The 53,511-nt window shown below is 66.7% G+C and carries 48 protein-coding genes and 4 pseudogenes; 22 read left to right on the forward strand and 30 right to left on the reverse strand.

Annotated elements, in window-relative coordinates:
• Window positions 1–1,066 (forward strand): MFS transporter (locus tag U4Z64_RS34270; protein ID WP_321822342.1); only part of this gene is annotated, 1,066 nt, incomplete at its 5' end.
• A gap of 98 nt (window positions 1,067–1,164) precedes the next feature.
• On the opposite strand, the gene U4Z64_RS34275 is transcribed toward U4Z64_RS34270, so the two are convergent.
• The 4 genes from U4Z64_RS34275 to U4Z64_RS34290 all read right to left on the reverse strand — a co-directional run bounded on the left by U4Z64_RS34275 (window position 1,165) and on the right by U4Z64_RS34290 (window position 5,227).
• Window positions 1,165–1,989, reverse strand: a complete 825-nt coding sequence (locus U4Z64_RS34275) for an alpha/beta fold hydrolase (protein WP_321822343.1) — start codon at window positions 1,987–1,989, stop codon at window positions 1,165–1,167.
• A gap of 319 nt (window positions 1,990–2,308) precedes the next feature.
• Window positions 2,309–3,661 carry a TRAP transporter large permease gene (locus U4Z64_RS34280; protein WP_321822344.1) on the reverse strand — a complete coding sequence of 451 codons (1,353 nt, stop codon included), beginning with the start codon at window positions 3,659–3,661 and terminating at the stop codon, window positions 2,309–2,311.
• 4 nt (window positions 3,662–3,665) lie between these two features.
• Complete coding sequence (locus U4Z64_RS34285; RefSeq protein WP_321822345.1) at window positions 3,666–4,244, reverse strand: TRAP transporter small permease; 579 nt, start codon at window positions 4,242–4,244, stop codon at window positions 3,666–3,668.
• Window positions 4,241–5,227: a TRAP transporter substrate-binding protein gene (locus U4Z64_RS34290; RefSeq protein WP_321803815.1), complete on the reverse strand. Its 987-nt coding sequence runs from the start codon at window positions 5,225–5,227 to the stop codon at window positions 4,241–4,243. The genes U4Z64_RS34285 and U4Z64_RS34290 overlap by 4 nt, the downstream gene beginning before the upstream one ends.
• A gap of 556 nt (window positions 5,228–5,783) precedes the next feature.
• Between U4Z64_RS34290 and U4Z64_RS34295 the strand changes: the two genes are divergently transcribed.
• A complete protein-coding gene (locus U4Z64_RS34295) occupies window positions 5,784–5,978 on the forward strand; it encodes a hypothetical protein (RefSeq protein WP_321822346.1) in 195 nt (64 codons plus the stop codon).
• A gap of 142 nt (window positions 5,979–6,120) precedes the next feature.
• Here U4Z64_RS34295 and U4Z64_RS34300 read toward each other — a convergent pair whose 3' ends face one another.
• From U4Z64_RS34300 to U4Z64_RS34310, 3 genes are all read right to left on the reverse strand, one after another.
• Window positions 6,121–6,801, reverse strand: coding sequence for a GntR family transcriptional regulator (locus U4Z64_RS34300; protein ID WP_044847167.1), 681 nt, complete (start codon window positions 6,799–6,801; stop codon window positions 6,121–6,123).
• 243 nt (window positions 6,802–7,044) lie between these two features.
• Complete coding sequence (locus tag U4Z64_RS34305) at window positions 7,045–7,752, reverse strand: pirin family protein (RefSeq protein ID WP_321822347.1); 708 nt, start codon at window positions 7,750–7,752, stop codon at window positions 7,045–7,047.
• A gap of 83 nt (window positions 7,753–7,835) precedes the next feature.
• Window positions 7,836–8,600, reverse strand: coding sequence for an SDR family NAD(P)-dependent oxidoreductase (locus U4Z64_RS34310; RefSeq protein WP_124489416.1), 765 nt, complete (start codon window positions 8,598–8,600; stop codon window positions 7,836–7,838).
• Between the two features lie 138 nt (window positions 8,601–8,738).
• Between U4Z64_RS34310 and U4Z64_RS34315 the strand changes: the two genes are divergently transcribed.
• The 3 genes from U4Z64_RS34315 to U4Z64_RS34325 all read left to right on the forward strand — a co-directional run bounded on the left by U4Z64_RS34315 (window position 8,739) and on the right by U4Z64_RS34325 (window position 11,321).
• A complete protein-coding gene (locus U4Z64_RS34315) occupies window positions 8,739–9,656 on the forward strand; it encodes a LysR family transcriptional regulator (RefSeq protein WP_321822348.1) in 918 nt (305 codons plus the stop codon).
• Between the two features lie 214 nt (window positions 9,657–9,870).
• Window positions 9,871–10,275, forward strand: a complete 405-nt coding sequence (locus U4Z64_RS34320; RefSeq protein WP_321822349.1) for a nuclear transport factor 2 family protein — start codon at window positions 9,871–9,873, stop codon at window positions 10,273–10,275.
• A gap of 122 nt (window positions 10,276–10,397) precedes the next feature.
• Window positions 10,398–11,321 (forward strand): recombination-associated protein RdgC, encoded by a 924-nt coding sequence (locus U4Z64_RS34325; protein ID WP_321822350.1) that lies wholly within the window; start codon window positions 10,398–10,400, stop codon window positions 11,319–11,321.
• A gap of 183 nt (window positions 11,322–11,504) precedes the next feature.
• Here the strand turns inward: U4Z64_RS34325 and U4Z64_RS34330 are convergent, their stop codons facing one another.
• Window positions 11,505–11,906, reverse strand: a complete 402-nt coding sequence (locus U4Z64_RS34330) for a hypothetical protein (RefSeq protein ID WP_124489393.1) — start codon at window positions 11,904–11,906, stop codon at window positions 11,505–11,507.
• Window positions 11,907–12,366: 460 nt separating this feature from the next.
• On the opposite strand from U4Z64_RS34330, the gene U4Z64_RS34335 reads away from it, so the two are divergent.
• Complete coding sequence (locus U4Z64_RS34335) at window positions 12,367–13,737, forward strand: MFS transporter (RefSeq protein WP_321822351.1); 1,371 nt, start codon at window positions 12,367–12,369, stop codon at window positions 13,735–13,737.
• Window positions 13,738–13,894: 157 nt separating this feature from the next.
• On the opposite strand, the gene U4Z64_RS34340 is transcribed toward U4Z64_RS34335, so the two are convergent.
• Together U4Z64_RS34340 and abaF are read right to left on the reverse strand one after the other, a co-directional pair.
• Window positions 13,895–16,654 carry a UPF0182 family protein gene (locus tag U4Z64_RS34340; RefSeq protein WP_321822352.1) on the reverse strand — a complete coding sequence of 920 codons (2,760 nt, stop codon included), beginning with the start codon at window positions 16,652–16,654 and terminating at the stop codon, window positions 13,895–13,897.
• Window positions 16,655–17,021: 367 nt separating this feature from the next.
• The gene (gene abaF, locus U4Z64_RS34345) at window positions 17,022–18,401 is read right to left on the reverse strand and encodes a fosfomycin efflux MFS transporter AbaF (protein WP_321822353.1); all 1,380 of its coding nucleotides are present in this window, start codon (window positions 18,399–18,401) and stop codon (window positions 17,022–17,024) included.
• Window positions 18,402–18,991: 590 nt separating this feature from the next.
• Between abaF and U4Z64_RS34350 the strand changes: the two genes are divergently transcribed.
• Complete coding sequence (locus U4Z64_RS34350; RefSeq protein WP_124523839.1) at window positions 18,992–19,933, forward strand: dihydrodipicolinate synthase family protein; 942 nt, start codon at window positions 18,992–18,994, stop codon at window positions 19,931–19,933.
• Between the two features lie 125 nt (window positions 19,934–20,058).
• Here U4Z64_RS34350 and U4Z64_RS34355 read toward each other — a convergent pair whose 3' ends face one another.
• The 5 genes and pseudogenes from U4Z64_RS34355 to U4Z64_RS34375 form a co-directional block, all read right to left on the reverse strand.
• Window positions 20,059–21,432: an MFS transporter gene (locus tag U4Z64_RS34355; RefSeq protein ID WP_321822354.1), complete on the reverse strand. Its 1,374-nt coding sequence runs from the start codon at window positions 21,430–21,432 to the stop codon at window positions 20,059–20,061.
• A 91-nt stretch (window positions 21,433–21,523) separates the two neighbouring features.
• Window positions 21,524–21,622: pseudogene (locus U4Z64_RS34360) on the reverse strand (SDR family NAD(P)-dependent oxidoreductase); the annotation flags it as partial.
• A gap of 48 nt (window positions 21,623–21,670) precedes the next feature.
• Window positions 21,671–22,012, reverse strand: a complete 342-nt coding sequence (locus U4Z64_RS34365) for an NIPSNAP family protein (RefSeq protein WP_321822355.1) — start codon at window positions 22,010–22,012, stop codon at window positions 21,671–21,673.
• A 14-nt stretch (window positions 22,013–22,026) separates the two neighbouring features.
• Window positions 22,027–23,838, reverse strand: coding sequence for an FAD-dependent oxidoreductase (locus U4Z64_RS34370; RefSeq protein WP_321822380.1), 1,812 nt, complete (start codon window positions 23,836–23,838; stop codon window positions 22,027–22,029).
• Window positions 23,839–23,922: 84 nt separating this feature from the next.
• Window positions 23,923–24,759 (reverse strand): SDR family oxidoreductase, encoded by an 837-nt coding sequence (locus tag U4Z64_RS34375; RefSeq protein ID WP_321822356.1) that lies wholly within the window; start codon window positions 24,757–24,759, stop codon window positions 23,923–23,925.
• 183 nt (window positions 24,760–24,942) lie between these two features.
• On the opposite strand from U4Z64_RS34375, the gene U4Z64_RS34380 reads away from it, so the two are divergent.
• On the forward strand, window positions 24,943–25,842 hold the full coding sequence (locus U4Z64_RS34380; protein ID WP_321822357.1) for a helix-turn-helix domain-containing protein: 900 nt from the start codon (window positions 24,943–24,945) through the stop codon (window positions 25,840–25,842).
• Between the two features lie 78 nt (window positions 25,843–25,920).
• Here U4Z64_RS34380 and U4Z64_RS34385 read toward each other — a convergent pair whose 3' ends face one another.
• On the reverse strand, window positions 25,921–27,093 hold the full coding sequence (locus U4Z64_RS34385) for a 4-hydroxybenzoate 3-monooxygenase (RefSeq protein WP_321822358.1): 1,173 nt from the start codon (window positions 27,091–27,093) through the stop codon (window positions 25,921–25,923).
• Between the two features lie 145 nt (window positions 27,094–27,238).
• Window positions 27,239–27,493, reverse strand: coding sequence for a hypothetical protein (locus U4Z64_RS34390; protein ID WP_321822359.1), 255 nt, complete (start codon window positions 27,491–27,493; stop codon window positions 27,239–27,241).
• 368 nt (window positions 27,494–27,861) lie between these two features.
• Between U4Z64_RS34390 and U4Z64_RS34395 the strand changes: the two genes are divergently transcribed.
• Window positions 27,862–28,965 carry a LuxR family transcriptional regulator gene (locus U4Z64_RS34395; protein ID WP_321822360.1) on the forward strand — a complete coding sequence of 368 codons (1,104 nt, stop codon included), beginning with the start codon at window positions 27,862–27,864 and terminating at the stop codon, window positions 28,963–28,965.
• Between the two features lie 4 nt (window positions 28,966–28,969).
• On the opposite strand, the gene U4Z64_RS34400 is transcribed toward U4Z64_RS34395, so the two are convergent.
• Window positions 28,970–29,728 (reverse strand): TetR/AcrR family transcriptional regulator, encoded by a 759-nt coding sequence (locus U4Z64_RS34400; RefSeq protein ID WP_321822361.1) that lies wholly within the window; start codon window positions 29,726–29,728, stop codon window positions 28,970–28,972.
• A gap of 52 nt (window positions 29,729–29,780) precedes the next feature.
• Here U4Z64_RS34400 and shc point away from each other — a divergent pair, with 52 nt between their 5' ends.
• Window positions 29,781–31,841, forward strand: a complete 2,061-nt coding sequence (gene shc / locus U4Z64_RS34405; protein ID WP_321822362.1) for a squalene--hopene cyclase — start codon at window positions 29,781–29,783, stop codon at window positions 31,839–31,841.
• Window positions 31,842–32,110: 269 nt separating this feature from the next.
• Here the strand turns inward: shc and U4Z64_RS34410 are convergent, their stop codons facing one another.
• Window positions 32,111–32,443: a hypothetical protein gene (locus U4Z64_RS34410; protein WP_321822363.1), complete on the reverse strand. Its 333-nt coding sequence runs from the start codon at window positions 32,441–32,443 to the stop codon at window positions 32,111–32,113.
• Window positions 32,444–32,900: 457 nt separating this feature from the next.
• On the opposite strand from U4Z64_RS34410, the gene U4Z64_RS34415 reads away from it, so the two are divergent.
• Window positions 32,901–33,200 carry an H-NS family nucleoid-associated regulatory protein gene (locus U4Z64_RS34415; RefSeq protein ID WP_044847198.1) on the forward strand — a complete coding sequence of 100 codons (300 nt, stop codon included), beginning with the start codon at window positions 32,901–32,903 and terminating at the stop codon, window positions 33,198–33,200.
• A gap of 300 nt (window positions 33,201–33,500) precedes the next feature.
• Here the strand turns inward: U4Z64_RS34415 and U4Z64_RS34420 are convergent, their stop codons facing one another.
• The gene (locus U4Z64_RS34420; RefSeq protein WP_321822364.1) at window positions 33,501–34,415 is read right to left on the reverse strand and encodes a LysR substrate-binding domain-containing protein; all 915 of its coding nucleotides are present in this window, start codon (window positions 34,413–34,415) and stop codon (window positions 33,501–33,503) included.
• Window positions 34,416–34,564: 149 nt separating this feature from the next.
• Between U4Z64_RS34420 and U4Z64_RS34425 the strand changes: the two genes are divergently transcribed.
• The 5 genes from U4Z64_RS34425 (at window position 34,565) to U4Z64_RS34445 (ending at window position 39,329) form a co-directional block, all read left to right on the forward strand.
• Window positions 34,565–35,689: an FAD-dependent oxidoreductase gene (locus U4Z64_RS34425; RefSeq protein WP_321822365.1), complete on the forward strand. Its 1,125-nt coding sequence runs from the start codon at window positions 34,565–34,567 to the stop codon at window positions 35,687–35,689.
• Complete coding sequence (locus U4Z64_RS34430; protein WP_321822366.1) at window positions 35,682–35,981, forward strand: (2Fe-2S)-binding protein; 300 nt, start codon at window positions 35,682–35,684, stop codon at window positions 35,979–35,981. The genes U4Z64_RS34425 and U4Z64_RS34430 overlap by 8 nt, the downstream gene beginning before the upstream one ends.
• Window positions 35,978–37,414: an NAD(P)/FAD-dependent oxidoreductase gene (locus tag U4Z64_RS34435; RefSeq protein ID WP_321822367.1), complete on the forward strand. Its 1,437-nt coding sequence runs from the start codon at window positions 35,978–35,980 to the stop codon at window positions 37,412–37,414. Before U4Z64_RS34430 ends, U4Z64_RS34435 begins: the two co-directional genes overlap by 4 nt.
• A 49-nt stretch (window positions 37,415–37,463) precedes the next feature.
• On the forward strand, window positions 37,464–38,252 hold the full coding sequence (locus U4Z64_RS34440; RefSeq protein WP_321822368.1) for an ABC transporter substrate-binding protein: 789 nt from the start codon (window positions 37,464–37,466) through the stop codon (window positions 38,250–38,252).
• 135 nt (window positions 38,253–38,387) lie between these two features.
• Window positions 38,388–39,329 (forward strand): LysR family transcriptional regulator, encoded by a 942-nt coding sequence (locus U4Z64_RS34445; protein WP_321822369.1) that lies wholly within the window; start codon window positions 38,388–38,390, stop codon window positions 39,327–39,329.
• Here U4Z64_RS34445 and U4Z64_RS34450 read toward each other — a convergent pair.
• Complete coding sequence (locus tag U4Z64_RS34450; RefSeq protein WP_321822370.1) at window positions 39,322–39,636, reverse strand: NIPSNAP family protein; 315 nt, start codon at window positions 39,634–39,636, stop codon at window positions 39,322–39,324. The genes U4Z64_RS34445 and U4Z64_RS34450 overlap by 8 nt on opposite strands.
• 68 nt (window positions 39,637–39,704) lie before the next feature.
• Window positions 39,705–40,868, reverse strand: coding sequence for an iron-containing alcohol dehydrogenase (locus U4Z64_RS34455; RefSeq protein ID WP_321822371.1), 1,164 nt, complete (start codon window positions 40,866–40,868; stop codon window positions 39,705–39,707).
• A 225-nt stretch (window positions 40,869–41,093) separates the two neighbouring features.
• Here U4Z64_RS34455 and U4Z64_RS34460 point away from each other — a divergent pair, with 225 nt between their 5' ends.
• The 3 genes and pseudogenes from U4Z64_RS34460 to U4Z64_RS37695 all read left to right on the forward strand — a co-directional run.
• Window positions 41,094–42,407, forward strand: a complete 1,314-nt coding sequence (locus U4Z64_RS34460; RefSeq protein WP_321822372.1) for an MFS transporter — start codon at window positions 41,094–41,096, stop codon at window positions 42,405–42,407.
• 85 nt (window positions 42,408–42,492) lie between these two features.
• Window positions 42,493–42,704: pseudogene (locus U4Z64_RS34465) on the forward strand (transposase); the annotation flags it as partial.
• A pseudogene (locus U4Z64_RS37695) lies at window positions 42,698–42,796 on the forward strand (IS5/IS1182 family transposase); the annotation flags it as partial. The pseudogenes U4Z64_RS34465 and U4Z64_RS37695, both read left to right, overlap by 7 nt.
• Before the next feature lie 15 nt (window positions 42,797–42,811).
• On the opposite strand, the gene U4Z64_RS34470 reads toward U4Z64_RS37695, so the two are convergent.
• A complete protein-coding gene (locus U4Z64_RS34470; RefSeq protein ID WP_321822373.1) occupies window positions 42,812–43,711 on the reverse strand; it encodes a LysR family transcriptional regulator in 900 nt (299 codons plus the stop codon).
• Window positions 43,712–43,955: 244 nt separating this feature from the next.
• Between U4Z64_RS34470 and U4Z64_RS34475 the strand changes: the two genes are divergently transcribed.
• Entirely contained in the window at window positions 43,956–44,744 is a 789-nt protein-coding gene (locus U4Z64_RS34475) for an EamA family transporter (RefSeq protein ID WP_321822381.1), read from the forward strand.
• 319 nt (window positions 44,745–45,063) lie between these two features.
• Window positions 45,064–45,510 carry a DUF6196 family protein gene (locus tag U4Z64_RS34480; RefSeq protein WP_321822374.1) on the forward strand — a complete coding sequence of 149 codons (447 nt, stop codon included), beginning with the start codon at window positions 45,064–45,066 and terminating at the stop codon, window positions 45,508–45,510.
• On the opposite strand, the pseudogene U4Z64_RS34485 reads toward U4Z64_RS34480, so the two are convergent.
• Window positions 45,497–45,658 (reverse strand): annotated as a pseudogene (locus tag U4Z64_RS34485) (transposase); the annotation flags it as partial. The gene U4Z64_RS34480 and the pseudogene U4Z64_RS34485 overlap by 14 nt on opposite strands.
• Before the next feature lie 71 nt (window positions 45,659–45,729).
• A complete protein-coding gene (locus tag U4Z64_RS34490; protein WP_321822375.1) occupies window positions 45,730–46,749 on the reverse strand; it encodes an aldo/keto reductase in 1,020 nt (339 codons plus the stop codon).
• Between the two features lie 100 nt (window positions 46,750–46,849).
• On the opposite strand from U4Z64_RS34490, the gene U4Z64_RS34495 reads away from it, so the two are divergent.
• Window positions 46,850–47,758, forward strand: coding sequence for a LysR family transcriptional regulator (locus U4Z64_RS34495; protein WP_321803756.1), 909 nt, complete (start codon window positions 46,850–46,852; stop codon window positions 47,756–47,758).
• A gap of 153 nt (window positions 47,759–47,911) precedes the next feature.
• Here the strand turns inward: U4Z64_RS34495 and U4Z64_RS34500 are convergent, their stop codons facing one another.
• The 5 genes from U4Z64_RS34500 to U4Z64_RS34520 form a co-directional block, all read right to left on the reverse strand.
• Window positions 47,912–49,495, reverse strand: coding sequence for an aldehyde dehydrogenase (NADP(+)) (locus U4Z64_RS34500; RefSeq protein WP_321822376.1), 1,584 nt, complete (start codon window positions 49,493–49,495; stop codon window positions 47,912–47,914).
• Window positions 49,496–49,727: 232 nt separating this feature from the next.
• Window positions 49,728–50,516: an SDR family oxidoreductase gene (locus U4Z64_RS34505; RefSeq protein ID WP_321822377.1), complete on the reverse strand. Its 789-nt coding sequence runs from the start codon at window positions 50,514–50,516 to the stop codon at window positions 49,728–49,730.
• A 646-nt stretch (window positions 50,517–51,162) separates the two neighbouring features.
• A complete protein-coding gene (locus U4Z64_RS34510) occupies window positions 51,163–51,576 on the reverse strand; it encodes an SRPBCC family protein (RefSeq protein WP_321803750.1) in 414 nt (137 codons plus the stop codon).
• Window positions 51,577–51,593: 17 nt separating this feature from the next.
• On the reverse strand, window positions 51,594–52,613 hold the full coding sequence (locus U4Z64_RS34515; RefSeq protein ID WP_321822378.1) for an aldo/keto reductase: 1,020 nt from the start codon (window positions 52,611–52,613) through the stop codon (window positions 51,594–51,596).
• A 384-nt stretch (window positions 52,614–52,997) separates the two neighbouring features.
• Window positions 52,998–53,444 (reverse strand): DoxX family protein, encoded by a 447-nt coding sequence (locus U4Z64_RS34520; RefSeq protein ID WP_321822379.1) that lies wholly within the window; start codon window positions 53,442–53,444, stop codon window positions 52,998–53,000.
• Window positions 53,445–53,511: the final 67 nt, after the last annotated feature.

A 53,511-nucleotide genomic window follows, 5' to 3' on the forward strand; every position in this document is an offset into this window, starting at 1 on the left:
CGTGCTGCTGCTCGTCGCCCGCCTCGTGCAGGGCTTCTCGACCGGCGGTGAATACGGCGGCGCCGCCACCTTCATCGCCGAGTTCGCGACCGACAGGCGCCGCGGCTTCATGGGCAGCTTCCTCGAGTTCGGCACGCTGATCGGCTACACGCTCGGCGCGGCCACCGTCGCGATCCTGACGGCGACGCTGTCGCAGGAAGCGCTGCTGTCGTGGGGCTGGCGCGTGCCGTTCTTCATCGCCGGCCCACTCGGCCTCGTCGGCCTGTACGTGCGGCTCAAGCTCGAGGAAACGCCCGCGTTCAGGAAGGAAGCCGAAGCGCGCGAAGCGGACGAACGATCGCGCCCGAAGCAGTCGTTCGGCACGCTGCTCGTCGAACAGTGGAAGCCGCTGCTGCAGTGCGTCGGCCTCGTGCTGATCTTCAACGTGACCGACTACATGGCGCTGTCGTACCTGCCGAACTACCTGTCGGCGACGCTGCACTTCAACGAAACGCACGGCCTGTTCATGGTGCTGCTCGTGATGGTGCTGATGATGCCGATGACGCTCTACGCGGGCCATCTGTCGGACCGGCTCGGCCGCAAGCCGGTGATGATGTTCGGCTGCGTCGGCCTGCTCGTGCTGTCGGTGCCCGCGCTGTTGCTGATCCGCACCGGCGGGATGCTGCCGGTGTTCGGCGGGATGCTGATCTACGGCACGCTGCTGTCGACCTTTACCGGCGTGATGCCGTCCGCGCTGCCCGCGCTGTTCCCGACGCGGATCCGCTACGGCGCGCTCGCGATCGGCTTCAACGTGTCGGTATCGCTGTTCGGCGGCACGACGCCGCTCGTCACCGCGTGGCTCGTCGATCGCACCGGCGACCTGATGATGCCGGCCTACTACCTGATGGGCGCATCGTTCATCGGCATCGTGTCGGTGCTCGCGCTGCGCGAGTCCGCACGCCGGCCGCTGCCCGGCTCCGCACCGTGCGTCGCGAGCCGTGCGGAGGCTCAGGACCTGATTCGCCGCGGTGCCGACGCGGGCCGCGTGCGCGACCGCCAGTTCACGCCGGTCGGCGAACGCGCATGACGCGGTAACGTCGCAGTGCCGCGGTCACGTCGCAACGCAAGTCGTTGCGTCGTCACGCGATGCCGCGCGGCGCCCGCCGCCGGCATCGCGTGCGGCGTTCAGCCCGCCGCGAGCTGCTGCTCGTCGAACCAGTCGAGCAGCGTCCGCGTGACGAACGCGGGATTCTCCAGGTTCGAGATATGGCCGGCGTCCGGCACCAGCGCATGGCGGCAGCCGATCACGCTCGCCATCTTCACCGTCTCCGACGGCGGGCGCGCCATGTCGCCCGCGCCGCACATCAGCAGCGTGCGTTCGGCATCCAGCCCGGCGAGTGCGGCGAGCGTATCCGGCCGCCCGAAGATCAGCCGGCCGAGCGGGACGATCGATTCCCGCAGCCGGTCGGCCGGCAGGTTCGCAAGCGCCGCGCGAAAGGCGCGCGGCACCGGGTCGGCCAGGTTCACGTCCGGCCGGAAGAACAGCGGCACGATCGCATCGAGCAGCGGCGGCGCGATGCAGCCGGCGGCGGCGATCGCATCGAGCATCCCGAAGTAGCGCAGCCGCGTCGCGTCGGGTTCGGCCTCGAGCGACGCGTCCATCAGCACGAGCGAGCGCACGCGCCGCGGTTCGCGCAACGCGAGCCGCGCGCCCCACATCCCGCCGACGCTCAGCCCCACGACCGCGCACTGCCCGATCTCCAGCGCATCGAGCAACGCGCTCGCGTGCGCGGCGAGATCGTCGAGCGTCTGCGTGCCGGCAGGCAGCGGGCCCGACGCGCCATGTCCCCACAGGTCCGGCACGATCACGCGATACCGGCTCGACAATGCGTCGATCTGCGGCGCCCACATCGCGGCATCCCACAGATAGCTATGCCCGAACAGCACCGGAAATCCGCTGCCGTGATCCTGGTAATGCAGGGTACTGCCATGAACGATGTGTGCGGGCATGTCGACTCCGGATGTCAATGCGGTGGGCGGTGAGCGGCGGCCCGGCAACGGGCGTCGCGATCCGCGGCGTTCTGCGACGAACGCGAAGCGGCGAATCATCGCACAGGTTGCCGCCGTTGCGGGTGACTGGCGCGCATGCCGCGACGCATCGCATCGCGCACTTGCGCCGCGCGGCCGGGACGACGCCGATCGCGCGACGCGACCGGCGCCGGTGCGGCCGCCGCGATGGCGCGCCACGCCGCGCGTGAAGCAACCGCCGACGTGACTGCGGCGCCGGACGACCTCGGTCGTCCGGCGCCGCGACGGGCGAAACGCGCGCTCAGAACACCGCGTGCCCGCTGATGAGGCTCGGCAGCCAGGTGGAGAAGAACGGCATGTACGTGACGATGTTGATCGCACTGAAGATCGCGAGGTAATACGGCCACGCCATCTTCGTCGTCTCGCCGATCGACACGTTGCCGATCGCGCAGCCGACGAACTGCACCGAGCCGATCGGCGGGTGCACGAGGCCGAGCGAGCAGTTCAGCAGCAGCATGATGCCGAACTGCACCGGCCCGACGCCGCATGCCATCGCGATCGGCAGGAACAGCGGCGTCGTGATCAGGATGTGCGCGGCCATGTCGACGAACGTGCCGAGGAACACCTGGATGATGTTGATGTACAGCAGCATCAGCCACGGCACGGCGGTCGACTGCTTCAGCAGCCCTTCGATCGCATCCGGAATCTCCAGGTACGACATCTGGAAGCGCAGCATGTTGGACACGGCGATCAGCAGCAGCACGACGCCCGTCGTGCGCGCCGCATGCGACAGCGCGCGCCGCAGCTTCTCGGCCGTCAGCGTCCGGTAGACGAGCGCGGTCAGCACGAGTGAGTACACGACGGCGATCGCGGCGGCTTCGGTCGCGGTCGCAATCCCCTTCGCGACACACACGAGAATGATCGCGATCACCATCAGGCCCGGCACCGCGCCGACGAAGCTGCGCAGCACCGCATACCAGCCCGGGAACGACGGCAGCGCCGACGAACCGTCCTCGCGGCGCGGATAGCCGTGGCGCACGGCCTGCCAGTATGCGGCCGCGAGCACGAAGCCCATCACCCACAGCACCGGCAGGAGGCCGGAGAACAGCAGGTCGCCGATCGACACGCCGCTCACCGGCTGGCCGTGCAGCATGCCCGTGATCCCCTGCGCGGCGAACGCGTAGATGATCATGTTGGTCGACGTCGGCATCAGCGCGCCGGCGAGCGACGCGTGGGTCGTCACGTTGACCGCGTAAGCCGCGCTGTAGCCTTCGCGCTTCATCAGCGGAATCACCACGCCGCCCATCGCGGAGGTATCGGCCGTCGGCGAACCCGACACGCCGCCGAACAGCGTGCACGCGACGACGTTGGCCATCCCAAGGCCGCCGCGGAAATGGCCGACGGTGGCCTGCGCGAAGCGCAGGATCCGGTCCGCGATGCCGCCGTGCAGCATCAGCTCGCCGGAGAAGATGAAGAACGGCACCGCGAGGAACGAGAACGCGTTCATCCCCGAGATCATCGCCTGCATCGCGGTCGCGATCGGCAGCCCTTCGACCAGGTAGGTCAGCACGCAGGAAATGCCGAGCGCGAACGAGACCGGTACGCCGAGCACGAGGAAAACCAGAAAACTGACGGACAGGATCGCGAGTTCCATGGCGTTATTGTCCCGACGAAGAACGACGAAGCGCGAGCAGGTGCTCGAGCGAGAAGAGGATGATGGCGATCGCCGCGGGAATCGTGATCAGGTAGCGCACGCCTTCGGGCAACCCGATGATCGGAATGCGGTCGCCCAGCGTCTCCGCGGCCATGCTGCCGCAGCCGACCATGATCGCGATCGCGAACGCGATCAGGCTCAGGTGCTGGATCGCGATCACCACGGTACGCGGGCCCGGCGACAGGCGCCGCACGAGCGAGTCGAGGCCGATGTGGCCGCCGTCGCGCACCTTCATCGCCGCGCCGAACATAGCGATCACGATCACCAGCAGCAGCGCGATCGGCTCGACGAAATCGGGCGCGTTCTCGAACGCGTAGCGCATCACGACCGCGTAGAACACCAGCACCGTGAGCGCCGCGAGACACAGCGACGCGACCACGGCCAGCGCGCGGAACAACAGGTCGTTCACGCAGCGCAGGCGCGGCGCCGCCGCATGCGGCCGGCACGGCGCCGCACCGTCCGCGGCCGCCGCGTCCGATGCGCCCACGGCCGCCGCGCCGTTCAGGGAAGCGCGACGGGTCACTTGGTGGCCTCGATCTCGTCGACGATCTGCTTCATCTGCGGCGTCTTCTCGTACTTCGCCCACAGCGGCTGCATCGCCTTCACGAATGCCGCGCGGTCGATCTGCGCGGCCGGCAGGATCTTCGCGCCGCCCTTCGTCACCGTCTGCTGCGCCGATGCCTCGCGCGCGGTCCACAGCTTCTGGTAGTACGGCACCGAATCGGCCGCGGCCTTCCTGATCGCGGCCTGTTCCTGCGGCGACAGCGTGTCCCAGATCTTCTTCGAGAACACCAGCACTTCCGGCGTCATCGCGTGCTGCGTCTCCGAGTAGTCGGGCGCCACCTCGAAGTGCTTGGTTTCCTCGTACGACGGCAGGTTGTTTTCCGCCGCATCGACGAGGCCCGTCTTCAGGCCCGTGTAGACCTCGGCGAACGGCATCGGCGTCGGCGTGCCGCCCATCGCCTTGATCTCGTCGACCATCAGGTCCGATGGTTGCACGCGCACCTTCAGCCCCTTCATGTCGGCCGGCGTGCGCACCGGGCGCTTCGCGTAGATCGAGCGCGCGCCGCTCTCGTAGAACGTCAGCGCGATCATCCCCTTCGCCGCGAACGCGTCGAGGATCTTCTGGCCGGCCGGGCCGTACATCGCCTTGCGGAAATGGTCGACGTCGCGGAACAGGAACGGAAACGACGGGATCAGCGACTCCGGCACGATCTCGTTGAACGACGCGCCGTTCACGCGCGCCATGTCGATCGCGCCGATCCGCACCTGGTCGACCGTGTCCTTCTCGGAGCCGAGCGCGCTGTTGCCGAACACCTTGATCGAGTCCTTGCCGCCCGTCAGCTTCGACAGCTCGTCGCCCATGTACTTGACCGCCATGTTGGTCGGGAAGCTGTCGCCGTGCACGTCCGCCGAGCGGAACACGCGGGCCTGCGCGGACACCGCGAAGCCGGCCATCAGCGCGACGGCCAGGGCGGTACGGGAGCGGGTGAATCGGTGCTTCATCGTCAGTCTCCTTGATGGTTGTTCGTCGTCTGGCGGTGATCCGGGCGGCTTGCGCATCAGTCGGGGCACGGCCTTCGCCGTATCGCAGTCATACGTTGTATGACGTGTGGAAGCGAATGTACGTCGGTTAATCGTTTAACTCACTTGGTGCATACCCTATAGGCGCTTCTGTAGAGGGTTTTCGGCGAGGCGAAGGGAAAAGCCTTCCTGTTCAGCGCGTAGCCGGCGAAACGTTTTCCGCAGATGAGGCCGCGTTTGAGCCGGCGCGGTGACGTGTCGTTTTCCGGAGCCGGATACTCGCTTTCGTTTCCATTTCTACAGTCATAGGATGACTGACTGCCGTCGGCGACGGCCGGTTCGACGTGGCCGCCGTCGTTGTAATGACGACGTGACGACGACGATGCCCCGCGGTCATACGGGGCGTCGCGTCATCGTTGCCGGCGTGCCTGCTCACGCGTGCTGGCGGCACCGCACATCGGCCGCGGCGCGTGCCGTCGCGGCAGGCACGCGCGATGCGCGCTTGCCGCGACATCGAAAACACGCAAGGAGGTGTGCGATGCAGACGACCAGAACGCCGGCGGGACAGCGTCAGGACACGCCGTTGAATCCGGGCGACGAAGGGCCGCCCGATGCGCCGGGCGTCGGCGAGGATCTATGCGGCGTGTGTCGCGGCACCGGGATGGTCGAAGGACAGCCATGCACGGTGTGCGGAGGGACGGGTAAGGTACTGCAGGGGATCGGCGGCGGCTAGACGGTCAAACGGAAGCGATGCGTGCAGGCCGCCTTCGGCGGCGTGCGGCGCCCGGACAGGCCACGGATCGAATGCGACCGCGCTACAACGCCGCGATTGACCGGAATCGGGTATCCGCGCGGCGCGCGGCGCGTGAAAGACCTCAACGCCCGAGCCGCCGGTCCCGCAGAAACGCATTCAACTCGCCGCCCGCATGCTCGATGTGACGCTTGAGCAGCGACGCCGCCGCGCGCGCATCGCCCTTGCGGCACAGCGCGACGAGCTCCGCGTGCTCCGATTCGGCCACGTCGCGCGCGGCCTCGGACAGCGACAACTGCACGCGCGTGTAGCGGTCGGTCTGCTGCAGCAGCGACGCGACGATCGCCGCCGTCTTCGGCTGGTCGGCGCGCGACAGCAGCAGATGATGCAGTTCGGTGTTCAGTTCGCCCCAGCGGCCGGACTGGCTCGCGTGCAGCACCGCGCTGTATTCGTCGAGGATCGCATCGAGCCGCGCGAAATCCTCGGCGGTCAGCTTCGGAATCGACTTTTTCAGCAGCACGGGCTCCAGCAGCGCGCGCAATTCGAACAGTTCGGTGATGTCCTCCGGCGACAGCTCCGACACGATCGCGCCCTTGTGCGGCAGGATCTTCACGAGCCCTTCACTCTCGAGCTGCACGAGCGCTTCGCGCAGCGGGATCCGGCTGATGCCGAGCTCGGTCGCCAGCGCATCCTGGCGAAGCTGGTAGCCGTCGACGTATTCCCCCGTCAGGATGCGGCGGCGCAGTTCATTCGCTGCGGCTTCGGCGCGCGTGGCGTAGACAAGAGCGGGGCGTTTCTCGTTCATGTTGCGGTTCGGACTGGGGATGGCGGTCAGGCAAGCGCCGACGCGGCGCTGGATATTGCATACTTTCTACGATATTAGCAGAGCGGCCTTGCGGGCGAGCGTCGGCGGTCGCCGCCACAGGCGACGTCGGCATCGACGTCCGGTGTTCCCGCAATACGGCCACCCGACGCTCACCGGCGCACTTTCTCGAAGTCGGCACGGCAATGAACCAGGCTGCGGCCGCGCGCTGATCGAGCACTCGCCCTAGCACAAGCGCTCGACGATCATGACGTCCGTGTCGTCCCGCGCCCGCAACATGAGCCACGTTTCATCGCGAACGGCAACGCCGTCGCGTTGCGCCAGCCTGATCGGCCCTACGTCCAGCCGGCCATGATCGACAACCAGATAAGCAGAACCGGGCATCGGCAACGCGTGCCGCAACGCAGTGCCTTCACGCAGCGTCGCGATTCGCACGCGTGCATCGGCATGAATGGGCAACGCGCCGGCGCGGACATCCTCCGGATCGCCGCTCGCCAGTGTCACGAATCGGCCCTCGCGACATCCGGGCGAACAGACTCGCGTCGCACAGCGCGGTGTACCGGCAGGTGTGCGCGGCCGCAGCCGGATCTGGAAGTGCCGCGCGGGCATATTCTCGTCGTTGCGCTCGGCGTGATGGATCGCCGTGCCGGCACTCGTCACGTGGACGGAATCGGCGACCAGACGCACGCGATTGCCCGCGTCGTCTTCATGCGTGATGGCGCCCGACCGCACCCACGTGACGATCTCGACGTCGCGGTGGGCATGCGGGCCAAGGCCCGAGTGCGGCGCGAACTCGACGTCGCTCAACATGTAGAGCGGACCGAGCGGCGCATCGCCGGCGCGCCCGGATTCGCCGATGCGGAAATGCTGGCGAATGTCGACACGGCCGCGCCGGATTGCGCCAAGCACGAGAAAAGGCCGATGTTCAATCATGACGGAGCCCGGTTCGAGCACGCCGGGCGCGGATCGCGATCGTCGCAGACGGCGTCTTCCGCACCCGCGCGCCGTGGCTGCACTCAGATCTGCTGCTGGCCGCCATCGACGAACAATTCGATGCCGTTCACGAAGCTCGCGTCGTCCGAGGCCAGGAACAGCGCCGCGCTCGCGATCTCGCCAGGCTCGCCGAGGCGCCCCATCGGGATCTGGGCCGCCAGATAATCGGCGAGCCCCTGGCGCTGCGCGGCATCGTCGCCGGCGAGATCGAGCAGGCCAGGCGTGCGGGTCGCGCCCGGGCTGATCGTGTTCACGCGGATGCCGCGCTCCTTGAGATCGAGAATCCAGCTGCGTGCAAAGGCCCGCACCGCTGCCTTCGAAGCCGAATACACGCTGAACGCCGCGGTGCCCGCGCTGCCCGCCGTCGAGCCGGTGAGAATCACCGAGGCACGCTCGGCAAGCAGCGGCAGCGCTTTTTGTACCGTGAACAGCACGCCCTTCACGTTGCGCTCGAAAGTGTCGTCGTAGTGTGCTTCGGTGATGCTGCCAAGCGGCAACATCGAGCCGCCGCCGGCGTTCACGAACAGCACGTCGAGGCGGCCCTGTTCTTCCTTGATCTGCGCATACAGCGCGTCGAGCTCATCGAGCTTGGTGGAATCCGAACGTACGCCGGTCGCCTTGCCGCCGGCTTCGCGAATGCCCTTTACGGCGGCATCGAGTTCGGCCTGTCGGCGACCCGTGAGATAGACGTGCGCACCTTCGGCCGCGAAGCGCTGGGCGGTGGCGAGACCGATGCCGCTGGTTGCGCCGGTGACGAGTGCGATCTTGTTGTCGAGTTTGCGTGCCATGGTATTGCTCCTTTCGTTGGATCGGTGTGGGTTGCGTTGCATCGCGTACTGCGATGTGAGGAGAATATCGACGGCCTCATCCTTTCGAAATAGAATTGATTGCAAACAAACGTTGCACAAATGAAAAGATGAGGAAAGATGGCTCAACTACCCGATTTCGAGGGGCTCGCGATGTTCGCGAAGGTGGCCGAGCACGGTTCGTTTGCCGCCGCGGCGCGCGCGACCGGCGTGTCGGTCGCGACCGTCTCGCGCGGCGTGGCCCGCCTGGAGGACCGGCTGGGCGCGCGGCTGTTCAATCGCACGTCGCGTCAGCTCTCGCTCACCGAGTTCGGCCGCACGATCAGCGAGAAAGCCGGCGAGATTTATCGCCAGGCCGAGGAGGCGGAAAGCTCGGCACGCGAAATGTCGGTGCGGCCACGCGGGCTGGTGCGTCTGGCCGTGCCGATGTCGTACGGGCTGCGCTGGGTCGCGCCGCTGCTGCCGGGCTTCTTTCGCGCGTATCCGGAAGTGTCGATCGACCTGCATCTGTCGGATGCGTCGGTCGATCTGGTCGCCGACGGGTTCGACGCCGCGCTGCGGATCGCCGCGCTTCCGGATTCGTCGCTGGTCGCGCGGCGGCTGTGCGCGGTGACGCAATTCGTGGTGGCGTCGCCGGAATATCTGACGCGTGAAGGACGGCCCGTCCATCCGCGCGAGCTGGCGGATCGTCCCTGTCTCTCGTACGCGTACCGCGCGCGTAGCGCCGTATGGCGCTTCACGAACGACGCAGGCGAAGAAGAGCCGGTGATGCCGGCGGGCCCGCTGCGCGTGACGAACGCCGATGCGCTGTTGCCCACGCTGCTCGCCGGACTGGCGATTGCCGAACTGCCCGAGTTCATCGCCGGCGATTACCTGGCCGACGGTCGTCTCGAAGCGATCCTGACCGACTGGTCGCTGACGAAGGGCGGCATTTACTTCGTCACGCCCTCGGCGCGCGCGCGGCCCGCGAAAGTCGCGGTGCTGTCGGATTATCTTGCCGAGCACCTTTCCGAGCCGACCTGGCGATGGCCAAAATGATGCGTCGGCGCGGTTGATCGGCCGGCGTTTCGTCATTGCATTCATGCAACGATGGTTTTCAAACAATTCCGTTTCGCAAATATTGTCCGGACCGTATTCTCCTTTCCACCGGCTGCACGACATCACGCCGCAAGCCGCCATGCAGTAGATGGCGACTGCGCTGACGACGCGCCTGCAATGAATCGCTTCCATTCACGCTTTTATCGAGCCGATCATGAACAACGCCAAACAACTGCTTTTCGCTTACCTCGAATCGATTCGCGATCCACGCGCGGCTGGCGCACTGTTTGCCGACGACGGTGTGCTGGAACTGCCGTATCTCAAGTCACTGGGTATCGACGCGCGTGCGCAGGGACCCGGTGCGATCGAAGCCTTCATTGCCTCGCTGCTCGCGAAAGTGCCGGATTTTGCGTTCAGAAATGTGCGGCTGCTGATCGAAACACCCGAGCAGGTATTCGCCGAATATGAAGTCGAAGCGCTCGTTCCATCGACGGGGAAAATCTATCGCCAGTTGTACGCAGGGCGGCTGGTGGCGCGCGACGGCAAAATCGTGCTGTTGCGCGAAGCACTGGACACGGTGGCCGCGGCACACGCATTCTCGGCGGCGCAACCCGCTTGACGACACGACGACGAACGGCCGCTCGAGCTATCGAAGCGGCCTGCCGATGTTGCATCCCGACCGGCGCTTCTGGCCGGTAGACGTCACCGTCATATAGAATGACGCGCTTTGCCCGCACGCCTATGTGGTTCAAGAATCTTCAGCTTCATCGTCTTCCGGCACCGTGGTCCGTTACCCCCGATCAGATGGAAGCATGGCTCGCGCCCCACGCGTTTCAGCCGGGCACCAGCGTCGAGATGCAGCGCTCAGGATGGGCGTCGCCGCGTGACGACGGCGCGCTCGTGTATTCGATCAACCGGCAGATGCTGCTGACGTTTCGCGCCGAAAAGAAGCTGCTCCCGGCGTCGGTCGTCAATCAGGTGACCAAGGCCCGGGCGCTTGAGGTCGAGGAGCAGCAGGGTTTCAAGGTCGGGCGAAAACAGCTGCGCGAACTCAAGGAGCAGGTGACCGACGAACTGCTGCCGCGCGCGTTCACCATTCGCCGCGATACTCGCGTGTGGATCGATACGGTGAACGGCTGGCTCGTCATCGATGCGGCCGCACAGGCACTTGCCGACGACGTTCGCGGCCTGCTCGTCAAATCGATCGATCAATTGCCGCTCGCCGGCGTCCAGGTGGCGCTGTCGCCGGTCGCCGCGATGACGGACTGGCTGCTGTCCGGCGAGGCGCCGGGCGGATTCACCGTGGACCAGGACGCCGAGTTGCGCTCGAGCGGCGAAGGTGGCGCCACGGTGCGATACGTCGGCCACGCGCTGGAAGCGAACGACATGCGCCGGCACATCGAGGCCGGCAAACAATGCATGCGCCTCGCGATGACCTGGAATGACCGCATCTCCTTCGTGCTGACGCCGTCGCTGACGATCAAGCGTGTCACGCCGCTCGACGTGATCAAGGAGGCGTCGGATCCCACCGCGCAGAACGACGACGAACGCTTCGACTCGGATGTCACGCTGATGACGGGTGAATTGGCGCGGATGTTGACCGATCTCGTCGATATCCTGGGCGGCGAGCGGCAAGACTCGGTTCAAATCGCGGCAGCAGCCTGAACCTCGTCGGCTGTCGAGGATCGTCGCCGCGCGACGGCGCGGCTTCGCGTTGACGCGACCTGTCGGGGAGGACCGTCGCCGCTCTGGCGGCGGGCGGGGTGCGGCTGCGCGCCGGCGAAGCGCAGCCTCACCGGGGAGCCTCTTGCCGTTCGGCCCGGCGGGCTCGGAAAGTCAGCGGACAAGCTATCCGAACACCCGGGCCCATACCGCCCGAAGGCGTCGCGCGCGGTCTTCGAACAGATATGAAGCCGCCAGCGTCAGGAGACCTGAAATCGCACCCGTCACGATGTGCTCGACATAGGGGATACGGTAGTGACTCGTGTGCGAGTAGGCGTCGCCCAACGTCGTCAGGACGCCGACGATCACCGCATTGCCGTATCGATGCGCGTAGAGTTTCGCCGCGGGCGTGAAGGTCAGCAGTACCGCCAGGAGTCCGGTAAACAGACCGGTATGAAATGCAATCGACCAGTGGGCGAGGCTCATGATGTTGCCCCAGCTCCCCGGCATGCAGGTCATGCACGCACTGGTCGGCTGCCAGAAGCGCTGGATGAACAGTCTGACGCGCTGCTTCCACTCGGTTGACATGACGCACTCCCATCAATGCCGTCGTCACGGCCGACGCCACCATACGTATCGTTGAAGCAGCTTCCAAATCCTTTGACGAGCCTGCCGCCCTCGCCGCGGACGGGTTGGCTATGCGCCGTGGAGGCCGAGCCATAACCTGGACATGGTGGGAATACTACTCCACGATTCGACGGCCGCCGTTTCGACCGGCACCGCACCGGTGCCTTCTCACGAAACCGGGAATCGCTGCGGATCGCGTACTGCAAATGCGCGCATCTTCAATCGACGGAAATCACCGAGCCATCGTGCAACCGCGCGTTCATCGACATGCATGCGCACGGGCGGTTGATCTGTCTATATATCAGGACTTCTTATTGAAAGTCTTGAGCGCCCTGCAATCCATTCGTGGCCTGCGCTTGCTGAAACCTGTCGCCGGGCGTATGGTTTATTTCTCTATCGCCCTTTTCCGGGAGATACCAAAATGGCTGCCATGCAATCCGCGGCCACGCCCCTCTCCGACGAGGAAGCCCGGCGCCAGTTGCGCCGCGCCGTCATCGCCAGCACGATTGGCACCACGATCGAATGGTATGACTTTTTCCTCTACAGCACGGTCACCGGCCTGGTCTTCGCAAAGCTGTATTTCCCCCAATCCCATCCACTCGTCGGCACGCTTCAGGCGTTCCTGATCTATGCCGTCGGCTTCGTCGCGCGGCCGGTCGGCGCGGCGATCTTCGGCCACTACGGCGATCGCATCGGCCGCAAGGCCACGCTGATCGTGACCCTGTTGCTGATGGGGCTCGCGACGTTCGCCGTGGCCTTCGTTCCGACCTACGCGACGATCGGCATCTGGGGCGCCGTTCTCCTCACGGTGCTGCGCTTCATCCAGGGCGTCGGCGTCGGCGGCGAATGGGGCGGCTCGGTCCTGATGTCGATGGAGTGGGCGCGCACCAATGCGCATCGCGGCTTCGTCGCGTCGTGGCCGCAGTTCGGCGTGCCGGCGGGATTGTTCCTCGCCAACCTCGCCGTGCTGGCCATGAGCTGGTTGTCCGGCGGCAGTTTTCTCACGTGGGGCTGGCGCGTGCCGTTTGTCCTCAGCATCCTGCTGGTCGCGATCGGGCTTTATATCCGCCTGAACATTCTCGAGACGCCGATCTTCGCGAAACTGCTGGCCGAGCGCCGGATCGAGAAGGCGCCGATGCTCGAAGTGCTGCGCAAGCAGCCGACGGATATCGTGCTGTCGGCGTTCGCGCGGATGGCCGAACAGGCGCCGTTCTATATCTTCACGGCGTTCGTGTTCACTTACGGGATCACGGCGCTGGGCGTCACGCGCGAGCTGCTGCTGACGGCGGTGCTGGTGGCGTCCGTGGTCGAATTCGTCACCATTCCGCTGTTCGGCCACGTGTCGGACCTGATCGGGCGGCGGCGGATGTACATGATCGGTGCGGTTTCCGTCGGTATATTCGGATTCCTCTACTTCGCGATGGTCGACAGCCGGAATCCGGCGTGGATCTTCGCGGCCATCGTGCTGTCGCTGGTCCCGCATTCGATGATGTACGGACCGCAGGCGGCATTGATCGCCGAGTCGTTTACCGGGCGGTTGCGGTATAGCGGTGCGTCGATGGGTTATCAGCTCGCTTCGGTCATTGCGGGCGGCCCGGCACCGCTGATCGCGACCGCGCTGTTTGCCTACTACCATTCGGGGTATGCGATCGCGGTGTACGTGCTGATATGTGCGGTGCTGAGCCTGGTCGCCGCATCGAAGCTCGGCGACTACACGAACAAGGATATTTCGCGGGAATACGACGACGCGCGAAGTCTGGAGGATCATGGCCACGCGCCGCCGCTGACCTGACGGGTTGGTCGGTTCGCTCGATGCATGGGACGACGAGCCGGCTGCCGGCCCGCTTTCCGCTCCCGGTCCCGATTCAGGCCAACGTGCGCGCCGGGAACGACACGACAACTGCTTGACCGCGGTCGATCACGCCCACGCCCGCTCAGCTGCGCCTCACTCACGGCTTGTGATCCCCGCGGGCGGCGCCCAGCGCTTCGAGCAATGGTCGGAGCGCATCGAGTTCCGCGCCGAAGCCGGCCCAATCCCCCGCCTTCAGCCGCTCGATCGCACGATCGTAATGGGCCAGCGCGTCGCGGGCGCGCGTATCCGCCGCGCCGCCGGCCGGCGCCGCCACCGGCCCCGGCCTCGTCTCCTTGAAGAGCGCCGCGAGCGCCTCGCTCAGGTTTTCCTCCATCGCGACGCGATCGCCATAGGCCGCGATCACCCGTTTCAACTCGGGCAACTGGCCGGACGACGCGCGCAGATAGAGCGGCGACACGTAGAGAATCGAGTGCTCGATCGGAACGACCACGAGATGTCCGCGGATCACGCGCGAGCCCATCTGGTTCCACAGCGAGATCTGCTGCGAGATTTCCGTGCTCTGCTGGATGCGCGCCTCGATCTGGTACGGCCCGTAGATCAGCTTTTCCTTGGGGAACGCGTAGACGATCAGCTTGCCGTACCCGGGCGGATCGCAACGCGCGGCCAGCCACGCGATCATGTTCTCGCGCTGGCTCGGCACCATCGGCAGCATGAGCACGAAGCCGGCCTGCGCATCGCCGGGCAGCCGCATGATCGTGTAGTACGGCGCCATCTGCCGGTTCGCGGCGTCGCCCCCGTCGATATCGCCGAGCGCACGAGGAAACTGCCAGAGGTCCTCGCGGTTATAGAACACTTCCGGTGCATCCATGTGATAAGCGCGGTAGAGGTTCGCCTGGATCAGGAACAGATCCTCGGGGTAGCGGATGTGCCGTTGAAGATCCTGCGGCATCGCGTCGAGCGGCTTGAACATGCCGGGGAAGATGCGCGCGTAAGTCCGCACCAGCGGATCGGCAGGATCACTGACGTAGAAGTCGACCGTGCCGTTGTACGCGTCGACCACCACCTTGACCGCGTTGCGAATGTAGTTGGCGCCATCGCCGGTGCCGGGCGGCGCATACGGAAACCACTGGCTGGTCGTATAGGCGTCCTGCATCCAGAACAGGCGTCCGTTGCTTGCCACGACATAGGGGTCGTGGTCGAGCGCGAGAAACGGTGCAATCGTGCGGATCCGGTCCCGGATGTTGCGGTGAAAGAGGATCCTGCTCTCGTTCGTGATGTAGTGCGTCAGCAGGATGTTGGGATCGCCGAACTGCCATGCGAACAGGCTGCGCCGCACCGCGCCGCCGATCGCGACACCATCGCGTCCGCTGTACGACGTGTAGACGTTGCTGTCCCCCTTCGGGTAGTCGAATTCGGGCACGCTGCCCTTCACGATCACATAGCCCTGCCCGCCTTCGCCGAAGTAGATGCGCGGTTCGTCGATCGCCGGCCCGCCATCGGCGACGGGCGGAATGTCGTGCAGATAGAGCGACGGCAAGCCTTCCGTGGATTTCTCCGTGACCGGCGACATCACGATGCCGTTGCCGTGGGTGAACAGCAGATGCAGGTTCACCCAGGTCCGGGCGTTCTCCGGCAGCATCGACTGCTCCAGTTCGCGCGCCGACAGCATGACCTGCCGGTAGCCGGAGTCGAGACGGTAGCGATCGATATCCACGGAAAAGAACTTGTAGTAAGTCCTGATCTCCTGCAACTGCGCATAGGTATCCATCAGCGGCTGCACATCCCACAGGCGGATATTGTCGACGGTCGCGCGATTGGCCTGCAGCGACGCGATGTTCAGGCCCTGCTCGGCCGCGAACGGCTTGACCTCGATCTGCGCGAGACCGTAAGCCTGCCTCGTCAACGCGATGTTGTGCTGGATATAGGGCGTCTCGAGCTGCAGCTCGCTCGGCTTGACGTAGAAGCGCTGGAACAGCGCGGGATAGACGATGCCGAGCGCGAACGACGTGCCGAACACGAGCAGCATCGCGGCGGCCGGCAACCGATAGCCGGGCCGGCGCAGGTTGACCAGCATCGCAACGGCCGACGCAACGGCGAGGCCGACGAGCAGCCACAGCACCGGCAGCATCACGTGGATATCCGTATAACCGGCGCCGACCACGACCCCGTTGTTGTCGTAGAGCAGCAGAAAGCGTTCGAGCCACCAGGACCAGGCTTTCAGCAGGAAGAACAGTGCCAGTAGCGCCGACCCGTGAACCGCGGCGGCCGACGAAAGCCCCTTCGGCGGGCGGAGCATGATGTCGCCGCGCAGCCAGTAGACGCCGCCCGCGACGATCGCGCAGCAGACGACCAGTTGCAGCAGCAGGTTCTTCAGCAGGATCCAGACGGGCAGCGCGAACAGATAGAAACCGATGTCCTTGCCGAAGATCGGATCGCGCGCGCCGAACGGCACCCGCTGCAGGAAACGAAGCGCGACATCCCAGCTCGACATCGCACCGGCGGCGATCGCAAGCCCGAGAAAGACGGCACCCGCGGCGATGACCGCGCGCCAGGGAATGCGCGACGCGACCTCCCCCGCCAGCGCCCGCAGGACATCCTCCGCACGCGTCGACGAAGCGTCCGCTACCTGCCAGACATCGACGGGCCTGGCATGACGATGCGCGAGCCACCCCGACGCGCCGATCGCGGCCGCCGACACGGCGAACACCGCGACGAACAGCAGCACCCTCGCGGACAGGATCGTCCAGAAGACGCCGGCATAGCCGATCGACGCGAACCAGAGCCAGTCGACCAGGAGACCGGTGACGCGCCCGACGACGATCAGGCAGGCGACGACGATTGCAGCCGCGATCCCGTAGCGTCTCAGGCGTGGGACGGACGTTGCTTGCGAGCGCATCGAGGCTCCTTTGCCGGGCCGTCATAGGTGGCCGGCTGCGGCCGGACCAGGCGTGCCGCCGATCAGGCAGTGAGCATCGCGACCGGCCGCATGTCTGAATGCTACGCCCGTTGCCGACACGTCGCCATTCGACGGCATGCGCGACAGCACCGGGAACGAGCGAACGCAGTGCAGTGCGCTACGACAGATTCGATCCCCCCTCGACAAGCACCCGTCGATGGCCGCTGCCGGGCGCAATCAGTGACGACCGTAGTGAACCGAACGCCGGCCGTCTTCCCCGCGCTCCCCGGAAATCCTCGATGAACCACAAAAAAGGCCACCCTCGCGGGTGGCTTCCGTGCGTGCAATCAGTCGTCGATCACTCGCCTCACACGTGCGTGCGCCGACTCGCCTCCGCATCGACCTCGCGCAGCGACTTGCCGCGCGTTTCCTTCGCAAGCCCGACGCACACGATCGAGATCAGCGCGGCCGCGACGAGATACAACGCGATCGGCGTCGACGAGTGATAGCGCTCGAGCAGCGACAGCCCGATCAGCGGCGCAAGCGAGCCGGCCATCAACGGCGCGACCTGGTAGCACAGCGACAGCGCGGTATAGCGCACGTTGGTCGGGAACATCTCGGTCATCAGCGCCGAATACGGCGAGTACGTCATCGATTCGATGAACAGGCCGAGCACGATCGCGGCCATGATGATCCGGTCGTTGCCGGTATCCATCATCGGGAACGCGACGAAGCCCCAGCCGGCGGTCAGCACGGCGCCCGTCAGATACACGGGCTTGCGCCCGACGAGATCCGACATCAGCCCCATCAGCGGGATGAAGAAGAAGTGAATCGCGTTGGCGGCGAACATCAGCTTCAGGATCCGCGTGGTGTCGAAGCCGACGAGCAGCTTCAGGTAAGTCAGCGAGAACGTGACGACCATGTAATACAGGATGTTCTCGGCGAACCGCGCGCCGATGCCGATCAGCACCTGCCGCCAGTGATACTTGAGCACGTGGCCCACGCCGAGCTGCTTTTCCTGCTTCTGCGCGCGGCGCGCCTGCGCTTCCTTGAAGATCGGCGCATCGTCGACCTTGCGGCGAATCCAGAAACCGATCAGCACGACCACCGCCGAGAACCAGAATGCCGCGCGCCAGCCCCACGCCAGGAAGTCGGCCTCGGACAGCGAGCTCGACAGCACCAGCAGGATGATGGTCGCGACGAGGTTGCCGGCCGGCACGCCGGCCTGCGGCCAGCTGGCCCAGAAGCCGCGGCGGTTGTCCGGGCTGTGTTCGCTGACCAGCAGGATCGCGCCGCCCCACTCGCCGCCGAACGCGAAGCCCTGGATCAGGCGCAGCGACACCAGCAGCACCGGCGCCCAGTAGCCGATCGCATCGAAGGTCGGCAGGCACCCCATCAGGAAGGTCGTGACGCCGACCACGATCAGGCTCACCTGCAGCAGATACTTGCGGCCGAACTTGTCGCCGTAGTAACCGAACACCAGCCCGCCGATCGGGCGCGCGGCGAATCCCACCGCATACAGCGCGAACGCGGCGAGCAGGCCGTCGATCGGGTTGCCGGTCTTCTTGAAGAAGTGCGTGCCGAACACCAGCGCCGACGCCGTTCCATACAGGAAGAACTCGTACCACTCCGCCACCGAGCCGACCATCGACGCCGCGACGACCCGCTTCAATTCCCGCTTCGACGCCGTGTCCTGCACGGCTGCTGCACTACCGGGCGAGACTGCCTCGCCGACCTGACTTGTCATCTCCGTATCTCCTCTCGTTGTCTTCCATTTCCCTTGGCGGGCCGGGTTCGCGCGTAAGCACGTCGAAAGATTTTATACAATATCCAATACACAATCCACGCAATCTCAAAAAAGCTTTCGGCAGAAATGCGACACGCCGGGCGGCATCCGGCCGTCAGGTTCCGAGCCGGCGAGCGCGATGTTTCTGGTCAGAGGAAAGTACGGCAGGGACTTGTCTACGGGACGCTGACCGCGGCTCGCGGGCCGACGGGCGGGGCGTTGCGTGAATTTTCCGGTGTCGACGGGATCGTCCGTCGCCCCCGCCCAAAGCCGCGGCGGCGCGGTTCGTCACCCTTCCCGCGGCTCCGGCACGACGACCTTCGTCACGCCCTTTTTATTTTATATTGTATAAAATATGCGGACTGGCTAGAATGACTTCCGTCGATGGCTGACTCTCGGGCGAAACCGGAGGCAACGTTTCGGCACCGAGGCAAACAAGAGGCGGCCAGCCGCCGTCCGGATCGCATGCAGCACCGACGAGACGGCGAGCGCGCGTACAGCCCAGGTTGCCAGCAATGGCAGTTGACCCTATCTGATTGTGAGGAAACGAGATGAGCGACAACATTTTTACCGGCACCATTCCGGCCCTGATGACGCCGTGCACCGCTGACCGTCAGCCGGATTTCGACGCGCTGGTGAAGAAGGGCAAGGAACTGATTGCACTCGGCATGCGCGCGGTGGTGTACTGCGGCTCGATGGGCGACTGGCCGCTGCTGACCGAAGCGCAGCGCCAGGAAGGCGTCGCGCGCCTGGTCGAAGCCGGCGTCCCGACGATCGTCGGCACCGGTGCGGTGAACTCGAAGGAAGCCGTGTCGCACGCCGCGCATGCCGCGAAGGTCGGCGCACACGGCCTGATGGTGATCCCGCGCGTGCTGTCGCGCGGCGCGTCGCCGGCGGCCCAGAAGGCGCACTTCGCCGCGATCCTGAACGCCGCGCCGAACCTGCCGGCCGTGATCTACAACAGCCCGTACTACGGCTTCGCGACCCGCGCCGACCTGTTCTTCGAACTGCGTCGCCAGCACCCGAACCTGATCGGCTTCAAGGAATTCGGCGGCGCCGCCGACATGCGCTACGCAGCCGAGAACATCACGTCGCAGGACGACAGCGTGACGTTGATGGCCGGCGTCGACACGCAGGTCTTCCACGGCTTCGTGAACTGCGGCGCCGCAGGCGCGATCACCGGTATCGGCAACGCGCTGCCGCGCGAAGTGCTGCAACTGGTCGACCTGTGCAAGAAGGCCGCGCAAGGCGACGCAGTGGCGCGCGTGCGTGCGAAGGAACTGGAAGCGGCGCTGGCCGTGCTGTCGTCGTTCGACGAAGGCTGCGACCTGGTCCTGTTCTACAAGCACCTGATGGTGCTGAACGGCGACAAGGAATACACGCTGCACTTCAACGAAACCGACGCCCTGAGCGACGCGCAGCGCAACTACGCGGAAGCGCAGTACACGCTGTTCCGCAACTGGTACGCGAACTGGTCGAAGAGCATCGCGTAAGCGCGTTCGCACGAAACCGTTCGGTACGCAGCCATGAAACGGCTGCGTGACGACAAGGAAAAGCCACGGAGCATTCCGTGGCTTTTTTCATTCGCGCTGCGCGCTGCAACCGCGCGCCTGCTGGATCAGTGCTGCTGCACGGCCGCCCCGCTCGCGCGCTCCTGTTCCGTGATCTCCGTGCGGCAATGGCCGATCATGTACAACGCACCGGCCGCGGCGAGCGCCGGCACCGCCAGCAGGCTGAACACGTCGCCGAAGTGCCAGCCGAGCCCCATCAGCATCGCGCCGGCGAACGCACCGGCCACGCCGCCGATTCGTCCGATGCCGAGCATCCATGCCACGCCCGTCGCGCGGCAGCGCGTCGGATACAGGCTCGCCGCATAGGCCGACATCGACGTCACCGCGCTCGTCACCACGGTGCCGCACAGGAAAATCAGCGTGCCGAGCCATGCGGCATGCCCGATCGTGCGGCTCGCCACGAGCACCAGCAGCGCCGCCACGACATACGCGCAGACGATCGTCCGGTTCGGATTGAAGCGGTCCATCAGCCATCCGGCGCCGAGGTTGCCGAGCACGCCGCCGAGCGGGAACAGCGAGGTCATCAGCGCGCCGCCTTCGGCGCTGAAACCGGCGTCGCGAAGCAGCGTCGGCATCCAGTTGGTCAGCAGGTAATAGATCAGCAGTCCCATGAAATAGGCCGCCCACAGCATCAGCGTGCGCGAACGGAACTGCGCGGATACGACCTGCGCGAGCGCGGACGCCCCGCCCGTTTGCGCTCGCGCGCCGGCGGCCACGAACGTGCAGTCGTCGAAGCGCTCGCGCGGTGCGATCCGCGCGAGGATGCGCGCGATGCGCGCATGCGTGCCCGGTCGCGCCGCGAGATACTGCGCGGACTCGGGCAGCAGCATCACGAGCGCGACCGCCAGCGCGAGCGGCCCGATGCCGCCCGCGGTCAGCACGCTTTGCCAGCCGAAATGGGGAATCAGCCATGCGGACGTGACGCCTCCCACCGCAAGCCCGCACGAGAAACCGCAGAACATCGCGTTGACGGCCACACCGCGGATCCGGGCCGGCGCGTACTCCGACATCAGCGTGACGGCGTTCGGCATCGCCGCACCGAGGCCGAGCCCGGTCAGGAAGCGGAATGCAGTCAACGCTTCGATCGACTGCGCATGCGCGGACACCATGCTCCACGCGCCGAAACACGCGACCGACAGCACGAGCACGGTCTTGCGGCCGAGCCGGTCCGCGCACGGGCCGGCGGCGAGCGCGCCGATGCCGAGCCCGGCCAGCGCCGCGCTCATCACCGGGCCGAGCGCGCTGCGCGCGATGCCCCAGTCGTGTGTGAGCGCGGGTGCGATGAAGCCGATCGCGGCCGTGTCGTAGCCGTCGGCGGCCACGACCAGGAAGCACAGGATCAGGATCAGCCACTGACAGGGGGAAAAGCGCTCGGCGTCGATGAACGACTGCACGTCGAGCGTACGCGTGGGGGTTTTCATCGTATGTCTCCTTCGGTCCGGTCGCACGACGGTGCCGATGCACCGCCCGCGCGGACCTGTTCATGGTCATGGTTTCGTCGTGAATCCGGCGCCCTTGCAGGCCGGCGAACGCGACGCGACAGCCCGTGGCGGCCAACCGCATCGCGCATGCCCGGCCGATGCCGTCCGCGCCGCCCGTGACGATCGCCACGCGAGCGGGGTGTCGTCCGTGTCGGGTCCGGGTTTCATCGTCATCGGCTCAGCGCGTCAGGTACGCGAGGCTCGGGAGCTCGACGCGGCGGATGATGCGGCTCTCCTGCGCGACGATCAGGTGGCCGGACGCCTGCAGATACGCGGGCCAGTCCGGATCGGCATCGCGCGCGGTGCGCCGCGCGTCGTAGTCGGCGATGCTGTCGTAGCCCCACAGATGGACGACCTGGTTCAACGCGCCGATGTCGCTCATGTAGAAGCCGACGGGCGCGCCGAGATACTTGACCTGGATCGGCATCGCGAGCCGGTCGAAGATCTCGATGAACTCCGCCATGCCGCGCGGGCGGATCGTATAGATGCGATGGTCGATGAAGGCTTTCGCGGTAGTCATGGTCGGCTCCGGGTTCAGGCGGTCGCGCGCGCGGCGGCGGGTGGCGTCGGCTCGGCGGCCGATGATGTCGGCTCGGCAAGATCGAGTCGGTCACGCAGATCGGGCAGGTCGCCAAGATCGGCCAGCCCCACGATATGGCGTGCGCTCAGATAGCCGAACGTCATGATCGGCCCGAGCGTGATCCCCGCGCCCGGATAGTTGCCGCCCATGATGCTGGCGCGATCGTTGCCGACCGCATACAGGCCGGCGATCGGCCGGTCGTCGGCGGCGAGCACCTGGCCGACCACGTTGGTCCGGATGCCGTCGAAGGTGCCGAGGTCACCCATCACGACCTTCAGCGCGTAATACGGCCCGTCGCCGAGCGGCGCCACGCACGGATTCGGACGATGGTCGGCGTCGCCGAGATAACGGTTGAACGACGTCGTGCCGCGGCCGAATTCGGGATCCTCGCCGCGCGCGGCTTCGCGGTTGTAGCGTCGCACGGTCGCTTCCAGATTCGCCGCATCGAGGCCGGCGCGCTGCGCGAGTTCGGCCAGCGTGCGCCCCTGCACGAGATAGCCGTTGCGCAGCAGCGGCCCGAGCGGCACGGGTGCGGGTTTCGCGAAGCCGAGCCCGTATTTGCGGATCGTCGCGTGATCGCACACGAGCCACATCGCCGTCTCGGTCTCACCTTGGCATGCTGCGATCATCGCGGCGCCGACGTCGTGATACGAATTCGATTCGTTCGTGAAACGCGTGCCGCGGCGGGTCACGCCGATGACGCCGGGCTTGTAGCGATCGAGCAGATGCGGAAACACACCGAAGCGGCCGTCGCCGAGCGGCACGCGCGAGACGGGCATCCATGCGGCCGGTTGCGGACAGCGGATCTCGACGCGGCCGCCCGCGCGCTCGGCGAGCGTCGCGCCGTCGCCGGTGTTGCCGGCCGGCACCGGCGATACATGCTCGCCGCCGCGCGCAACGTGCGGATAAGCACGCGCGATGCGCGCGACGTCGTGCGAGAAGCCGCCGCTCGCGAGCACGACCGCGCGGCGCGCGGTGATGCGATACGTCGCGCCGTCGGCCCCGACCGTTGCGCCGGCGATGCGCGCGCCGTCCGCGACGAGTTCGCGTGCGGGCGTGTTCGTCAGGATCGGAATGCCGAGATCCAGCGCGGACTTCGCGAGGCGCGCAGCGAGCGCGTTGCCGCTCGTGATCTGCACGCCGCGCCGGTACAGCGCGAGATCCTTCAGATGCGCGGCAAGCCGCTTCGTCACGTACCACGCCGACCGAAGCGAGCGCGTCGCGTTGAAGAAGTGCTTCAGGTCCGCATTCGACGAATTGAACATCATCCCGATGAACGTGATCGTCTTCAACGGCGGACGCAGGCGCTCGAGATCGCGCCCGAGCCCGCGCGCATCGTACGGCGCGGCGACGACCGAGCGGCCGATGTCGACGCCGCCGGGCATGTCCGGGTGATAGTCGGGATACAGCGTCGGCACGAATTTCACGTCCGTCTCGCGCTCGAAGAAATCGAGCATGCGCGGGCCGTGCTCGAGAAACGCGTCGATCGCCGCATCGTCGTAGAACGCGCCCGTCTCGCCGCGCAGATACGTGCGGGCCGCATCGCGCGTATCCTGCACGCCGTTTGCGCGTGCATGGCGATTGCCGGGGATCCACAGCACGCCGCCGGAAAACGCGGTCGTGCCGCCGAAACATGCTTCCTTCTCGACGACGATCACGTCGAGCCCCGCCTTGCGCGCGGTAATGGCGGTGGACAAGCCGCCCGCTCCCGAGCCGATCACGAGCAGATCGCACGTGACGTGCTTCGAACGCTGCTGATCGTTCATCATGTCTTCCTCCGTCTCTTGAATAACTGTGCGTCGCCGGGCTCGCGCTGCGCGTCGTGCGTGCAGCACGGCAAGGTCGCCGAATCAGCGTGCGCCGGCACCGGCGTCGTAGCCGGGCCGCGGCACGAGATCCATCAGCATCGCGTCGAGGCCGCCGTCGACCACCAGTTCCGCGCCATTCACGTATGCCGCACGCGGGCTCGCGAGAAACGCGACGACGTTCGCGATGTCGTCGGGCCGGCCGATGCGGCGGCTCGCGGTCATCGCGCTGCGGCGTGCCTCGATGTCGCCGCTCGCATAGAACGACTCCGACAGCGGCGTGCGGATCATGCCCGGGCACACGGTATTGCTGCGGATGCCGCGCGGCCCCCACTCCGCCGCCAGTTGCCGCGCGAGCATCGCGACCGCCGCCTTGCTCGCGCTGTAGGCGCCGCTGTACGTCTGCGGGTGGCGCGCCGCGATCGACGCGACATGTACCAGCACACCCGAGCCGCGCGCGAGCATCGCGCGCCCGAACGCTTGCGAACACAACATGTAGCCGGTGAGATTGACCTGCAGCATCGCGTTCCATGCGTCGAGGCCGATGGTCTCGATGCCGCCGGCACGCAACAGGCCGGCGTTGTTCACGAGCACGTCGGCGGGACCGAAATCGCGCTCCACGCGTTCGGCGGCCTGGGTCACGCTTGCGGCGTCGCCGATATCGCAGCCGATCGCGACGACGTCGCCGCCGGCCGCGCGCAGCCGCTCGGCGATCGCGATGGTGCCGTCCGCGTCGCGGTCGAGCAGCGCGACCCGCGCGCCGGCCGCCACGAACGTTTCGACGATCGACGTGCCGATGCCGCCCGCGGCCCCCGTCACGACGCAAACCTGCCCGTCGAGACGAAGCCAGTCCTGATGTTGATTGTTCTCCTGCGATATCATTAGGTATCCTCTTGAAATGAGCTTGAGAGATCCGGCTCGATCCGGCACACGCTGCCCGAACGTCGCGCGCTGCGTCAGCGGCAAGCGCTACGTCGATGGGAAAAGTATAGAAGCGCGCATCGCGCGAAAATTGGACAAACGCCGCAAGCAACAGGACAATTTGTACACAGGAGGCCGTGCGGCATGAGGAGAATCCCTAACTACGATCTGTATGGCGAATCGGCGCGTCCGCCCTGGTACGACGCGTTCAACTTCGAATGGATACCGGAGCGCAGCCAGCCGAACGACTGGCATATCGCCGCGCACCGTCACGATGCGCTATTGCAGATTTTGTACATCCGCGGCGGGCAGGGGCATGTCGTGATCGAGAGCGGGAAGCACACGTTCGCGCCGCCGTGCCTCGTGGTGCTGCCCGCGCAGACGGTCCATGCGTTCGAGTTCTCGCCGCAGATCGACGGCCTCGTAATCACGGTCGTGCAGCGCGCGCTCGAAACGCTGGTCAAGACCGCCGCGCCGGGCGCGCTGTCGATCCTGCAACGCGCGGCGGTGATTCCGGTCAAGGAGCCGGACGCGAGCGCGTCGATGCTGATGCCGCTGTTCGCATTGCTCGAACAGGAATTCCGCAGCACCTCACGCGGACGCGGCGCGGCCGGGATGGCGTTGCTGGTGGCGTTGGTCGTGCATGTCGCGCGCCTGAGCGATCTCGCGGCCGCGCCGTCGCATGCCGGCACCGATCGGCGCGCCACGTTGCTGCGGCGGTTTCGCGAACTGATCGACACGCATTTTCGCGAGCATCGGCCGGTGGAATTCTATGCGGACCGGCTCGGCGTGACGGCCGCGCAGCTTGCGCGCGTGTGCCGGGAGGAGTTGGGCATCTCGACGACGGCGGTCGTCAACGCGCATCTGATTCGCGAAGCGCAGCGCGATCTGGTTTATTCGAATCTGAGCGTGAAGCAGATCGCGCACGAGATGGGGTTTGCGGACAGCGCATATTTCAGCCGCTATTTCCGCAAGCAGACCGGCCTGACGCCGGGCGAGTTCAGGGAAGCGGCCCATCGCGACCTGATGCCGGGCCGCTCGTGAACGGGCGCGGTGCGGGCGATGCGCGCGGTCCCGGCTCCCGAAAGCCGCGACCGCAACAGCCCGCTCGATTGCCGCGCGTCAGACCGCGACCGCGCCGACGTAGTTTTCGGCCATCGCCATCGCCGCCGTGCGCGACGTCGTCACGTGCTCGAGTTCGGCCACCTGCAAACGCTGCTCGAACGGCGACGCGTCGTCGAGACGATGCATCATGCGCGTCATCCAGTACGAGAAGTGTTCGGCGCGCCAGATCCGGCGCAGCGCGGTTTCGCTGTACGCGTCGAGCAGGTCGGTGCGCGCTTCGTCGTAGAACGCCTGCAGCGCGGACGTCAGGATGCGCACGTCCGACACCGCGAGGTTGAGGCCCTTCGCGCCGGTCGGCGGCACGATGTGCGCGGCGTCGCCGGCGAGGAACAGGCGGCTGTGCTGCATCGTGGTCGACACGAAGCTGCGCATGCCGACGATGTTCTTCTGGAAAATCCGCCCTTCCACGACCTGCCGGCCATCGGCGGAGTCGACGCGCGCGTGCATCTCGGCCCAGATGCGATCGTCGGACCATTGGTCGACCGAATCCTTCGGGTCGCACTGGAAATACATGCGCTGCACGTTCGGCGAGCGCGTGCTGACGAGCGCGAAGCCGCGTTCGTGGCGTGCATAGATCAGCTCGTCCGACGACGGCGGCGCCTCGACGAGAATGCCGAACCAGCCGAACGGAAACACGCGCTCGTAGTCCTGCCGCAAGGCGGCGGGGATCATCGTGCGCGACACGCCCTGCGAGCCGTCGCAGCCGATCACGAAGTCGCAGTCGAGCGTCTGTTCGACGCCGTCGTGCACGAAGCGGATCGACGGCGCATCGGTCTCGATGCCGGCAATCGTCGTCCCGGACACGTTGAAGTACAGCGCGCCGCCGGCCGCCACGCGCGCGGCCACGAGATCCTTCAGCACCTCGTGCTGCGCATAGACGGTGATCGCCTTGCCGGTCAGCTCAGTCAAATCGATGCGGCGGCGCTTGCCTTCGAATGCCAGTTCGAACCCGTGATGCAGCGCGCCTTCCGCTTTCATCCGGTCGCCGACCCCCGATTCGGTCAGCACGTCCATCGTGCCCTGTTCGAGCACGCCGGCGCGGATGGTGGATTCGATCTGTTCGCGGCTGCGCGACTCGAGCACGACCGACTCGATACCGCGCAGATGAAGAAGATGGGAAAGCAGCAGGCCCGCGGGCCCGGCGCCGATGATGCCGACTTGCGTACGCATGAATGTCTCCGGTTGGGATTGATTTTGCGCAAGTGTGGCGGCGACGCGCGCTATCCCGCAACGCGATATCCGGAATATGGACTATCTCGATAATGGATAAAGGCGGGCGCGCGCAGGACGTCCCGGGCCGCGCACATCCATCCGTTCAGGGCTTCGCCGACGCCGGCCGCGACTCCATCCCGTCGATCTTCGCGAGCAGCGCATTGCCGAGCGTCGTCAGATGGCGCGGCATGCCGGGAATCGCCAGCAGCGCCTCGATCCGCGCGCGCCAGTAACTCGGGTGACTCACGCGCATCGCAACCGGCATCACCGCCGCGCCGGTATCGGCATCGCTTTCCAGCAGCGCGACCATTCTCTCGATATGAGAGAGCTCGCGCTCCACATAGTCTCTCGTCAGCATGTGCTTGCCACTCCCCGAAACACAGCACCCGGCCTGTCTTCATCGGCGCATCGCCGCATGGTCCTTTCGCTCGACGCGTCGTCCTCGTTTCGCTTCACGGTACGCGCGTCGTATGTCAGAAAAACACCCGGCAGCACGACGCTTTTCTTCATATCGTCCAATCAATGTCGTGCCGCGCGTGTCACGTCCACGGCCCCTCTCTTCGTTGCCGATCGTAGACACTCTGCATCGCGGCGGCATCCCCAAAATTGAGGACGCTTGCTAGAATCGATCGCACCGCATCCGCGCGACACGCCGGCATGCCCGACCCGGCGAACGCGATGCGACGACACGCGCAACGTAGCGCGTGCGGCAACCGGGGAACGGGGATGTCAAGGATTTGCTCGGCCGACGAGTCGATCGCGGCGCTCTACACGGCCGCCGTCGATCCCGAACAATGGGACGTCGCGCTCAAGGCCCTCATGGCGCTCGCCGACGCGCGGGCGGCGAACTGCTTCGTGCACGACGCGCGCACCGGCACCTTCCTCGAATACCGCTTCGCCGGCTACGGCTCGGGCTGGGCCGACGCGTACGCGAGCCACTATCACGATCTCGATCTCGCGCGCGGCGTGCTGATGCGCGAACCGGCCGGCCGCATGTATCCGATGCACCGCTTCCTGCCCGATCGCGTAATCGCACGCAGCGAGTATTATCAGGACTTCTACATTCGCGAAGGCCTGCGCTATTCGTGCGGCGGCATGCGGCTCGACGGCAATCGACGGCTGATCCTCGCCGTGCACCGTCCGGTCGATCACCGGCCGTACGACACGCACACGACACGCGAATTGCAGCGTGTGCTCGATCATCTGCCGAACGTATTTCGCATCCGGCAAGCGGCCGCGCCGGCGTCGAGCCGCGCGCCGCTGATGGCCGCGGCGCTCGATGCGCTGCCGCGCGCGGTGATCGTCGTCGACGACACGTTGCACGTGCGCTATCTGAATGCAGCGGCGATCGCGTTGCTGGAATCGTCGACGGAACTGCGCGCACAGGCCGATCGGCTCGTGCCGTGGGCGCCGCAGGTTGCGGCGCAGCTCGCGCAGCGGGTCAGGGATGCGTGTTCGCCGCAGCCGAGTGTCGATCCGTTGCCGCTCTATGCACTCGACCGCGAGCAACGCCCGACGCTTGAACTTCATGTCGTGCCGCTGAAGCCGCAATTGACCGCGCCGCTCGATCGAGACACGCGCCCGCTCGCGATGCTGTTGCTGCGCCGCCCGTTCCAGCGCCTCGCACGGCCCGACGCGGACCGGCGTCCGTTCTCGCTCACCCGCGCGGAAATGGCCGTCGCGACCGGCATTGCCGGCGGCCTGACGCCGGCCGAGTACGCGGCATGCAACCGCGTGCAGATCAGCACCGTGCGCAGCCAGATCAAGGCGGTCTTCGCGAAGACGGGCGTGCGGCGTATTGCCGATCTCATCGCGCTGTTCGGCGACTGAATCCTCAGCGGCGCCGGCCGCGCTCACCCTTGATCGTGCCGGTGCCCGCGGGCTCGGCCGCGGTCATCCGGTCGAGTTGCCGGACGATCTCCGCGCGCAGTTCCGCCGAAATCTCCACGCTGTCGAGCAGCTCCGAGATCCACAGCCCGTCGGCCGCGAGCCGGCAGATCATCAGCGTCGCCGCCCGTTCGAGCGGCACCGGGTCCGGCCGCGTCCACTCGCGCATCGGCACCGACCAGCGCGCACGCGTCTCCTGCTCGGTGATCATCGACGCGACCAGCACGCGCAGCACGTCGGTGCTCGCGGCCGGCTGCGCGGTGTCGAGCACCGCATGCAGATACGCGCGCGCCGCCGCGCCGTCGCCGTGCGAATCGGCCGCGCGGCGTGCGGCCATCTGCGTCGCGAAGCGCCCGGTCGCCTGCCCGAACAGCGCGTCGAGCAAGCCCTGCTTGTTCGCGAAGTGATACTGCAGCGCGCCTTTCGTCACGCCTGCGCGCTCGGCAACCGCGTCGAGCGTCAACGCGGCCACGCCGTGATGGGTCGCGATTTCCGACGCGGCTTCCAGCAGTTGCGCGCGCACCTGTTCCGGCGCCTTTTTACGCCGCACGCCGGCGACGGGCGCGGAATCAGGCGCGGAATCAGGCGCGGAACCGGGCGCAGAACCGGGCACAGCCGGTGCGCCGGACGCCTGCGGGCCGGCCGGTTCGGCCGTGTCGACGGGCTCGGGGATGTCGTGCAAAGCGGGTTCGGGGCGTTTCTTCATGGCGGCGATGTTAGCACCCGCGGTCTCGAGATAAACATTCCGGCTGGATGGTATGATCCGCCGCATGAATAAACCCGCCCCCTCCTCCTGGTCCGCGCTCGACACCGCGATCGCCCGCGGCCGCGACGCGCTGATGCGTCTTCAGCAGCCCGACGGCAGCTGGTGTTTCGAACTCGAATCCGACGCGACGATCACCGCGGAATACATCCTGATGATGCATTTCATGGACAAGATCGACGACGCGCGTCAGGAGCAGATGGCGCGCTACCTGCGCGCGATCCAGCGGCTCGACACGCATGGCGGGTGGGATCTGTACGTCGACGGCGATCCGGACGTGTCGTGCAGCGTGAAGGCGTACTTCGCGCTGAAGGCCGCCGGTGACAGCGAGCAGGCGCCGCACATGGTCCGCGCGCGCGACGCGATCCTGAAGCTCGGCGGCGCGGCGCGCGCGAACGTGTTCACGCGCATCCTGCTCGCGACCTTCGGCCAGGTGCCGTGGCGCGCGGCGCCGTTCATGCCGGTCGAATTCGTGCTGTTCCCGAAGTGGGTGCCGATCTCGATGTACAAGGTTGCGTACTGGGCACGTACGACGATGGTGCCGCTGCTCGTGCTGTGCTCGCTGAAGGCGCGTGCGCGCAACCCGCGCAACATCGCGATCCCCGAGCTGTTCGTCACGCCGCCCGACCAGGAGCGCCAGTACTTCCCGCCCGCGCGCGGGATGCGCCGCGCGTTCCTCGCACTCGATCGCGTGGTGCGTCACGTGGAGCCGCTGCTGCCGAAACGCCTGCGGCAACGTGCGATCCGGCACGCGGAAGCGTGGTGCGCGGAGCGCATGAACGGCGAGGACGGGCTCGGCGGGATCTTTCCGCCGATCGTGTACAGCTACCAGATGATGGACGTGCTCGGCTACCCGGACGATCATCCGCTGCGCCGCGACTGCGAGAACGCGCTCGAAAAGCTGCTGGTCACGCGGCCCGACGGCAGCGTGTACTGCCAGCCGTGCCTGTCGCCGGTATGGGACACCGCGTGGAGCACGATGGCGCTCGAGCAGGCGCGTGGCGTGGCCGCGCCCGACGCCGGCGAGCCGGCAGGCTCACTGAATGAACTCGACGCACGCATCGCACGCGCATACGACTGGCTCGCCGAGCGCCAGGTGAACGACCTGCGCGGCGACTGGATCGAGAACGCGCCCGCCGACACGCAACCGGGCGGCTGGGCGTTCCAGTATGCGAACCCGTACTACCCCGACATCGACGACACAGCGGTCGTCACCGCGATGCTCGACCGCCGTGGCCGCACGCACCGCAACGCGGACGGCTCGCACCCGTATGAGGCGCGCGTCGCGCGCGCACTCGACTGGATGCGCGGGCTGCAATCGCGCAACGGCGGCTTCGCGGCGTTCGACGCCGACTGCGACCGCATGTACCTGAACGCGATCCCGTTCGCCGATCACGGCGCGCTGCTCGATCCGCCGACCGAGGATGTATCGGGCCGCGTGCTGCTGTGCTTCGGTGTCACGAAGCGCGCGGCCGACCGCGCGTCGCTCGCGCGCGCGATCGACTACGTGAAGCGCACGCAGCAGCCCGACGGCAGCTGGTGGGGCCGCTGGGGCACGAACTACATCTACGGCACGTGGAGCGTGCTGGCCGGGCTCGCGCTCGCGGGCGAAGACCCCGCGCAGCCGTACATCGCACGCGCGCTCGCCTGGCTGCGCGCGCGTCAGCACGCGGACGGCGGCTGGGGCGAGACGAACGACAGCTACATCGACCCGGCGCTCGCCGGCACCAATGCGGGCGAAAGCACGTCGAACTTCACCGCGTGGGCGCTGCTCGCGCAGATGGCGTTCGGCGACTGCGAATCCGACTCGGTGAAACGCGGCATCGCGTATCTGCAATCGGTGCAGCAGGACGACGGCTTCTGGTGGCACCGCTCGCACAATGCGCCGGGCTTTCCGCGCATCTTCTACCTGAAGTATCACGGCTATACCGCGTACTTCCCGCTGTGGGCGCTCGCGCGCTATCGGCGTCTGGCCGGCGCTGCGCTGGCCGGTACGTCTTCGTCCGGCGGGGCCGGCGTGTCGGCCTCCCGCGTCTCGGACACAGCGCACGCCTGAGCGTGTGCGTGTGTACGTGCATGAGCACGAGCGCAGGCACGAGTCCGAACTCGAGCGGCAATGCGTACGATCTTCCCGCGCGCGCGCGGAAGGTGCCGCGCGTTCCTCGCGCTCGATCGCGTGACACGCCGAGTACATGAATGGCGAGGACGGGCTCGGCGGAAGCTTTCCGCCGATCGCGTCCTGCTACCTGATGTAGGGTATGCCCGCCCTCTCGGACGATCATCGGCCGCAACGTGGCTGCGAAAACGCACGGGAAAAGCGGTTGATCACGCGGTCTGACAGCGAGGTAATCGATCGCCGGCGGAAGATAAGATCCTCGTACGGGGCGTTTTCGCCGCACCCTGCCTTAAACGCTTCGACTCGATCCGGAATTCCGGAGCAAATCTCGCAATTGCGTCAATCACCGTTGTGGACGCTGTCTTGTCTACGATTTCAGCCTGCTGCGCTGCCGCCATACGCTGAATAATCGCAAGCCTCGCCTCATCCGAAAGGATGTCGCAAATTTGCGCTCGTCTGTTTTCTTCCCAACCCGGCGTCGTGGTCACCACAAGAACCTTGAGCGCGAAATCCGCGCCCCGTTCGTAAAGCAATTTCGCCAAACGGAGCACGAAAGCCCGCCGTTCGAGTAAGCGCAGCCGCCCCACCGCCTTTGGCGGAGTTCATAAACCAGGTGCCCTCTTTAGATCATCTTTCGTTTCGCGACGTTATTGCCGGCTTTCCGTTGCCATTCGGTAACTATGTTGTAGCCTGCGGGTCCCGCGCCGCTTTTGGTGACACTCATGATCGACCTGCTTGTCGTGACGATGGCGTGAATTGCTCGCCGAGCATGATGACAAACGGATTCATCGCCGATTTCCAGTCGTAGGCAGTGCGATCGGCAGCGAAACTCACATCATATGAAAATAGAATTCGATTGCCGGACAGTTCCTCGCGCCGAAGGCAAGGGAGATCCAAAGTTCAATTTGCTTTAAACTTGGCGAATTAGGCATAGCCAATCATTATCATTTCGGCAAAAAGCCGCATATCATGTTTGCAGTACAACCCGCGGAGGAAAGCATGGCTACATACAAGGAACTGAAGGCTCAAATGGACGCACTGGCGGAGAAAGCGGAGACCGCCCGTCTCACCGAGCTCCAGGCTGTAATCGAAGACATCCGTACCAAGGTCGCGGAGTACGGAATTACCGAAAAAGACATCTTCGGTGTTCGTCGGGATCGAGCGGCGGCAAAAAAGCCGGCGACCGTGAATGCGAAATATCGCGATCCCAAGACTGGCGCAACCTGGTCGGGCCGTGGCCGCGCGCCCGCATGGATCAAGGATGCCAAGAACCGGAATCGATTCCTGATTCAGGAATGAACCATTCCGGATAACGCCGCGGCTCGATCAGCGGCAACACACTCATCGAGCGCCGATCATGTGTTTCGGCAATGCGCGTCATCGCGTCGATGAAGCCGCTCGCAATGAGCGCTGAAGCGAGCGTAGTGGCACCCTACGCTCGCTTGTGTGCTCGCCCGAGCAACCGCAACACGCCGAACACTCCGCTACGTGTGGGCAAACACCCGCCTGCATTGCGATACGGGCCACGCATGATCGACGGGTTGAATCCGCAGCCAATCGGTGCTGCGCGATCGCGATCCCCTCCCCCGCTCTCCCCGCTCATGTGTCGCGCCGATCCCGCATCCGCGCAAACGCGTCCCGCAAATCCGTGCAGAACGCATCGCCGATCATCGACAGCGGCTGCGACGCGGACGTTACCAGGTAAAAGTGATCGGGCACGGCCGGCTCGAACGGCTTGACGGCCACGCGATGGCCCGCATACGCGGCCGTGACCGGATCGATCAGCGCGACGCCCGCACCATTCGCGACGAATGCGACGATCGTCTGCGACAACTGCGCCTCGATCGACAGCACGCGCGACACGCCGGCCTCGACGAACACGCGGTCGATCGCGCTGCGCGCCTCGAAGCTCGGCGGAAACGAAATGAACGATTCGTCGCGCAGGTCGGCCGGCTGCACCACGCGCTTGCGCGCGAGCCGATGCCCGCGCGGCACGATGCAGCACATCGCGCTTTCCGCGAGCCGCTCGCCGCGCACCGCCGGATGCGGCACCGGCTCGGCGATCAGCCCGACGTCGCATTGCCCCGACGCAACCTTGTCGACGACCGTCGACGCGCTGTGCGCAAGCAGCGTGATGTCGACACCCGGATGCGCGCCCGCGAAGCGGGTGACGAGTTCCGGCAGCAGGTCGAGTGCGACCGCCGGCGAGCCGGCCACGCGCAGCGTGCCGCGCCGCATCGCGCGGATCTGCTCGGCGGCCTGCGCGACGCGATCGAGCCCGACGAATGCGCGCTCGACTTCCTCGTACAGCACGCGCGCCTGCGCGGTCGGCGTGAAGCGCCCCTGCTGGCGCTCGAACAGCACGAAGCCGACGCGATCCTCGAGGTCGGCGATCAGCCGGCTCACGGCCGGCTGCGAGATATGCAGATCGCGCGCCGCGCGCGTGACGGTATGACGCTGCATCACCGCGCGGAATGCTTCGATCTGACGAATCCTGAGTGAAGGCGTGGTCATAACACTGGATTATGGATCGTTGATCAAGCTGTATTGGACAGTCTATTTTGCCTGCCCGAACATCGGTTCAGCAACGTCTTACACGCAAGGAACCGCGCCACCATGCCCCATAACACGCAAACATCGACCCGATGCCGCCGGAGCCGCACATGAGCGTGCGCGGCTTCGACGTCGTCGTGGCCGGCGGCGGCCTCGTCGGCATGGCGCTCGCGTGGGGCATCGCGCGCCTCGGCAAGCGCGTCGCCGTGTGCGACGGCGACGACATCGCATTTCGCGCGGCACGCGGCAACTTCGGGCTGGTGTGGGTGCAGGGCAAGGGCGGACGCTGCCTGCCCTACGCGCGCTGGTCGTGCGAATCGTCCGCGCGCTGGGGCGCGTTCGCCGCGCAGCTGCGGCGCGAGACCGGCGTGGACTGCGGGTTCGAACGCCCGGGCGGCATCGAACTGTTCGAGCACGACGCCGAGCTGGCCAGCGCGACCGATCTGCTCGCGTCGCTGCATCGCCAGGATGCGGCGCTGTCGTACGAAGTGCTCGATCCGGCCGCGCTGCGCAAGCGGATTCCCGCCGCGTCGCCGGCGCTGGCCGGCGCGCTGTGGTCGCCGAACGACGGTCATGCGAATCCGCTCTACACGCTGCGCGCGATGCTGCAGGCGTTCGCGCAGTGCGGCGGCGTCTATCTGCCGCGCAACGCGGTCGACGAGATTCGTCCGCGTGCCGGACACTTCGAGATCGACACGCGCGAAGGCCGCCTCGAGGCCGGGCGCGTCGTGCTCGCGGCCGGCCTCGACAACGCGCGGCTCGCGCCGATGGTCGGCCTGCACGCGCCGATCTCGCCGCTGCGCGGCCAGATCATGGTCACCGAGCGGCTTGCACCGTTTCTCGACTATCCGACGCTGGTCGTCCGGCAAACGCCGGAAGGCTCGGTGCTGCTCGGCGACTCGGCGGAAGACGTCGGCTTCGACGACGGCCAGACGCGCCCCGCGATGGTCGACATCGCTCGCCGCGCCCGCGCCGCGTTCCCGGCGCTCGCGCAGGCGCGCGTCGTGCGCGCGTGGGGCGCGCTGCGCATCATGACGCCCGACGGCCTGCCCGTCTACGAAGCGTCGGCCACGCATCCCGGCGCGTTCGTCGCGATCTGCCACAGCGGCGTGACGCTCGCGGCCGCGCATGCCGATCTCGTCGCGCCGTGGATCGCGGGCGACGCCGCGCCCGCCGACCTGTCCGCCTTCAACACCGCGCGCTTCGCCGCGCCCACGGATACCCGGCATGTTTGATTCCATCGTCCCCGCCGCCGCGACGCGCGAACGCGTGCGCATCCACATCGACGGCGCGCCGCACGACGTGCCCGCCCATTACAGCGTCGCGGCCGCGCTGCTCGCCGCAGGCACGCTCGCCTGCCGCGCGAGCGCGGTGAGCGGCGCGCCGCGCGGCCCGTTCTGCATGATGGGCGTGTGCTTCGACTGTCTCGTCGAGATCGACGGCGTGCCGAACGTGCAAGGCTGCATGACGCCCGTGCACGACGGCATGCAGGTGCGTGCGATGCACGGCAAGGCGAGGCTCGCATGACGCGCCGCCTGTGTGACCTGCTGATCGTCGGCGCCGGTCCCGCCGGGATGGCCGCGGCCGCCACCGCGCGCAAGGCCGGGTTGTCGGTCGTCGTCGCCGACGAGGGCCGCGCGCCCGGCGGCCAGATCTATCGCAACGTCGCCGACGCACCCGCGGATCTCGCGCATTGGCTCGGCAAGGACTACGCCGCCGGCCGCCCGCTCGTCGACGGCCTGCTCGCGAGCGGCGCGCAGTACCTGCCGCGCAGCACGGTGTGGCAGATCGCGTTCGAACCGGAGCCCGTAGCGATGCTCACGCAGAGCGGTCCGTCGGGCGGCACGCTCGACATCGGCGCACGTGCGGTACTGATCGCGACCGGCGCGCAGGAGCGCCCGTGGCCGGTGCGCGGCTGGACGCTGCCGGGCGTGATGGGCGTCGGCGCTGCGCAAACCTTGCTGAAATCGTCGGGGCTCGCGCCGTCGGCCGACACCGTGCTCGCGGGCAGCGGCCCGCTGCTGTGGCTGTTCGCCGCGCAGTTGCTGAATGCAGGCCGGCGCGTGCGCGCACTGATCGACACGACGCCGCGCGACGCCTGGCGCCGCGCGCTCCCGCATGCGCTGCCGGCAATGCGCGGCGCCGATTATCTGCTCAAGGGCTGGCGCATGCTGCGCGCGGTGCGCGACGCAGGCATTCCCGTCTATCGCCGCGCAACCGATATCAGTATCGACGGCGACGGCTGCGCGGAACGCATCCGCTTTCGCGACGAAGACGGCATCGCGCAATCGCTCGACACGTCGCTCGTGCTGCTGCATCAGGGCGTGATTCCGTCGACGCAACTCGCACGCTCGCTCGGCTGTACGCATGAATGGGACGAACAAGCGGCATGCTGGCGTCCGCAATGCGATTCACGCAGCCGCAGCAGCGTCGCGCACGTATGGATCGCAGGCGACGGCGCGGGCATCGGCGGCGCGCAGGCCGCGGCGCTCGCGGGCGAAGTGTCGGCGCTCGACATCGCGGCCGCGCTCGGCGCGCTCGACCGTCGGCAGCAAGCCGAACGCGAGCGCCCGGTGCTGCGGGCCTGGCGCCGCCATCTCGCGGTGCGTCCGCTGCTCGATGCGCTGTATACGCCGCCCGCCGCGCAGCGCCGCCCCGACGGCGACACGATCGTCTGCCGCTGCGAGGAGGTCACGGCCGGCGAGATCCGCGCGCTCGCGGCGCTCGGTTGCCAGGGACCGAACCAGATGAAGGCATTCACGCGCTGCGGGATGGGCCCGTGCCAGGGACGCTGGTGCGGCACGACGGTCGGCGAACTGATTGCCGACGTGCAGCAGCGCGGCGTCGGCGATGTGGGCCATTACCGGATCCGCGCGCCGATCAAACCGGTCACCGTCGGCGAGATGGCCGACACCCTCGAACTGTCGAACGATTTCCGGCGCGGCGAATTCCCGAGCTGAAGCGCGGCCCGCGCATACCCACGCTTGCCCACACGAACGGAGCCTGACCATGAAGAACAAGACGCGTATCACGATCCTGCTGTCCGCGGCCGCGATGGCCTTCGCGACACTCGCCTCGGCGAAGGAATGGACGACGATCCGCATCGGCGTCGACCCGACCTACCCGCCGTTCGAATCGACCACGACCGACGGCAGCGTGCAGGGCTTCGACATCGATCTCGGCAACGCACTGTGCGCGAAGCTCAACGCGAAATGCGTGTGGGTGTCGAGCAGCTTCGACGGGCTGATTCCCGGGCTGCAGGCGCGCAAGTTCGACGTGATCCTGTCGTCGATGGCCGCGACCGAACAGCGCCGCCAGCAGATCGACTTCACCGATCGCCTGTACCGCAACCAGACGCGCCTGATCGCGCGCACCGGCTCCGGGCTGCTGCCCGACGCCGCGAAGCTCGCCGGCAAGCGGGTCGCGGTCGAACAGGGGACGATCCAGGAAACCTACGCGCGCGAAAAATGGGCGGCGGCGAAGGTCGAGGTGGTGCCGTATCCGAGCTACGACCAGGCCTATGCGGATCTCGTGACCGGCCGCGTGGACGGCGTGCTGATGGATGCGGTGCAGGGCCAGCTCGGCTTCCTGGCGACGCCGCGCGGCAAGGGCTTCTCGTTCGCGGGCGGGGTCGTGTTCGACCCGAAGATCATGGGCAACGGCGATGCGGCCGGCGTGCGCAAGGCCGATGCGGACCTGCGCGACGCACTGAATCGCGCGATCGCGCAGATCCGCGGCGACGGCACGTACAACCGGATCCAGTCGAAATACTTCGACTTCGACATGTACGGGAATTGACGACGGACATCACGGGCCGCGTCGCGTGCGGGGCCGGTTCGCCGCACGCGCGTGAACCGGTTCTGCATTAGCGATCCTCAAGATCGTTTTCGGCCCGGCAGGGCTATAATCGCCGCTTTCGGTTTGGTCGTCGCCATGAAACCGCTGGCCGTTCCCTCTCTCGCGAACATCGCGTCGCGCCTTCGCCTGAAGCAGCTCAAGCTGCTGATCGCGCTCGAAAACCACGGCTCGCTGCACAAGGCCGCCGAAGAAATCGCGATCTCGCAGCCCGGCGCGACCAAGGTGCTGCGCGAGATCGAGGACATCCTCGGCATGCCGCTGTTCGAGCGGCAGCCGAAAGGCCTCGTCGCGAACGACCTCGGCCGCTGCGTCACGCGCTATGCGCGCCTCATCTACAGCGACCTCGAACACCTGCATACCGAAGTGCTCGCGATCACGCAGGGGCATGGCGGCCATCTGGCCGTCGGCGTGATCATGGGCGCGGTGCCGCTGCTCACGCGCGCGCTGACCGACCTGCGCCGGCGCCAGCCGCACCTGTCGGTCGAGATCGTCGAAGGCACCAGCGCGAGCCTGCTCGCCCTGATCGACGACGGCCGCATCGATCTCGCGATCTGCCGCAACGGCAACAACCGGCGCCCGGAAGCCTACGACTCTATCCCGCTGCAGTCCGAACCGCTCGCGGTCGTGACCGCGCGCACGCATGCGCTGGCCGAACGCGACGCGCTGACGCTGCACGATCTCGCCGACGCGGAATGGGTCGCGTATCCGGTCAACACGCCGATGCGGCTCGCGCTCGAACGTGCGCTCGCGGATGCCGGCATCGAGGTGCCGAGTTATCCGATCGAGACGGCGTCGACGTTCGCGACGCTGACGCTGCTGCAGGCGAACCCGGAACTGGTCGCGGTGATCCCGCGCGAAGTCGCCGAGTTCGGCGAGCGCTTCGGCCTCGTCGCGTGCCTGCCGGTCGCGATCCCCGCGCTCGACGAGCCGTTCGGCGTGGTGGCCCGCACCTTCGCGCACCTGACACCCGGTGCGCGTATGCTCGTCGAGACGCTACAGCAGCCGCTGCCTACTTGATCGGCGAGAACGCGGCCGGACGCAGCAGCTTCGACTCCATTTTTTCCAGCATCGGGAACGCCTTCGGCACGAACTTCTCGAGCCAGTCCGGATCCTCGTACAGCGCGGTGCGCCGCTTGATGCGGTCGTCGAGGCTGTCGTACGCCCAGATGTGGACGACCTGGTTCAGCTCGCCGATTTCCGTGTACCACCAGCCGACCAGCGTCGCATAGCGGGAAATCACCGGCAGGCCTTCGTTCTCGAAGTGCCGCAGGTATTCGTTCATCTTGCCGATCTGGACCGTGTAGGTCCGCATTTCGTAATACATGACTGCTCCTGGTTGAATCGAATCGGGGAATCGTGGAATCGGAGGCGCGCGCATGAAGCGCCGCGCAATCAGATCTCGCCGGCGTATGCGGCACGGATGATCGCTTCGACGTCGCGCGCGGTCGTCAGGCGCGGATTGACGAGCACGTTGCCGCTGCGCATCGAGTCGGCCACCATCTGCGGCAGGTGCGCGAGATCGACGCCGAGTTCGCGGATGTTCGAAGGAATCGCGAGCGCGCGATTGAGTTCGACGATCTGCTCGACCAGCGCACGCGCGGCTGTTTCCGCATCGAGGCCGGCCACGTCGCCGCCGAGCGCTTCCGCGATGTCGCGGAACAGCGCCGGGCACGCCGGGCGGTTGAAGTCGATCACGTACGGCAGCAGCGCCGCGTTCGCGATGCCGTGGGCAATGTCGAACACACCGCCCATCGTGTGCGAGATCGCATGCACGTTGCCGAGCTTCGACTGCGAGAACGCGACGCCGGCGAGGAACGAGCCGAGCAGCATGTCTTCACGCGCGGCGAGGTCGGAGCCGACGTAGAACGCGGTGCGCAGGCTGCGCCCGATCAGGCGGATCGCGCCGAGCGCGAGCGACTGGCTGACCGGGTTCGCCTGCTTCGACACGTACGATTCGATCGCGTGGGTCAGCGCGTCCATCCCGGTGGCCGCCGTGATCGGCGCGGGCAGCTTCAGCGTGAGTTCCGCATCGAGGATCGCGAGCTTCGGGAAAATCTTGTGGCTGACGATCACGGTCTTGAACAGCGTTTCCCGGTTCGTGAACACCGTCGAAGCCGTGCACTCGCTGCCGGTGCCCGACGTGGTCGGGATCGCGAAGATCGGCAGCGGTTCGTCTGGAATCCTGTTGTAGCCCTCGTAATCGAGGATCGTGCCGCCGTTGGTCGCCATCGCGGCCACGCCCTTCGCGGTGTCGATGCTGCTGCCGCCGCCGACGCCGATCACCGCGGTGCAGCGGTGCTCCTTCAGGAACGTCAGCGCGCTGTCGAGCACCGCGGTACTCGGGTTCGCCTCGACACCCGAAAAGATTGCGTACGCAACGTCCGCGTCGCGCAGCGACGCGAAGAAACCCTCGAGCACGCCGCTCTTGATCAGGCCTTCGTCGGTCACGACCAGCAGCTTGCCGTCGAACAGCGGCTTCAGCAGTTCACCGGCCTGGCGCGCGAGGCCGTTGCCGAATTTCAACGTGGTGGGGAAGAAGTATTGGAATGGGTTCATGGTGCTTTCTCCGTGTGAAGTCTCCGCACCAGACACTACAAGCGGCCGATCGCCGCCGGTAATGAAAAAACCGGATCGCCCGATAACGGCCGCTTATTCCCCCGCACGCCGCGCCGTTTGGTTATCACGCGATCACGAAGCGTCATTAGGCAAGACGCGGCGGCCGCCCTACAGTCGCTGCACGGAACGCGTCATCGCACCGCAACCATAACGACGGAGACAACCATGCCCCTCTCGCATTCCCCTGCCGCATCGGCCGCATCGGCGTCGCTCGACGCGGCGGCCCGGCCGACCAGCGTCCGCTGGCGCATCTTCCTGCTCATGCTGCTGCTCGTCGCGATCAACTACATCGACCGCGCGTCGCTGTCGGTCGCGATGCCGCTGATCGCGCCGGAATTCAACCTGTCGCCCGCGCTCGAAGGGCTGATGCTCAGCGCGTTCTTCTGGTCGTACGCGCTGATGCAGATCCCGGTCGGCGTGATGCTCGACCGTTATCACACGCGCGGCATCATCGCGACCGCGACGCTCGCGTGGGGCGCGTTCCAGGCGCTCGGTGCGGCCTCGCACAACTGGTTGCTGCTGATGCTCACGCGCATGGGCCTCGGCTTCTCCGAATCGCCGGTGTTTCCGGCCGGCGCGAAGCTGATCGGCTCGTGGCTCACGCCGCACGAGCGCGGCCGCGGCGCCGTGCTGGTCGACGGCGGCGCACCGCTCGGCAGCGCGCTCGGCGCGATCCTGATCTCCGCGCTGATCGCGTGGTTCGGCTCGTGGCGCATCGCATTCGTGATCGCCGGTATCGGCACGATGCTGGTGGGCGTGCTCGTGTGGCGCTATATCCGCAACCATCCGTCCGAGCATCCGGGCGTCAACGCGGCCGAGCTCGAGCACATCACGCGCGCGAACCCGCCGGCACAGGCCGCGGCCGAACGCGTGCCGCTGCGCGAACTCGTGAAGGACCGTTCGGTGCTCGCGATGTTCGCCGGCTACAGCTGCATCCTCGCGGTGTTCTACGGGCTGCTCACGTGGATGCCGAGCTACCTGCACAAGACCTACGGCTTCAACATCGCGACGACGGGCGGCGCGACGTTCGTCATCTTCATGTCGGGCTTCGTCGGCGAACTGATCGGCGGAACCATCGGCGACCGCTGGAAAGCGTCGGGGGCGTCGCCGAACCTCGTGATGCGCACGATGTTCAGCGGCTCGTCGCTGATCGCCGCCGCGTGCATCCTGGCCGCCGCGTACATCGCGAACGCCAATGCGGTCGTGCTGCTGCTCAGCATCGCGATGTTCTTCATCCGCTTCTGCGGGATGTACTGGAGCCTGCCCGCGATCGTCGGCGGCCCCGAGCGCGCGGGCGTGCTCGGCGGCACGATGAACTTCTGCGGCAGCATGGTCGGCGTGGTGGTGCCGATCCTGATCGGGCTGATCGTCCAGTGGTCGGGCTCGTACTTCCTCGCGCTGCTGTTCTTCGTCGTGATGGCCGTGCTGATCGCGGTGTTCTCCAGCCTGATCGACTACCGGCCACGCACGCACGGCTAGGAAGCTCCGACAAAATGAACTGATGCGGCTGCTCACCTGCCGCACGCGCCGTTCACCTCTTCGTTGTTTCGCTGACGAGGAGACCATGGCAACACCGATACTCGATGGCGCATTGTGGTCACTGATCCAACCGCTGCTGCTACCACCGAAACCACGTCGCGCGCGATACCCGGGGTGCTGACCAGCATCCTGTTCGTGCCGCAGTCCGGCATTCCCTGGGAGATGCTTCCGCAGGAAACGGGCTGCGGCTCGGGCATGAGCTGCCGGCGCAGACGGCGCGGCTGGCAACAGCCTGGCTGCACAACTTCAGGCGACTGCGCATCCGGTTCGAACGCGTCGCGGCAATCGACGAAGCGTTCACGAAGATCGCCGCTTGCATCATCTGCTGGCGACGGCTTCAAAACTCATTGTGTCAGCGCTTCCTGGAGCGTTGCGGCATCGCGCAACTCGCGAAGGAGAAAGCGCTGCAACGCCTGTACCGCCGACATGCGATCGCTGCCATCCGCATGGCTGAACAAGCCGAATTCCGCCGACGGCGGGTGCGGCAATCCGGTGGCAGCCGGATCGAGCACGCGCATCGAATCGCGCCGGACGTTCCATTCGAGCAGGACCGTGACCCCCAGCCCTGCTTCGACTGCGGATTGAATGGCGGCCAGGCTCGTGCTCGTGCAGATGACTTTCCATGCGACCCGAGCATCGCGCAATGACGCATACAGCCTGTCTTGCCACGGGCACGCACCGCCGAATGCGACGAACGGCAATGGAGCGTGGCGGACGTCTCCGTCATACGCAAGGCCAGCCGCCCAGAACAGCGGATGCCGCCACCTCACGAGCGGTTCCGCATGAATGAACGTCGGGTCGATGATCGCGAAATCGAGCGAGCCATTCATGAAATCCTGCGACAGCGCCTTGCTCGAATCGACGACGATCTCCACGGCGACATTCGGGAACGAAGCGCCAAAATCACGCAGTGTGTGCGGCAGATGGCCAACAGCGATGTCCTCGAGGAGGCCGAGCCGGACCGTCCCTGAAATCTCACCTGCATTCAGCGCAGCGCGCGCCGCGATCCCGATGTCGAGCATGCGCTGCGCGTAAGGCAGCAGCACGCTGCCCGCCGCTGTCGGCTTGATGCCGCGTGGCGAACGTTCGAGCAGGCGCTGCCCGACCGAGTCTTCCAGCCGGCGCAATGCCATGCTGACGGCGGCCTGCGTGCGATGCAGCGCCTGCGCCGCCTCGCTCACGCTACCGGTTTCGACCACGATCAGAAAGGTGCGCAACAAGCCGCTGTCGAGATCCCGAGCCATAAATATTCTTGAAGCGCCGATAAAAAAAACGAGCTTATACCAAACGAACTTGCATGGTTAACATCGCCGCATCGCCATCATGGAGCACGGCATGAACGAAGACATCGGAAGCATCCGGGCCGGCCGGCACACGACCGCTTCCACACCGGTTGCGCGCGACGCGTTCACGGCGAATGCGTCGTATGGCGCGTCACGGACACGACGCTTCCAGGCGGCTCTGGCGCCCGGGTTCGCCGTGGTGTCGATGTGCAGCGTCCAGCTCGGCGCTGCGCTGTCGCGGCCCGCGATGATCGAGTACGGAACGTTCAGCACGACCTGGCTGCGCCTGTGCTTCGCCGCCTTCGCGCTGGCCGTGATCGTGCGCCCGCCCGTCCGGCGCTATTCCCGGCAGCGCTGGATCGCCGCCATCGCGCTCGGCTGCGCGATGGCCTGCATGACACTGTGCTTCTTCGAGGCGGTCAAGCGCGTGCCGCTCGGACTCGCGGTCGCGATCAATTTTCTGGGGCCGCTGTGTGTCGCGACCATCGGCGTACGCAAGATCCGGATGCTCGCGTGGCCCGCGCTCGCCCTGGCAGGAATCGTGCTGCTCGCGCGCCAGGACGACATGTGGATCGTGCCCGTTGCGGCGCTCGTATTCCCGCTCGGCTCGGCGCTCGGATGGGCCGCCTACATCCTGATGATGAAGCGCGTGGGGTCGCTGTTCGATGGTCTGCAAGGCCTGTCCACGTCGCTGATCGTCGCGGCGCTCGTGACCGCGCCATTCGGCCTCGCGGAAAGCGGCGGGCATTTTCCGGCCGGGCAATTGATCGACGCTGCCGGTCTCGCCGTGCTCGTCCCGCTCTTGCCTTATGTTCTGGAGATGATTGCGTTACGGCGCATGACGGCGTCGGCGTTTGGCATCCTGATGAGCGTCGAGCCTGCGATTGCCTCGGCAATCGGATTTGCGGTACTCGGGCAGCCCATGACCCTGCTGCAAAGTATCGGCACGTTGTTTGTCATCGGTGCCAGCGCAGGCGCCGTGATGCAGCAGTAGCCGGCTCCACAAGGCTTGGCTGGCATGCGCTTCGTCGCCTCGCCATCGGAGTCGGAGTCGGAGTCGGAATGACAAGACGGGCGCTGGCCGCGATCGACGATTCGAGTGCAGGGTGATGTTGAGCGACCTGTTTGTCCGCCAAACGCCTGCTCCGGGCAGCTCCAGGGTCTGTTTACATTTGTGCGGGTTGTCGGGTTATCCGGTCCGCTCGGTTCGGGCGACTATTCGCCGGTGATTGCGTTACATGACTGGTAGGATCAAGTTTGTTCTTGCCTGCATTGATGATCTGACCTGTAACCGGCTCATTCTCGGAGTAGACATGGTTGATATTTCACGTGAGACTGTCGAACAAACTGAGCGTCGCCTTCGACGAGTCATCACCGAGGCACGCCTACGGATTTACTCCGGCACGTACACGTTCATTGAATTTCCGCTGGATCAATTCCCAAGCGCTGTGCGGGCCGATGCACTTGCCTTGGTGCGAGACGACAACGTGTGGAGTCAGCTTGTGCCGAGTGACGGTTCACACCGGGAACAGTTCGGCATCTTTCGATTCCACTTCCCGGCAGGGGCAGACAATAGTGGCTTCGTTGGCTGGCTCGCTAGCCATCTCAAGAATCGATTTGGCACCGGCGTATTTGTGACGTGCGGACAGAATCATGCGGATGGCGGTATCTTCGATTACTGGGGCGTACCCGAGACGCTGGCAGACGAGGTGATCGAGGAAGTCAAGCGGCTTGTTCAGGGGCAGAGCGATCATCGATAAAGCTCATCCGATACGGCACGCGGCTATAGCGACGCTTGGTTTTTCTGTTCGAGCGAAGCGGGATGACGGCTTTCGCACGCGGAGATTTGATACGCTCCATAAAGGCGTTCGAGTCGTAGCCTTTGTCAGCGATGACCGCAACGGCACGACGCACCGCGCCGTCACGACGATGCCCGCTTGCGCGGGCATTTTTTTGTCGACTCGCGTCGACCGGCCCGATCAGCGATCGATCGGCAGCGGCGCGTTCGCGGCGACGAGCCCCTGCTTGCGCATCTCGCGCCAGAAGTCGGCGGGAATCGTCGCGTTCAGCGCGTCGACATCTTCCGCGATGCGCGCCGGACGGCTCGCACCGGGAATCACCGACGCGACCGCGGGATGCGCGAGCACGAACTGCAGCGCGGCCGCCTTGACCGGCACGTCGTAGCGTGCGGCGATCGCCTTGATGCGTTCGACCTTCGCGACGATTTCCGGCGAAGCCTTCTGGTATTCGAAGTGCGCGCCGCCGACCAGCACGCCCGAACTGTACGGACCCCCGACGACGATCCCGACGCCTAGCGCGGCTGCCACCGGCATCACGCGCTGCAGCGCGCGCTCGTGATCGAGCAACGTATAGCGGCCGGCCAGCAGCATGCCGTCCGGCTGCGGTTCGGCGAGGTCGAGCACGAGCTCGATCGGCTCGACGCGGTTCACGCCAAGGCCCCACGCGCCGATCACGCCCTCTTCGCGCAGCTTGCCCAGCACGCGGAACGCGCCCTTGCGCGCGACTTCGAACTGCGCGAGCCATTCGTCGCCGTAGATGTCCTGCGCGATGTCGTGCACCCACACGATGTCGAGCCGATCGGTACGCAGGCGCTTCAGGCTGCCCTCGATCGAGCGCAGCGTCGCGTCGGCCGTGTAGTCGCTGACGAGCCGGTTCGCGCGGCCATGCGCGAAGATTCCGGTCTTCTCGCCGTAGTCGCGCACACTCGCGCCTTCCATTTCGTCGAGCACGACGCGGCCTACCTTCGTGCTGATCACGTAGTCGTCGCGCCGATGGCCGGCGAGCACGTCACCCAGACGCGACTCGGCCAGCCCCGCGCCGTACGACGGCGCGGTGTCGAAGTAGTAGATCCCGCGCGCCCACGCGGCTTCGACGGTCGCGGCGGCTTCGTCGTCGGGGATGTCGCGGAACATGTTGCCGAGCGGGGCGGCGCCGAAACCGAGCGTGTTGTCGGCCGGCAGCGTGGCTTTGAGACGCATGCATTTCTCCACAGGTCACGGAAAGTGCGTCCAGTCTAGGTTGCATGGTTATGTCTGTCCAAGACATAATTCATCAAACTTGAGTCCCACGAGGTCTTATATGCTCGACATCCGTCAGCTTCAATATTTCATCGCGGTCGCGGAGGAAGAACACGTCGGCCGCGCCGCCGAACGGCTGCACATTTCGCAGTCGCCGCTCAGCCGCCAGATCGCGCAACTCGAGGAAAAGCTCGGGCTGACGCTGTTCGAACGCAGCCAGCAACGCATTCGTCTGACGCGCGACGGCCGCACGTTCCTCAGCGAGACGCAGGCGTTCCTGCGCCATGCGCACCGGCTGGAATCGCTCGCGCGCCGGCTCGGCCGCGGCGACGAAGGCGGGCTCTGCATCGGCTACCTGGAAACGGCCACGCACTCGGGCGTGCTGCCGCGCGCGCTGAAGACGCTGCGCGCGGACCGCCCGGCCGTCCACATCGCGCTGTACAACTACACGTCCGCCGCGCAGCTCGAAGGGCTGCGCGAGCGCAGTCTCGACATCGCGCTCGTGACCGAGCCGCCCGCGCCCGACGATCCGGAACTCGAATCGATGCGCGTGCTGAACGATCCGATGCTGCTCGCGCTGCCCGAAGGCCATCCGCTCGCGAAGAAGAAGACGCTCGCGGCCGACGATCTCGCGACGCAGCCGTGGATCGGCGTCACGCAGCAGGAAAGCGCGCCGCGTCACGGCGCGTTCGTCGCCGCGTGCGCGAAGGCCGGTTTCTCGCCGGATATTTCCGTCGAGGCGAGCGAGCCGCTCGCGGCGCTCGGGCTCGTCGCCGCCGGGCTCGGCGTGACGATGATCCAGCAGAGCCTGCGTCACCAGGTGCCGGAAGGCGTCGTGCTGCGCGAGCTGCCGTGGTTCAGCTATCGCACGCCGCTGTGGGCCGCATGGCACAAGGTCAACCTGCGGCCGCTGGTCGGCGTGTTTCGCGAGATTCTGACCGGCGAGGATGTGGTCGCGACGGTCGAGTGACGTGACGGGGGGCGCGATCGCCGGCAAAGACAGGGAATCTGTCGTGCCGTCCGCATCCCCGCACACGAATCCGTCTGAAATCGATCGAGCCGGCATCGGTCCGCATGCGATTGCATGCGCGATACCTGATGCCGGCTTCCCCCCGCTCGCGCGTCAGTTCGCGAGCGTGACCTTCCCGTCCATCAGCCGGTTGATCGCCAGCGGATTCGATGTCTTCAGCGCCTCGGGCAGCAGCGCCTCCGGCATGTCCTGATAGCAGACCGGCCGCAGGAAACGACGGATCGCGAGACTGCCGACCGACGTCGTACGCCCGTCCGCGGTGGCCGGATACGGGCCGCCGTGCACCATCGCATGCGCGACTTCCACGCCGGTGCCGAAACCGTTGACGAGCACGCGGCCCGCGCGCCGCTCCAGCGCCGGCAGGAACGTGCGCGCGGCGGCGTAGTCGGCTTCGTCGATATGGAGCGCCGTCGTCAACTGCCCTTCCAGCGACTCGATCAGATCGAGCATCGTGTCGAGGTCCGGACAGCGGACGATCAGCGACGCCGCGCCGAACATCTCCTCATGCAGCGCCTTCGACTCGCGGAACGCGTCCGCGCTCGTCGAGAACAGCGCGCCCTGCCCCTGGTTCGCGCCGGCCGGCGCATGCGCGCGCGCGACGGTGCGCACCTGCGGATGCTGCGCGAGCGCGGCCACCGAACGCTCGAAGGCCTGGTGAATGCCCGGCGTGAGCATCGTCGCCGCCGCGGCCTGCGCGAGCCGCTCCGCCGCCGCGGCGGTAAAGCGCTCGAGCGCCGGCCCGTCCACGGCGAGGATCAACCCCGGATTCGTGCAGAACTGCCCGGCGCCGAGCGTCAGCGACTGCACGAACTGCTGCGCGATCGCGTCGCCGCGCGCGTCGAGCGCGTGCGGGAACAGCAGCACCGGATTGATGCTGCTCATCTCCGCGTACACGGGAATCGGCTCGGGCCGCGCGTTCGCAAGCGCGATCAGCGCGGTGCCGGCATGGCGCGAACCGGTGAAGCCGACCGCCTTGATGCGCCGATCGCGCACGAGCCCCTGCCCGATCTCGAGGCCGGTGTCGAACAGCAGCGAGAACGTGCCTTCCGGCATCCCGCACGTCTTCACCGCCTGCTGCACGGCGATTCCGACCAGTTCCGACGTGCCGGGATGCGCCGGGTGCGCTTTCACGATCACCGGGCAGCCGGCCGCGAGCGCGGACGCCGTATCGCCGCCCGCGACCGAGAATGCCAGCGGGAAATTGCTCGCGCCGAACACCGCGACCGGCCCGAGGCCGACATGACGCAGGCGCAGGTCGGGACGCGGCGCCGGCTGACGCGTCGGCTGCGCCGGATCGATGCGCGCGTCGAGGTAGTCGCCCGCGCGCACCACGTCGGCAAACATCCGCAACTGGCCGACCGTTCGGCCGCGCTCGCCTTCGACGCGGGCGCGCGGCAGGCCCGTTTCCGCGACGCAGCGCTCGACCAGTTCGTCGCCGAGCGCGAGGATGTTCGCCGCGATCGTCTCGAGGAACGTCGCGCGCGCTTCGGGTTGCGTTTCGCGATACGTGTCGAACGCGGCCCAGGCGAGCGCGCATGCTTCATCGAGATCGACGCTGCTCGCGCCGCCGAAGGCCGGCGCCATGCGTTCGCCGCTGGATGCGTTGACCGCGTATGTGTCGCCGTTCGTGCCGCGCCGTGCGCGCGAGCCGATCAGCAGGTTGCCTGCGAGTGTCATGTTCGTTTCCTCTGTCGATGGATCGGGGGCGAACGCCGTGCGATCACGGGCTCGCATAGGTGTTGTGTGTTGTTTGTCGTGCCGGCGCGCCTGTCGCGTCGCCGTGAGTGGGCCGGGCGGTTCGAAGCCGTGCGGCGGTGCGCTCGATGCCGGGCTCGCATCACCCGGCCCCGACAACGCGTGCGTTGCCGTCGAGCCGCATCGTCGGTGCGTCGGTGGCCGCGTCGAACGATCAGAACGTACCCGGATACGCGCCGCCGTCGAGCAGCACGTTCTGGCCCGTCAGGTAGCCCGCGTGCCCGCTGCACAGGAACGCGCACACCGCGCCGAACTCGTCGACCGTGCCGAAGCGCCCGGCCGGCACGGCCTGCCGCTTCGCTTCGCGCATCGCTTCGTAATCCTTGCCTTCCGCCTTCGCCGACGCCTCCGTCGCCTTCTTCAGGCGATCGGTGTCGAACAGCCCCGGCAACAGGTTGTTGATCGTCACGTTGCGCGTCGCGATGCGCTTTTGCCGCGCGATGCCCGCGACGAAGCCGGTCAGGCCCGTGCGCGCGCCGTTCGACAGGCCGAGCACGTCGATCGGCGCCTTCACCGCGCTCGACGTGATGTTGACGATGCGGCCGAAGCGACGCTCGGTCATCCCGTCGACGGTCGCCTTGATCAACTCGATCGCGGTCAGCATGTTCGCGTCGAGCGCGGCGATCCAGTCATCGCGCGTCCATTCGCGGAAGTCGCCCGGCGGCGGGCCGCCCGCGTTGTTCACGAGGATGTCGACGTGCGGCGCGGCCGCGAGCGCCGCCGCGCGGCCCGCGCTCGTCGTGATGTCGCCGGCCACCGCGATCACCGTGACGGCAGGATTGAGCGCGCGCAGTTCCCGGGCGGTCGCGTCGAGCGCGTCGCTGCCGCGCGCGGTGATCACGACGTTCACGCCCTCGGCGACGAGCGCCTGCGCGCACCCCTTGCCGAGCCCCTTGCTCGCTGCGCAAACCAGCGCCCAGCGGCCTTCGATGTTCAGGTTCATCAGTTGCTCCGAGAAACCCCGTCCGTCAGGACGGGGAGGAAAGGAGTGCTGTTGACGGGCAGCTTCTTCCACGAGTTAGGACGTGCATCGCCAGCTGTGGGAATCCTTTCCCTTTAGGGAGAAGAGGACGTCAACTGCGTTGTTCCTGGAATGCGGTGCACGCCGCCGTGCTGCCGCGTGCGCCGGCCGGCACGGTCACGCGCCGGCGCTGCCGTGCGCGCGCCCGCGTGGCGCGTGCCGGCCGGCGGCGCACCGACTGACGCGCACGTCCGAAATGCGCAGGAAAGCCGCGCAATGGGCCAGCATACGGAGTCCGCCCCCGCGCGACAATTGACAGGATGTGATACCGGTATAACCGCGCGTTATCGGTCGTTGCCCCGCCGCCGCATGCGGGCGCGTTCCGCGTCCATCGCATGCCGCCGCGGCGGCCGGACGACGAACGGCGCGACCGGAACGCCGACGACGGCTCGGCACGTTCATACGACGATTGACGATGCACGCGCGGTGGCGCCGGTGCCACGCGTCGTCACGGATGAAAACCCGCCACGACACACGGCGCCGGCGGGTGCCGACACGACCGGCACCCGTTCACCGCGCGCGACATCGTCACACCGTCACGCGATCGCGCCGCTACGCCACGACACCGTCACGCCGCGAACCGCTTCGCCAGTTCGGCGAGACCGTCCTCGTAGATACCGCGGAAGAGGCGGATCGCTTCGTCGTCGGTCGCGCCATCCGGCGTGAACGTGCCCGACCACTCGACCGTCGCCGCGTTCGCGCCGTTCTCGCGCACGCGCAGCGTGGAGCGATAGTTCACGACCGGGAACGGCGCTTCGAGGATCGCGTACGTGTAGCTGCGTGCCGCGTCGTCGAAGGCGACCAGCCGCTCGACGATCGCGTCGCCGTCCGGGTTCGCGAGGCTGCGCACGCGACCGCCTTCGCTCAGCTCGCTCGCCGGGATGTACGACAGCCAGTCGGGCAGCGACCCGAAGCCGCCGATCAGTGTCCAGACCGTGTCGGCCGAAGCCGCGATCTCGATGCTTGCATTGGCCTGTGCCATGTCATCACCTTTCAGGATCAACGATCGGTCGGCAGCGGCGCATTGGCCGCAATCAGACCTTGTTCACGCATTTCGCGCCAGAAGTCGGCCGGAATCACCACGTTCAGCGCAGCCTGGTCTTCCGCGATCCGCTCCGGACGGCTCGCGCCCGGAATCACCGCGACGGTGGCCGGATGCGACATCGAGAACTGCAGCGCGGCGGCCTTGATCGGCACGTCGTAGCGCGCGGCGATCGCCTTGATGCGCTCGACCTTCGCGAGGATTTCCGGCGAAGCCTTCTGGTATTCGAAGTGCGTGCCGCCCGCGAGTACGCCCGAGCTGTACGGGCCGCCGACGACGATCCCGACGTCCTGCGCGGCAGCCGCCGGCATCACGCGTTGCAGCGCGCGCTCGTGATCGAGCAGCGTGTAGCGGCCGGCGAGCAGCATGCCGTCCGGTTGCGGTTCGGCGAGGTCGAGCACGAGTTCGATCGGCTCGACGCGGTTCACGCCGAGGCCCCATGCCTTGATCACGCCTTCTTCACGCAGCTTGCTCAGCACGCGGAATGCGCCCTTGCGCGCGACTTCGAACTGCGCGAGCCATTCGTCGCCGTAGAAGTCCTGCGCGATATCGTGCACCCAGACGATGTCGAGGCGGTCGGTGCGCAGGCGCTTCAGGCTGTCCTCGATCGAACGCAGCGTCGCGTCGGCCGTGTAGTCGTTGACGATGCGGTTCGGCCGGCCGTGTTCGAACAGGCCGCCCTTCTCGCCGAGATCGCGCGCCGACACGTCCTCGACTTCGTCGAGGATCACGCGGCCGACCTTGGTGCTCAGTACGTATTCGTCACGCGGGTGGTTCGCCAGCGCATCGCCGAGGCGGATTTCCGCGAGGCCGGCGCCGTAGAACGGGGCCGAATCGAAATAACGGATGCCGTGTTGCCATGCCGCTTCGACGGTGGCCGCGGCTTCCGCGTCGGGGATGTTACGGAACATGTTGCCGAGCGGGGCAGTACCGAAACCAAGGATCTTGTTACCGGGCAGCTTGTCTTTGAGACTCATCATTTTCTCCAGGGGTGAGGGAAAGCGAGTTCAGTCTAGGCAGACGGGTTAAGTCTGTCCAAGACGGAATTCGACACAGTTGAGTCCCTGGAGGTCTAAAACGTGGTCTGAAGGGGTGGGCGGATATCGCGTCCGGAGGGTCCGTTCGCGCGGCGGCCCTGCCCGACAAGGCTGGCGACGGAATCGGCCGCCGATTCGTGATTTCAGATCAAAAGTGATTTCGCCGGTGAGCACGATGGGCAACGCCACGCGTGCCCCCCATTGCCGCACGCCTGCAACGCGTCGCGCAAAGGAATCCCCGTTGCGCCTCTTTCAAAGGCGCAACGGGGAAAAAGCCGCCTGGTGATGGAATCTGCGTTCCGTCGCAATGCGCGGCTCATGCCCTCAGGCGCGACCGTCCCCTTGCGTATCCCGGGCATCGCCCAGCATCGTGACGAGGACGAGCGCTGCAATCAGGCCCAAGTGCTCGAAGAAACCGTTGAGCGCCATGAAGCGCGCCGCGCCCGTCTGGTTCCAGAAGTCGTTCGCCACCAGCATCGCGACGACGGTCAGCACGCCGAGGCTGCCGGCGCCGAGCCATGTGAAGCGGCGAAACACCACACACAGCGAACCGCCGATCTCGACGACAACCGCCAGTGCAGCCCATAGCGCAGGCGGATGCAGGCCGAAATGCGCCTGCTCCGCGACCGCGCCGTCGAAGTCGAGCGCCTTCGCGACCCCGCCGATCAGAAAGGCGGAAACGAGTGCAAGCCGGACCAGCGCGCCGACCCACGGCTGCGCGAGCAGGACACGGATCCACGCGGGGCTGTACCGGCCGATCGTCGTCGACATGTCAGACCGCCCAGCAGGAGCAACCGAACGCGCCCCAGAAGCCCTTCGCGTCCGAGGTCGGCAGCGT

This window comes from Burkholderia sp. BCC1996 (assembly GCF_905339955.1).
In the GTDB taxonomy this organism is placed as follows: Bacteria; Pseudomonadota; Gammaproteobacteria; order Burkholderiales; family Burkholderiaceae; genus Burkholderia.

What these genes read in the sequence shown, in the direction of transcription:
- U4Z64_RS34275 (WP_321822343.1), bottom strand. Translation starts at nt 1,989, where the DNA reads ATGCCCGCACACATCGTTCATGGCAGTACCCTGCATTACCAGGATCAC.
- U4Z64_RS34280 (WP_321822344.1), bottom strand. Translation starts at nt 3,661, where the DNA reads ATGGAACTCGCGATCCTGTCCGTCAGTTTTCTGGTTTTCCTCGTGCTC.
- U4Z64_RS34290 (WP_321803815.1), bottom strand. Translation starts at nt 5,227, where the DNA reads ATGAAGCACCGATTCACCCGCTCCCGTACCGCCCTGGCCGTCGCGCTG.
- U4Z64_RS34295 (WP_321822346.1), top strand. Translation starts at nt 5,784, where the DNA reads ATGCAGACGACCAGAACGCCGGCGGGACAGCGTCAGGACACGCCGTTG.
- U4Z64_RS34300 (WP_044847167.1), bottom strand. Translation starts at nt 6,801, where the DNA reads ATGAACGAGAAACGCCCCGCTCTTGTCTACGCCACGCGCGCCGAAGCC.
- U4Z64_RS34305 (WP_321822347.1), bottom strand. Translation starts at nt 7,752, where the DNA reads ATGATTGAACATCGGCCTTTTCTCGTGCTTGGCGCAATCCGGCGCGGC.
- U4Z64_RS34310 (WP_124489416.1), bottom strand. Translation starts at nt 8,600, where the DNA reads ATGGCACGCAAACTCGACAACAAGATCGCACTCGTCACCGGCGCAACC.
- U4Z64_RS34315 (WP_321822348.1), top strand. Translation starts at nt 8,739, where the DNA reads ATGGCTCAACTACCCGATTTCGAGGGGCTCGCGATGTTCGCGAAGGTG.
- U4Z64_RS34320 (WP_321822349.1), top strand. Translation starts at nt 9,871, where the DNA reads ATGAACAACGCCAAACAACTGCTTTTCGCTTACCTCGAATCGATTCGC.
- U4Z64_RS34325 (WP_321822350.1), top strand. Translation starts at nt 10,398, where the DNA reads ATGTGGTTCAAGAATCTTCAGCTTCATCGTCTTCCGGCACCGTGGTCC.
- U4Z64_RS34330 (WP_124489393.1), bottom strand. Translation starts at nt 11,906, where the DNA reads ATGTCAACCGAGTGGAAGCAGCGCGTCAGACTGTTCATCCAGCGCTTC.
- U4Z64_RS34335 (WP_321822351.1), top strand. Translation starts at nt 12,367, where the DNA reads ATGGCTGCCATGCAATCCGCGGCCACGCCCCTCTCCGACGAGGAAGCC.
- U4Z64_RS34340 (WP_321822352.1), bottom strand. Translation starts at nt 16,654, where the DNA reads ATGCGCTCGCAAGCAACGTCCGTCCCACGCCTGAGACGCTACGGGATC.
- abaF (WP_321822353.1), bottom strand. Translation starts at nt 18,401, where the DNA reads ATGACAAGTCAGGTCGGCGAGGCAGTCTCGCCCGGTAGTGCAGCAGCC.
- U4Z64_RS34350 (WP_124523839.1), top strand. Translation starts at nt 18,992, where the DNA reads ATGAGCGACAACATTTTTACCGGCACCATTCCGGCCCTGATGACGCCG.
- U4Z64_RS34355 (WP_321822354.1), bottom strand. Translation starts at nt 21,432, where the DNA reads ATGAAAACCCCCACGCGTACGCTCGACGTGCAGTCGTTCATCGACGCC.
- U4Z64_RS34365 (WP_321822355.1), bottom strand. Translation starts at nt 22,012, where the DNA reads ATGACTACCGCGAAAGCCTTCATCGACCATCGCATCTATACGATCCGC.
- U4Z64_RS34370 (WP_321822380.1), bottom strand. Translation starts at nt 23,838, where the DNA reads ATGAACGATCAGCAGCGTTCGAAGCACGTCACGTGCGATCTGCTCGTG.
- U4Z64_RS34375 (WP_321822356.1), bottom strand. Translation starts at nt 24,759, where the DNA reads ATGATATCGCAGGAGAACAATCAACATCAGGACTGGCTTCGTCTCGAC.
- U4Z64_RS34380 (WP_321822357.1), top strand. Translation starts at nt 24,943, where the DNA reads ATGAGGAGAATCCCTAACTACGATCTGTATGGCGAATCGGCGCGTCCG.
- U4Z64_RS34385 (WP_321822358.1), bottom strand. Translation starts at nt 27,093, where the DNA reads ATGCGTACGCAAGTCGGCATCATCGGCGCCGGGCCCGCGGGCCTGCTG.
- U4Z64_RS34390 (WP_321822359.1), bottom strand. Translation starts at nt 27,493, where the DNA reads ATGCTGACGAGAGACTATGTGGAGCGCGAGCTCTCTCATATCGAGAGA.
- U4Z64_RS34395 (WP_321822360.1), top strand. Translation starts at nt 27,862, where the DNA reads ATGTCAAGGATTTGCTCGGCCGACGAGTCGATCGCGGCGCTCTACACG.
- U4Z64_RS34400 (WP_321822361.1), bottom strand. Translation starts at nt 29,728, where the DNA reads ATGAAGAAACGCCCCGAACCCGCTTTGCACGACATCCCCGAGCCCGTC.
- shc (WP_321822362.1), top strand. Translation starts at nt 29,781, where the DNA reads ATGATCCGCCGCATGAATAAACCCGCCCCCTCCTCCTGGTCCGCGCTC.
- U4Z64_RS34415 (WP_044847198.1), top strand. Translation starts at nt 32,901, where the DNA reads ATGGCTACATACAAGGAACTGAAGGCTCAAATGGACGCACTGGCGGAG.
- U4Z64_RS34420 (WP_321822364.1), bottom strand. Translation starts at nt 34,415, where the DNA reads ATGACCACGCCTTCACTCAGGATTCGTCAGATCGAAGCATTCCGCGCG.
- U4Z64_RS34425 (WP_321822365.1), top strand. Translation starts at nt 34,565, where the DNA reads ATGAGCGTGCGCGGCTTCGACGTCGTCGTGGCCGGCGGCGGCCTCGTC.
- U4Z64_RS34430 (WP_321822366.1), top strand. Translation starts at nt 35,682, where the DNA reads ATGTTTGATTCCATCGTCCCCGCCGCCGCGACGCGCGAACGCGTGCGC.
- U4Z64_RS34435 (WP_321822367.1), top strand. Translation starts at nt 35,978, where the DNA reads ATGACGCGCCGCCTGTGTGACCTGCTGATCGTCGGCGCCGGTCCCGCC.
- U4Z64_RS34440 (WP_321822368.1), top strand. Translation starts at nt 37,464, where the DNA reads ATGAAGAACAAGACGCGTATCACGATCCTGCTGTCCGCGGCCGCGATG.
- U4Z64_RS34445 (WP_321822369.1), top strand. Translation starts at nt 38,388, where the DNA reads ATGAAACCGCTGGCCGTTCCCTCTCTCGCGAACATCGCGTCGCGCCTT.
- U4Z64_RS34450 (WP_321822370.1), bottom strand. Translation starts at nt 39,636, where the DNA reads ATGTATTACGAAATGCGGACCTACACGGTCCAGATCGGCAAGATGAAC.
- U4Z64_RS34455 (WP_321822371.1), bottom strand. Translation starts at nt 40,868, where the DNA reads ATGAACCCATTCCAATACTTCTTCCCCACCACGTTGAAATTCGGCAAC.
- U4Z64_RS34460 (WP_321822372.1), top strand. Translation starts at nt 41,094, where the DNA reads ATGCCCCTCTCGCATTCCCCTGCCGCATCGGCCGCATCGGCGTCGCTC.
- U4Z64_RS34470 (WP_321822373.1), bottom strand. Translation starts at nt 43,711, where the DNA reads ATGGCTCGGGATCTCGACAGCGGCTTGTTGCGCACCTTTCTGATCGTG.
- U4Z64_RS34475 (WP_321822381.1), top strand. Translation starts at nt 43,956, where the DNA reads ATGTGCAGCGTCCAGCTCGGCGCTGCGCTGTCGCGGCCCGCGATGATC.
- U4Z64_RS34480 (WP_321822374.1), top strand. Translation starts at nt 45,064, where the DNA reads ATGGTTGATATTTCACGTGAGACTGTCGAACAAACTGAGCGTCGCCTT.
- U4Z64_RS34490 (WP_321822375.1), bottom strand. Translation starts at nt 46,749, where the DNA reads ATGCGTCTCAAAGCCACGCTGCCGGCCGACAACACGCTCGGTTTCGGC.
- U4Z64_RS34495 (WP_321803756.1), top strand. Translation starts at nt 46,850, where the DNA reads ATGCTCGACATCCGTCAGCTTCAATATTTCATCGCGGTCGCGGAGGAA.
- U4Z64_RS34500 (WP_321822376.1), bottom strand. Translation starts at nt 49,495, where the DNA reads ATGACACTCGCAGGCAACCTGCTGATCGGCTCGCGCGCACGGCGCGGC.
- U4Z64_RS34505 (WP_321822377.1), bottom strand. Translation starts at nt 50,516, where the DNA reads ATGAACCTGAACATCGAAGGCCGCTGGGCGCTGGTTTGCGCAGCGAGC.
- U4Z64_RS34510 (WP_321803750.1), bottom strand. Translation starts at nt 51,576, where the DNA reads ATGGCACAGGCCAATGCAAGCATCGAGATCGCGGCTTCGGCCGACACG.
- U4Z64_RS34515 (WP_321822378.1), bottom strand. Translation starts at nt 52,613, where the DNA reads ATGAGTCTCAAAGACAAGCTGCCCGGTAACAAGATCCTTGGTTTCGGT.
- U4Z64_RS34520 (WP_321822379.1), bottom strand. Translation starts at nt 53,444, where the DNA reads ATGTCGACGACGATCGGCCGGTACAGCCCCGCGTGGATCCGTGTCCTG.